General features: G+C 61.2%; 57 protein-coding genes and 1 riboswitch. Of the genes, 30 read left to right on the forward strand and 27 right to left on the reverse strand.

Annotated features, from left to right (window positions below; translation table 11 throughout):
• Positions 1-190 precede the first annotated feature (190 nt).
• Entirely contained in the window at positions 191-700 is a 510-nt protein-coding gene (locus WH87_RS01010; RefSeq protein WP_046137670.1) for an invasion associated locus B family protein, read from the forward strand.
• An 18-nt stretch (positions 701-718) separates the two neighbouring features.
• Positions 719-964 (forward strand): PilZ domain-containing protein, encoded by a 246-nt coding sequence (locus WH87_RS01015; protein ID WP_046137669.1) that lies wholly within the window; start codon positions 719-721, stop codon positions 962-964.
• Between the two features lie 179 nt (positions 965-1,143).
• Here the strand turns inward: WH87_RS01015 and WH87_RS01020 are convergent, their stop codons facing one another.
• Positions 1,144-1,404, reverse strand: coding sequence for a hypothetical protein (locus WH87_RS01020; protein ID WP_046137668.1), 261 nt, complete (start codon positions 1,402-1,404; stop codon positions 1,144-1,146).
• A 151-nt stretch (positions 1,405-1,555) separates the two neighbouring features.
• Here WH87_RS01020 and WH87_RS01025 point away from each other — a divergent pair, with 151 nt between their 5' ends.
• A complete protein-coding gene (locus WH87_RS01025) occupies positions 1,556-2,446 on the forward strand; it encodes a LysR family transcriptional regulator (protein ID WP_046137667.1) in 891 nt (296 codons plus the stop codon).
• A gap of 208 nt (positions 2,447-2,654) precedes the next feature.
• Here the strand turns inward: WH87_RS01025 and WH87_RS01030 are convergent, their stop codons facing one another.
• On the reverse strand, positions 2,655-3,545 hold the full coding sequence (locus WH87_RS01030; protein WP_046137667.1) for a LysR family transcriptional regulator: 891 nt from the start codon (positions 3,543-3,545) through the stop codon (positions 2,655-2,657).
• Positions 3,546-3,696: 151 nt separating this feature from the next.
• On the opposite strand from WH87_RS01030, the gene WH87_RS01035 reads away from it, so the two are divergent.
• The gene (locus WH87_RS01035) at positions 3,697-3,957 is read left to right on the forward strand and encodes a hypothetical protein (protein ID WP_046137668.1); all 261 of its coding nucleotides are present in this window, start codon (positions 3,697-3,699) and stop codon (positions 3,955-3,957) included.
• A gap of 179 nt (positions 3,958-4,136) precedes the next feature.
• Here the strand turns inward: WH87_RS01035 and WH87_RS01040 are convergent, their stop codons facing one another.
• Positions 4,137-4,382 carry a PilZ domain-containing protein gene (locus tag WH87_RS01040; RefSeq protein WP_046137669.1) on the reverse strand — a complete coding sequence of 82 codons (246 nt, stop codon included), beginning with the start codon at positions 4,380-4,382 and terminating at the stop codon, positions 4,137-4,139.
• An 18-nt stretch (positions 4,383-4,400) separates the two neighbouring features.
• Positions 4,401-4,910 carry an invasion associated locus B family protein gene (locus tag WH87_RS01045; RefSeq protein WP_046137670.1) on the reverse strand — a complete coding sequence of 170 codons (510 nt, stop codon included), beginning with the start codon at positions 4,908-4,910 and terminating at the stop codon, positions 4,401-4,403.
• Positions 4,911-5,239: 329 nt separating this feature from the next.
• Between WH87_RS01045 and coxB the strand changes: the two genes are divergently transcribed.
• The 15 genes from coxB to WH87_RS01120 all read left to right on the forward strand — a co-directional run bounded on the left by coxB (position 5,240) and on the right by WH87_RS01120 (position 19,975).
• Positions 5,240-6,163, forward strand: a complete 924-nt coding sequence (gene coxB / locus WH87_RS01050; protein ID WP_245622281.1) for a cytochrome c oxidase subunit II — start codon at positions 5,240-5,242, stop codon at positions 6,161-6,163.
• A gap of 21 nt (positions 6,164-6,184) precedes the next feature.
• Complete coding sequence (ctaD, locus tag WH87_RS01055) at positions 6,185-7,879, forward strand: cytochrome c oxidase subunit I (protein ID WP_046137672.1); 1,695 nt, start codon at positions 6,185-6,187, stop codon at positions 7,877-7,879.
• 69 nt (positions 7,880-7,948) lie between these two features.
• Positions 7,949-8,875: a heme o synthase gene (locus WH87_RS01060; protein ID WP_046137673.1), complete on the forward strand. Its 927-nt coding sequence runs from the start codon at positions 7,949-7,951 to the stop codon at positions 8,873-8,875.
• Positions 8,872-9,054: a hypothetical protein gene (locus tag WH87_RS01065; RefSeq protein WP_046137674.1), complete on the forward strand. Its 183-nt coding sequence runs from the start codon at positions 8,872-8,874 to the stop codon at positions 9,052-9,054. The genes WH87_RS01060 and WH87_RS01065 overlap by 4 nt, the downstream gene beginning before the upstream one ends.
• The gene (locus WH87_RS01070; protein WP_046137675.1) at positions 9,054-9,620 is read left to right on the forward strand and encodes a cytochrome c oxidase assembly protein; all 567 of its coding nucleotides are present in this window, start codon (positions 9,054-9,056) and stop codon (positions 9,618-9,620) included. Before WH87_RS01065 ends, WH87_RS01070 begins: the two co-directional genes overlap by 1 nt.
• 2 nt (positions 9,621-9,622) lie before the next feature.
• On the forward strand, positions 9,623-10,459 hold the full coding sequence (locus WH87_RS01075) for a cytochrome c oxidase subunit 3 (RefSeq protein ID WP_046137676.1): 837 nt from the start codon (positions 9,623-9,625) through the stop codon (positions 10,457-10,459).
• Positions 10,460-10,526: 67 nt separating this feature from the next.
• Positions 10,527-10,880 (forward strand): DUF983 domain-containing protein, encoded by a 354-nt coding sequence (locus WH87_RS01080; protein ID WP_245622280.1) that lies wholly within the window; start codon positions 10,527-10,529, stop codon positions 10,878-10,880.
• On the forward strand, positions 10,877-11,635 hold the full coding sequence (locus tag WH87_RS01085) for an SURF1 family protein (protein WP_052726204.1): 759 nt from the start codon (positions 10,877-10,879) through the stop codon (positions 11,633-11,635). The genes WH87_RS01080 and WH87_RS01085 overlap by 4 nt, the downstream gene beginning before the upstream one ends.
• Before the next feature lie 68 nt (positions 11,636-11,703).
• Entirely contained in the window at positions 11,704-13,098 is a 1,395-nt protein-coding gene (gene thrC, locus WH87_RS01090) for a threonine synthase (RefSeq protein ID WP_046137678.1), read from the forward strand.
• A gap of 52 nt (positions 13,099-13,150) precedes the next feature.
• Positions 13,151-14,413, forward strand: coding sequence for a M16 family metallopeptidase (locus tag WH87_RS01095; RefSeq protein WP_046137679.1), 1,263 nt, complete (start codon positions 13,151-13,153; stop codon positions 14,411-14,413).
• 12 nt (positions 14,414-14,425) lie between these two features.
• Positions 14,426-15,034: a GNAT family N-acetyltransferase gene (locus WH87_RS01100; RefSeq protein WP_046137680.1), complete on the forward strand. Its 609-nt coding sequence runs from the start codon at positions 14,426-14,428 to the stop codon at positions 15,032-15,034.
• A gap of 45 nt (positions 15,035-15,079) precedes the next feature.
• Entirely contained in the window at positions 15,080-15,748 is a 669-nt protein-coding gene (locus WH87_RS01105) for a GntR family transcriptional regulator (RefSeq protein WP_046137681.1), read from the forward strand.
• 176 nt (positions 15,749-15,924) lie between these two features.
• Complete coding sequence (locus WH87_RS01110; RefSeq protein ID WP_046137682.1) at positions 15,925-16,488, forward strand: biotin transporter BioY; 564 nt, start codon at positions 15,925-15,927, stop codon at positions 16,486-16,488.
• Complete coding sequence (locus tag WH87_RS01115; RefSeq protein WP_046137683.1) at positions 16,485-16,928, forward strand: DUF1284 domain-containing protein; 444 nt, start codon at positions 16,485-16,487, stop codon at positions 16,926-16,928. The genes WH87_RS01110 and WH87_RS01115 overlap by 4 nt, the downstream gene beginning before the upstream one ends.
• 164 nt (positions 16,929-17,092) lie before the next feature.
• Complete coding sequence (locus WH87_RS01120) at positions 17,093-19,975, forward strand: EAL domain-containing protein (protein WP_046137684.1); 2,883 nt, start codon at positions 17,093-17,095, stop codon at positions 19,973-19,975.
• A gap of 77 nt (positions 19,976-20,052) precedes the next feature.
• Here the strand turns inward: WH87_RS01120 and WH87_RS01125 are convergent, their stop codons facing one another.
• A complete protein-coding gene (locus tag WH87_RS01125) occupies positions 20,053-20,628 on the reverse strand; it encodes a YqgE/AlgH family protein (RefSeq protein WP_046137685.1) in 576 nt (191 codons plus the stop codon).
• Positions 20,629-20,757: 129 nt separating this feature from the next.
• Here WH87_RS01125 and WH87_RS18710 point away from each other — a divergent pair, with 129 nt between their 5' ends.
• The 3 genes from WH87_RS18710 to WH87_RS01140 all read left to right on the forward strand — a co-directional run bounded on the left by WH87_RS18710 (position 20,758) and on the right by WH87_RS01140 (position 22,802).
• A complete protein-coding gene (locus WH87_RS18710; protein ID WP_052726205.1) occupies positions 20,758-21,567 on the forward strand; it encodes a protein-disulfide reductase DsbD domain-containing protein in 810 nt (269 codons plus the stop codon).
• Positions 21,568-21,694: 127 nt separating this feature from the next.
• The gene (locus WH87_RS01135; RefSeq protein WP_046137686.1) at positions 21,695-22,189 is read left to right on the forward strand and encodes a peroxiredoxin; all 495 of its coding nucleotides are present in this window, start codon (positions 21,695-21,697) and stop codon (positions 22,187-22,189) included.
• Between the two features lie 22 nt (positions 22,190-22,211).
• Positions 22,212-22,802, forward strand: coding sequence for a hypothetical protein (locus WH87_RS01140; protein ID WP_046137687.1), 591 nt, complete (start codon positions 22,212-22,214; stop codon positions 22,800-22,802).
• 214 nt (positions 22,803-23,016) lie between these two features.
• Here the strand turns inward: WH87_RS01140 and gcvPB are convergent, their stop codons facing one another.
• From gcvPB to WH87_RS01200, 12 genes are all read right to left on the reverse strand, one after another.
• Positions 23,017-24,540, reverse strand: a complete 1,524-nt coding sequence (gene gcvPB / locus WH87_RS01145; RefSeq protein WP_046137688.1) for an aminomethyl-transferring glycine dehydrogenase subunit GcvPB — start codon at positions 24,538-24,540, stop codon at positions 23,017-23,019.
• Entirely contained in the window at positions 24,537-25,880 is a 1,344-nt protein-coding gene (gene gcvPA / locus WH87_RS01150) for an aminomethyl-transferring glycine dehydrogenase subunit GcvPA (RefSeq protein ID WP_046137689.1), read from the reverse strand. Before gcvPA ends, gcvPB begins: the two co-directional genes overlap by 4 nt.
• Positions 25,881-25,889: 9 nt before the next feature.
• A complete protein-coding gene (gcvH, locus tag WH87_RS01155; RefSeq protein ID WP_046137690.1) occupies positions 25,890-26,255 on the reverse strand; it encodes a glycine cleavage system protein GcvH in 366 nt (121 codons plus the stop codon).
• Between the two features lie 10 nt (positions 26,256-26,265).
• The gene (gene gcvT / locus WH87_RS01160) at positions 26,266-27,423 is read right to left on the reverse strand and encodes a glycine cleavage system aminomethyltransferase GcvT (RefSeq protein WP_046137716.1); all 1,158 of its coding nucleotides are present in this window, start codon (positions 27,421-27,423) and stop codon (positions 26,266-26,268) included.
• A gap of 159 nt (positions 27,424-27,582) precedes the next feature.
• Positions 27,583-27,671: riboswitch (glycine riboswitch) on the reverse strand.
• 165 nt (positions 27,672-27,836) lie between these two features.
• The gene (locus tag WH87_RS01165; protein WP_245622279.1) at positions 27,837-28,325 is read right to left on the reverse strand and encodes a F0F1 ATP synthase subunit B family protein; all 489 of its coding nucleotides are present in this window, start codon (positions 28,323-28,325) and stop codon (positions 27,837-27,839) included.
• Between the two features lie 5 nt (positions 28,326-28,330).
• Positions 28,331-28,972, reverse strand: a complete 642-nt coding sequence (locus WH87_RS01170; RefSeq protein WP_156167879.1) for a F0F1 ATP synthase subunit B — start codon at positions 28,970-28,972, stop codon at positions 28,331-28,333.
• Between the two features lie 100 nt (positions 28,973-29,072).
• On the reverse strand, positions 29,073-29,300 hold the full coding sequence (locus WH87_RS01175; protein ID WP_046137693.1) for a F0F1 ATP synthase subunit C: 228 nt from the start codon (positions 29,298-29,300) through the stop codon (positions 29,073-29,075).
• A 62-nt stretch (positions 29,301-29,362) separates the two neighbouring features.
• A complete protein-coding gene (locus WH87_RS01180; RefSeq protein ID WP_281175150.1) occupies positions 29,363-30,136 on the reverse strand; it encodes a F0F1 ATP synthase subunit A in 774 nt (257 codons plus the stop codon).
• 24 nt (positions 30,137-30,160) lie between these two features.
• Complete coding sequence (locus tag WH87_RS01185; RefSeq protein WP_052726206.1) at positions 30,161-30,553, reverse strand: AtpZ/AtpI family protein; 393 nt, start codon at positions 30,551-30,553, stop codon at positions 30,161-30,163.
• A 360-nt stretch (positions 30,554-30,913) separates the two neighbouring features.
• Entirely contained in the window at positions 30,914-34,369 is a 3,456-nt protein-coding gene (locus WH87_RS01190; protein WP_046137694.1) for a chromosome segregation SMC family protein, read from the reverse strand.
• 159 nt (positions 34,370-34,528) lie between these two features.
• Positions 34,529-35,281, reverse strand: a complete 753-nt coding sequence (locus WH87_RS01195; protein WP_052726207.1) for a thioredoxin domain-containing protein — start codon at positions 35,279-35,281, stop codon at positions 34,529-34,531.
• A 132-nt stretch (positions 35,282-35,413) separates the two neighbouring features.
• The gene (locus WH87_RS01200; protein WP_046137695.1) at positions 35,414-35,926 is read right to left on the reverse strand and encodes a DUF721 domain-containing protein; all 513 of its coding nucleotides are present in this window, start codon (positions 35,924-35,926) and stop codon (positions 35,414-35,416) included.
• Positions 35,927-36,044: 118 nt separating this feature from the next.
• On the opposite strand from WH87_RS01200, the gene WH87_RS01205 reads away from it, so the two are divergent.
• Entirely contained in the window at positions 36,045-37,073 is a 1,029-nt protein-coding gene (locus WH87_RS01205; RefSeq protein WP_046137720.1) for an A/G-specific adenine glycosylase, read from the forward strand.
• A 172-nt stretch (positions 37,074-37,245) separates the two neighbouring features.
• Positions 37,246-37,554, forward strand: coding sequence for a hypothetical protein (locus WH87_RS19475; RefSeq protein WP_156167876.1), 309 nt, complete (start codon positions 37,246-37,248; stop codon positions 37,552-37,554).
• Positions 37,555-37,753: 199 nt separating this feature from the next.
• Here WH87_RS19475 and WH87_RS01210 read toward each other — a convergent pair whose 3' ends face one another.
• The 5 genes from WH87_RS01210 to WH87_RS01230 all read right to left on the reverse strand — a co-directional run bounded on the left by WH87_RS01210 (position 37,754) and on the right by WH87_RS01230 (position 43,508).
• Positions 37,754-38,446, reverse strand: a complete 693-nt coding sequence (locus tag WH87_RS01210; protein WP_046137696.1) for a spermidine synthase family protein — start codon at positions 38,444-38,446, stop codon at positions 37,754-37,756.
• Between the two features lie 252 nt (positions 38,447-38,698).
• The gene (locus WH87_RS01215; protein WP_046137721.1) at positions 38,699-40,375 is read right to left on the reverse strand and encodes an RNA-directed DNA polymerase; all 1,677 of its coding nucleotides are present in this window, start codon (positions 40,373-40,375) and stop codon (positions 38,699-38,701) included.
• 833 nt (positions 40,376-41,208) lie between these two features.
• Entirely contained in the window at positions 41,209-42,342 is a 1,134-nt protein-coding gene (locus WH87_RS01220; RefSeq protein ID WP_046137698.1) for a site-specific DNA-methyltransferase, read from the reverse strand.
• 118 nt (positions 42,343-42,460) lie between these two features.
• Positions 42,461-43,111 (reverse strand): ribonuclease HII, encoded by a 651-nt coding sequence (locus tag WH87_RS01225; protein WP_052726208.1) that lies wholly within the window; start codon positions 43,109-43,111, stop codon positions 42,461-42,463.
• Between the two features lie 40 nt (positions 43,112-43,151).
• Positions 43,152-43,508: a DUF4180 domain-containing protein gene (locus WH87_RS01230; protein WP_046137699.1), complete on the reverse strand. Its 357-nt coding sequence runs from the start codon at positions 43,506-43,508 to the stop codon at positions 43,152-43,154.
• Between the two features lie 76 nt (positions 43,509-43,584).
• Here WH87_RS01230 and WH87_RS01235 point away from each other — a divergent pair, with 76 nt between their 5' ends.
• Together WH87_RS01235 and WH87_RS01240 are read left to right on the forward strand one after the other, a co-directional pair.
• The gene (locus WH87_RS01235; protein WP_156167873.1) at positions 43,585-44,190 is read left to right on the forward strand and encodes a hypothetical protein; all 606 of its coding nucleotides are present in this window, start codon (positions 43,585-43,587) and stop codon (positions 44,188-44,190) included.
• A gap of 42 nt (positions 44,191-44,232) precedes the next feature.
• Positions 44,233-44,919, forward strand: a complete 687-nt coding sequence (locus tag WH87_RS01240; RefSeq protein ID WP_046137701.1) for an HAD family hydrolase — start codon at positions 44,233-44,235, stop codon at positions 44,917-44,919.
• Here the strand turns inward: WH87_RS01240 and WH87_RS01245 are convergent.
• A complete protein-coding gene (locus tag WH87_RS01245) occupies positions 44,916-46,064 on the reverse strand; it encodes a PA0069 family radical SAM protein (protein WP_052726209.1) in 1,149 nt (382 codons plus the stop codon). The two genes, WH87_RS01240 and WH87_RS01245, sit on opposite strands and share 4 nt — an antisense overlap.
• Positions 46,065-46,488: 424 nt before the next feature.
• On the opposite strand from WH87_RS01245, the gene WH87_RS01250 reads away from it, so the two are divergent.
• The gene (locus tag WH87_RS01250) at positions 46,489-47,970 is read left to right on the forward strand and encodes an MDR family MFS transporter (RefSeq protein WP_046137702.1); all 1,482 of its coding nucleotides are present in this window, start codon (positions 46,489-46,491) and stop codon (positions 47,968-47,970) included.
• Positions 47,971-48,033: 63 nt separating this feature from the next.
• On the opposite strand, the gene moaB is transcribed toward WH87_RS01250, so the two are convergent.
• The 3 genes from moaB to WH87_RS01265 all read right to left on the reverse strand — a co-directional run bounded on the left by moaB (position 48,034) and on the right by WH87_RS01265 (position 51,017).
• Complete coding sequence (gene moaB / locus WH87_RS01255; RefSeq protein ID WP_046137703.1) at positions 48,034-48,570, reverse strand: molybdenum cofactor biosynthesis protein B; 537 nt, start codon at positions 48,568-48,570, stop codon at positions 48,034-48,036.
• Positions 48,548-49,873, reverse strand: coding sequence for an MFS transporter (locus WH87_RS01260; RefSeq protein ID WP_046137704.1), 1,326 nt, complete (start codon positions 49,871-49,873; stop codon positions 48,548-48,550). Before WH87_RS01260 ends, moaB begins: the two co-directional genes overlap by 23 nt.
• A gap of 337 nt (positions 49,874-50,210) precedes the next feature.
• Positions 50,211-51,017: a uracil-DNA glycosylase gene (locus WH87_RS01265; protein ID WP_046137724.1), complete on the reverse strand. Its 807-nt coding sequence runs from the start codon at positions 51,015-51,017 to the stop codon at positions 50,211-50,213.
• A 68-nt stretch (positions 51,018-51,085) separates the two neighbouring features.
• Here WH87_RS01265 and WH87_RS01270 point away from each other — a divergent pair, with 68 nt between their 5' ends.
• From WH87_RS01270 to WH87_RS01280, 3 genes are all read left to right on the forward strand, one after another.
• Positions 51,086-52,732: an electron transfer flavoprotein-ubiquinone oxidoreductase gene (locus WH87_RS01270; RefSeq protein ID WP_046137705.1), complete on the forward strand. Its 1,647-nt coding sequence runs from the start codon at positions 51,086-51,088 to the stop codon at positions 52,730-52,732.
• 112 nt (positions 52,733-52,844) lie between these two features.
• Positions 52,845-54,584 (forward strand): tetratricopeptide repeat protein, encoded by a 1,740-nt coding sequence (locus tag WH87_RS01275; RefSeq protein ID WP_156167870.1) that lies wholly within the window; start codon positions 52,845-52,847, stop codon positions 54,582-54,584.
• Positions 54,585-54,591: 7 nt separating this feature from the next.
• Entirely contained in the window at positions 54,592-55,467 is an 876-nt protein-coding gene (locus tag WH87_RS01280) for a 4-(cytidine 5'-diphospho)-2-C-methyl-D-erythritol kinase (protein ID WP_046137706.1), read from the forward strand.
• 111 nt (positions 55,468-55,578) lie between these two features.
• Here WH87_RS01280 and WH87_RS01285 read toward each other — a convergent pair whose 3' ends face one another.
• A complete protein-coding gene (locus tag WH87_RS01285; RefSeq protein WP_046137707.1) occupies positions 55,579-56,574 on the reverse strand; it encodes a polyprenyl synthetase family protein in 996 nt (331 codons plus the stop codon).
• Positions 56,575-56,647 lie beyond the last annotated feature (73 nt).

The raw sequence follows: 56,647 nt of genomic DNA on the forward strand, positions 1-56,647 counted from the left end.
CTATTGCGGCATTGGCGCGCGCATCTGCGTCATATTGAACCCTTTAGGCCACCTTGCCGCCTCACCCTCGCCGCAGTTTCACACCCATATTCCCAGCATTTCCGGGCTTTGGTTGACTTGGACACAAGCCTGTCGGAAACAGAGAACTGCCCACGCGGCCGCGCGATTCGTCTGGAGAAGTGATAGAGTGATGTCGATTTTCAAGCGCTACCTGACCGGTGCGAGCCTGGCTCTCGTCGCCCTCGCCTCTACCAGCCACGTCACTTTTGCCCAGGGCACAGTGCGCGCGCAGTATGGCGACTGGCAGATGAGCTGCGATACGCCTCCCGGCGCCAGCGCAGAGCAGTGCGCCATCATTCAGAATGTGATGGCTGAAGATCAGCCCAATGTGGGCCTCTCTGTCATCGTATTGCGCACGGCCGATCGCGAAGCGCGCCTGCTGCGCGTACTGGCACCCCTTGGCGTGCTGCTGCCAAACGGCCTTGGCCTCAATGTTGATGGCAAGGATATGGGCCGCGTCGCCTTCGTGCGCTGCCTGCCCAATGGCTGCGTCGCCGAAGTGGTCCTCGATGACGCACTGATCCAGACGCTGTCCGATGGCACAGACGCGGTTTTCGTCGTCTTCAAGACACCTGAAGAGGGCATCGGCATTCCCGTATCGCTCAAGGGCTTCAAGGACGGCTTCGCGCAGCTGCCCTAATCCTCAGAGGGGGGAATTATGGAAGAGGAAAAGCGCGCTGCGCCGCGTCACCGTACGCTCAAGGGCGCGCGCATTGCCTTTCACGATGGCTTTTCAACCATCGAATGCACAGTCCGCAACATGTCGGACATCGGCGCCATGCTCAAAGTGGCAAGCGTGATCGGGATTCCCGATCACTTCGATCTCGTGTTGAGTGATGGGCAGAAGTTCACCTGCACTGTCGCCCGCCGCACCGCCACCGAAGTGGGCGTGACGTTCGACTAGGCCACCGGGCCACTCCCCAGACAGAAAAAAGCCGGACAAGCACGAAGCTGTCCGGCAAGTCATCAGGAAACGGGACCAGCGGCAAAACCGGCCCGAAGATGGCACGAGCACTCAATTGGGGGGTCGTACCAACACGGTGGCAGCGGCGCCTTTGGGCGTCGGTGCAAAGACAATCGCAGTCAGCGGCGGGCGTTCCGCGCCCGGGCAGCGTTCAGGACATGCGCGCCGGCCCCACCCTTATGGGCCAGGGCAGCGGTGACGTCCGAGCGCGAAATACCCAAATCCTCAAACTGCTCGCGATCGAAGTCCAACAGGCCTTTCAGTGCCGCGCGGCGGGTACGTGCAGCTTGTGCCTTTGCGATCCAGCGCAGAATTGCGACAAAAGGATTGGCAGGCGAGGCAGCCGCGACTGTCCGCTCGCTGGGCAGCGAGAGAGCCATGATAGTCTCCAAAAATGTGGTTGTGCCGAGGGAGTCGGCGGGGTTCGGTACAAACTGACTGCACCGATAGTCCTGATTACCGCACTGGACTTCCATTCGTCTAACAAATAGATTTCATCTACTCTATCAATTTGAGTGATGGGAATGGACTATGGCCGCTCCACTTGATCTCGACCAGTTGCAAAGCTTCTGCGCTATTGCCGACTGCGGCAGCTTCACCGAAGCCGCGCGGCGTGTGAACAAGACCCAGTCCGCCGTCTCCATGCAGATCAAGCGGCTTGAAGAGCGCCTTGGTCACTCGCTACTTGCGCGCGACGGCCGCACCGTCACCCTGACCCGGCAAGGCGAGGCGCTCTATTCCCGCGCCCGCAAAATGCTGCGCACCAATGCCGAAATCCTCGACCACTTTTCCGATGGCGACCTCTCGGGCTCGATCCGCTTTGGCGTGCCGGACGATTATGCAGTTCGCCTCCTGCCCGTGATCCTGTCGAGCTTCCAGCGTACTCACCCCAAGATTGCCGTGGATGTTTCCTGCATGGCGTCCGAGCATCTGCTCGAGGGCATGCGCGCTGGGCGCTATGATCTGATCGTCTTCACGCAGGGCACCGAGCAAAACTACGGCGAGCTGTTCCGCACCGAAAAGATGTTCTGGGTGGCCAGTCATGGCGGCCGCGCACTGGCCAGCGAACCCCTCGCCATCGCTTCGGGCCCGAACTATTGCATCTGGCGCAAGGACGCGATGGAAGCCCTCGACCGCAGCGGCATGGACTATCGCATCGCCTATACATCCTCCAACGCCACCGCCATTTCCAGCGCCGTGCTGTCTGACCTGGCCATTGGCTTCCTGCCGGAAAGCGCCATGCAGCCCGGCATGCGCGTGGTCAACGAAGAGTATGGTCTGCCGCGCCTCGGCGACGCCCAGATCGCCCTCAAACGCGCCAGCCACGCCTATGGCGGCATTTACGACGCGCTAGCGAACCACATCGTCCAGTCGATGGGCAACCTGGACCATCCGCCAGTCACAGCCGAAGCGGCGGAGTAGAGGGTTCCTCCCCACTGGGTCATTCCGGCGAAGGCCGGAATCCATGTCCGCAACGCGCCCCCGCATCCACATTAATGGACAACCCACAGCATGGATCCCGGCCTAGGCCGGGATCCATGCTGTGGGTTGTCCATTAATGTGGATGCGGGGGCGCGTTGCGGACATGGATTCCGGCCTTCGCCGGAATGACCCAGTGGGGAGGAACCCTCTACTCCGCCGCTTCGGCTGTGACTGGCGGATGGTCCAGGTTGCCCATCGACTGGACGATGTGGTTCGCTAGCGCGTCGTAAATGCCGCCATAGGCGTGGCTGGCGCGTTTGAGGGCGATCTGGGCGTCGCCGAGGCGCGGCAGACCATACTCTTCGTTGACCACGCGCATGCCGGGCTGCATGGCGCTTTCCGGCAGGAAGCCAATGGCCAGGTCAGACAGCACGGCGCTGGAAATGGCGGTGGCGTTGGAGGATGTATAGGCGATGCGATAGTCCATGCCGCTGCGGTCGAGGGCTTCCATCGCGTCCTTGCGCCAGATGCAATAGTTCGGGCCCGAAGCGATGGCGAGGGGTTCGCTGGCCAGTGCGCGGCCGCCATGACTGGCCACCCAGAACATCTTTTCGGTGCGGAACAGCTCGCCGTAGTTTTGCTCGGTGCCCTGCGTGAAGACGATCAGATCATAGCGCCCAGCGCGCATGCCCTCGAGCAGATGCTCGGACGCCATGCAGGAAACATCCACGGCAATCTTGGGGTGAGTACGCTGGAAGCTCGACAGGATCACGGGCAGGAGGCGAACTGCATAATCGTCCGGCACGCCAAAGCGGATCGAGCCCGAGAGGTCGCCATCGGAAAAGTGGTCGAGGATTTCGGCATTGGTGCGCAGCATTTTGCGGGCGCGGGAATAGAGCGCCTCGCCTTGCCGGGTCAGGGTGACGGTGCGGCCGTCGCGCGCAAGTAGCGAGTGACCAAGGCGCTCTTCAAGCCGCTTGATCTGCATGGAGACGGCGGACTGGGTCTTGTTCACACGCCGCGCGGCTTCGGTGAAGCTGCCGCAGTCGGCAATAGCGCAGAAGCTTTGCAACTGGTCGAGATCAAGTGGAGCGGCCATAGTCCATTCCCATCACTCAAATTGATAGAGTAGATGAAATCTATTTGTTAGACGAATGGAAGTCCAGTGCGGTAATCAGGACTATCGGTGCAGTCAGTTTGTACCGAACCCCGCCGACTCCCTCGGCACAACCACATTTTTGGAGACTATCATGGCTCTCTCGCTGCCCAGCGAGCGGACAGTCGCGGCTGCCTCGCCTGCCAATCCTTTTGTCGCAATTCTGCGCTGGATCGCAAAGGCACAAGCTGCACGTACCCGCCGCGCGGCACTGAAAGGCCTGTTGGACTTCGATCGCGAGCAGTTTGAGGATTTGGGTATTTCGCGCTCGGACGTCACCGCTGCCCTGGCCCATAAGGGTGGGGCCGGCGCGCATGTCCTGAACGCTGCCCGGGCGCGGAACGCCCGCCGCTGACTGCGATTGTCTTTGCACCGACGCCCAAAGGCGCCGCTGCCACCGTGTTGGTACGACCCCCCAATTGAGTGCTCGTGCCATCTTCGGGCCGGTTTTGCCGCTGGTCCCGTTTCCTGATGACTTGCCGGACAGCTTCGTGCTTGTCCGGCTTTTTTCTGTCTGGGGAGTGGCCCGGTGGCCTAGTCGAACGTCACGCCCACTTCGGTGGCGGTGCGGCGGGCGACAGTGCAGGTGAACTTCTGCCCATCACTCAACACGAGATCGAAGTGATCGGGAATCCCGATCACGCTTGCCACTTTGAGCATGGCGCCGATGTCCGACATGTTGCGGACTGTGCATTCGATGGTTGAAAAGCCATCGTGAAAGGCAATGCGCGCGCCCTTGAGCGTACGGTGACGCGGCGCAGCGCGCTTTTCCTCTTCCATAATTCCCCCCTCTGAGGATTAGGGCAGCTGCGCGAAGCCGTCCTTGAAGCCCTTGAGCGATACGGGAATGCCGATGCCCTCTTCAGGTGTCTTGAAGACGACGAAAACCGCGTCTGTGCCATCGGACAGCGTCTGGATCAGTGCGTCATCGAGGACCACTTCGGCGACGCAGCCATTGGGCAGGCAGCGCACGAAGGCGACGCGGCCCATATCCTTGCCATCAACATTGAGGCCAAGGCCGTTTGGCAGCAGCACGCCAAGGGGTGCCAGTACGCGCAGCAGGCGCGCTTCGCGATCGGCCGTGCGCAATACGATGACAGAGAGGCCCACATTGGGCTGATCTTCAGCCATCACATTCTGAATGATGGCGCACTGCTCTGCGCTGGCGCCGGGAGGCGTATCGCAGCTCATCTGCCAGTCGCCATACTGCGCGCGCACTGTGCCCTGGGCAAAAGTGACGTGGCTGGTAGAGGCGAGGGCGACGAGAGCCAGGCTCGCACCGGTCAGGTAGCGCTTGAAAATCGACATCACTCTATCACTTCTCCAGACGAATCGCGCGGCCGCGTGGGCAGTTCTCTGTTTCCGACAGGCTTGTGTCCAAGTCAACCAAAGCCCGGAAATGCTGGGAATATGGGTGTGAAACTGCGGCGAGGGTGAGGCGGCAAGGTGGCCTAAAGGGTTCAATATGACGCAGATGCGCGCGCCAATGCCGCAATAGACTCGGCCAATTCAATGTGATTTAGGTCAAGCCAGAGTTTTTCGCTCCGAGGTTGAGTCGGGGCGGCGTTAGCTATGCCGCTTATTTCGCCCTCAATCCGGTGTGGATGCACCAATGGAATTCGATACGGGGGTTTGAGGTGACCGGGCAGTTCTTGAGGAAGATGGGGGCGATTTCGGCAGCCGCAATGGCGCTGGCCCCAGTTCTTGCCACGGCGCAGGAAGAGGGCGGCTACGCAGCTGGTCATCCGCTCCCTGGCCAGTTCCATCTGCAGCGTTCAGTGACGCCTATTATGGATTCGATCACGGCGTTCCACGACGGGATTTTGATGTGGAGCATTTCGCTCATCGTCATCCTGGTTCTGGCGCTGCTGATCTGGGTTGTTATTCGTTATAATGCCAAGGCCAATCCGGTGCCGGCAGGTTTCACCCACAATACGCTGGTTGAAATCGTCTGGACCGTGTTGCCAATCATCGCGCTGATCGTGATCTCGGTGCCGTCTTTCGGCGTGCTGAGCGATCAGCTGACGACGCCAGATGGCGAGCGCAAATATCTTGGCGCCAACATCTTCTCGTTCGGTGAGATCGAGGTGCCTGCGCCCGAGTTGACCATCAAGGCAACCGGTCAGCAGTGGTACTGGGACTATGAATACGTCGATGACGATCTGGCTTTCACGCAGCTGATGCTGAATGAAACCGATCGCAATGCGACCAAGCCTGGCCAGCCGCGCCTGCTTGCAGTGGACAATGAGCTGGTTGTTCCAGTCGACACCACTGTTCGCGTTCAGGTCACTGCCGATCCAATGGGTGTGATCCACGCCTTTGCAGTGCCGTCCTTCGGCATCAAGATCGACGCCGTGCCCGGCCGTCTCAATGAGACCTGGTTCAATGCGCGCGAAACCGGCGTTTATTACGGTCAGTGCTCTGAGCTTTGCGGCAAGGACCATGCCTTCATGCCCATCGCCGTGCGCGTGGTCACCAAGGCTGAATATGCAGCGTTCATCGCGGCGTTCAAGGCGGGCGACTATGACGCTGCCAACGCCACGCTGGTTGCGATTAAGTAAGACGGGTCAGGGGACATAATAATGGCAAACACCGCTCACCTCGAGGCCCACGCTACTGGCCACGATGCTGCCCATGATGATCACACGCCGAAGGGTTGGCGTCGTTGGGTCTATTCGACCAACCACAAAGACATCGGCATCATGTACCTGATCTTCGCGATCGTCGCGGGGATCGTCGGTGGCCTTCTCTCCGGCGTTATGCGCATGGAGCTGCAGGAGCCCGGCATTCAGATTTTCCACGGCCTTGCAGCCATGGTCTATGGTGTGGATGGCGACGCAGCCCTCGACGCCGGCAAGCACATGTACAACGTGTTCACCACGGCGCACGCGCTGATCATGGTGTTCTTCGTGGTCATGCCAGCCACCATGGGTGGTTTTGCAAACTACTTCGCGCCCCTGATGATCGGTGCGCCCGATACCGCGTTCCCGCGTATCAACAACATCGCCTTCTGGCTGCTCCCTCCAGCATTCATCCTGCTGCTGATGAGCCTGTTCTTTGAAGGTACCGGCCCTGGCGCGCTCGGCTTCGGCGGCGGCTGGACGATCTACCCACCACTGTCCACCTCCGGCCACCCTGGCCCGGCAATGGACTTCGCGATCCTGTCCCTGCACGTTGCCGGTATCAGCTCGATCCTTGGTGCGATCAACCTGATCACCACCATCTTCAACATGCGCGCTCCGGGCATGACGCTGCACAAGATGCCGCTGTTCGCCTGGTCGGTTCTGGTGACTGCATTCCTGCTGCTGCTGGCTCTGCCAGTGCTGGCTGGTGCCATCACCATGCTGCTGACGGACCGTAACTTCGGTACTGCCTTCTTCAAGCCTGCCGAAGGTGGCGACCCGATCCTGTTCCAGCACCTGTTCTGGTTCTTCGGTCACCCCGAAGTGTACATCATGATCCTGCCGGGCTTCGGCATCATCAGCCACATCGTGTCGACCTTCAGCCGCAAGCCAATTTTTGGCTACATGGCAATGGCTTACGCCATGGTCGCCATCGGCTTCGTCGGGTTCGTCGTGTGGGCTCACCACATGTACACCACCGGCCTCAGCCTCGACGTGCAGCGTTACTTCGTGGCCGCCACGATGGTTATCGCGGTGCCGACCGGCGTGAAGATCTTCTCGTGGATCGCCACCATGTGGGGCGGCTCCATCACCTTCCGCACGCCAATGCTGTGGGCAATCGGCTTCATCTTCCTGTTCACCGTTGGTGGTGTGACCGGTGTGGTGCTCGCCAATGCTGGTGCCGACCGTGCCCTGCACGACACCTACTACGTGGTTGCTCACTTCCACTACGTGCTGTCGCTGGGTGCCGTGTTCTCGATCTTCGCTGGCTGGTACTACTGGTACCCCAAGATGTTCGGTTACATGTACTCGGAGTTCCTGGGTAAGCTGCACTTCTGGGTCATGTTCGTTGGCGTGAACCTGATTTTCTTCCCGCAGCACTTCCTCGGCCTTGCCGGTATGCCGCGCCGCTACATCGATTACCCAGATGCGTTTACCCTGTTCAACCGCATCTCCTCCTACGGCTACTACATCACCTTCTTCGCGATGCTGATCTTCTTCTACGCGACGTGGGAAGCCAGCCGTAAGAAGCGTCCAGCGGGCGACAGCCCATGGGGCGAGGGTGCAACGACACTGGAATGGACCCTGTCCAGCCCACCACCGTTCCACCAGTTCTCGACCCTGCCACGTATCGAGTCGACAAACGCGCACTAAGCGCAACGTATAGATCGGGCCGCGCTCGCGCGGCCCGCTTCCCTAACTGAGGCAAAGCCAGTGGCTTTTATGGATGACACCAGGAACACACCCGGATTGACCGGCGAGGCACGCGTCGAGGACTACCTCGCGCTGCTCAAGCCGAGCGTCATGCAGCTGGTCGTGTTCACCGCCATTGTTGGCCTGGTGGCAGCACCAGGTGGCATCAACCCATTCATCGGCATCATCGCCATCGTCTGCATCGCTATCGGGGCAGGGGCCTCTGGCGCGCTGAACATGTGGTACGACGCCGATATCGACGCCATCATGAGCCGGACCGTCAACCGTCCAATCCCGGCCGGTCGCATCACCAAGGGTGAAGCGCTGGTCTTCGGTCTCGTGCTATCGGTCTTCTCGGTGGCGCTGCTAGGGCTTGCGACCAATTGGGTCGCGGCAGGCCTGCTCGCCTTCACCATCTTCTTTTATGCCGTCATCTATACGATGTGGCTCAAGCGCGCGACGCCGCAGAACATCGTCATCGGTGGTGCTGCTGGTGCCTTCCCGCCGATCGTCGGCTGGGCTGCGGTCACCGGTACCATCTCGATGGAAGCCGTCGTGCTGTTCCTGATCACGTTCCTCTGGACCCCGCCACACTTCTGGGCGCTCGCCCTCTACAAGCAGAGCGACTATGGCGCAGCCGGCATTCCCATGATGCCAAACGTCGTGGGCAACCAGTCCACCAAGGTTCAGATCTTCGCTTATACGGTGCTGCTGGCGGCCTCCGCCATGCTGCCGACCTGGCTCGGATATTCGGGCATGGTGTACACGGTCGTCGCTGTCATTACCGGCGCGTCGTTCCTGTTCCTGTCCTGGCGATTGCTGCAGGCCCGTGAAGACGTGGCCATGCGCAAAGCGGCGCGGGTGGTGTTCAATTACTCGCTGAGCTACCTGTTCATCGTGTACTTCGCCTTCCTCACCGACAATCTTCTGACACGGTATGGGAGCTTCTTCGGATGAGCGCACCAGACGAAATTCACAGCGTAGCCATCGAGACACCAGAGATAGCCGCCGCGCGCTCGCGCGTGCGTCGCCGCCGCTCGATTGCTCTGGCCATCGCCCTCGCGCTGTTTGCGATCACCTTCTATACGCTGACCATCGTCAAGATGGGCCCTGCTCTGTTTGATCGGGCACTCTGATGGCTGATCTGACGAACCAGCGTATCGACCCAGCAATGGCGCGCCGTAACAAGCGCGTGGCTGTGATCGGTCTGTCCATTGCCATCGGCATGGTCGGCTTGGCCTATGCCTCTGTGCCGCTCTACAACATCTTCTGCCAGGTGACTGGCTTTGGTGGTACGCCCGGCAAGGCAACGGACAATCCAAAGGGCATTATCGACCGCATCATGACGGTGCGCTTTGACTCCAACGTGGCCAACGATCTGTCCTGGTCGGTCAAGGCTGCGCCATCCATCACCGACAACATCGGTGCCGTGGATACGGTCAATTACATTGCCACCAATCTTTCCGATAAGCCGCTGACCGGCATGGCCACGTTCAACGTGTCGCCCGAACGCGCAGGCGTCTATTTCAACAAGATCGAATGCTTCTGCTTTACCGAGCAGACGCTGCAGCCCGGTGAAACCGTGGAAATGCCGATCGTGTTTTTCGTCGATCCTGAGCTCAACGATAATCCTGAGCTCAATACCATCAAAGAGATCACACTCTCTTATACCTTCTACGCTTCAGAGAACGGGGGAAGCTGACGATGTCGGCAATTACCAAGAACCACGACTACCACATGGTCGAACCGAGCCCGTGGCCGTTTGTCATGTCGGCCGCCGTCTTCGTCTTTGCCCTGGGCATCATCTTCTGGATGCACCAGTGGACACCGTTCGTCTTCTTCATCGGCCTGGTTGGCGTGCTCTACACCATGTACGCATGGTGGAGCGACGTGATCAAAGAAGCCAATAATGGCGTTGATCACACCCCGGTCGTGCAGATGCACCACCGCTACGGCATGATGCTGTTCATCGCTTCTGAAGTGATGGTGTTCTTCGGCTTCTTCTGGGCCTATTTCGACGGCTTCTTCCGCTTCGACGACATTGAGCAGTATGCTCGTGTTGCGGCCACTGGCGGTCATTGGCCGCCAACCGGCATCGAGCTGTTTGACCCGTTCCACCTGCCGCTGTTCAACACGCTGCTGCTGCTGACCTCGGGCACCACGGTGACCTGGGCGCACCACGCGCTGCTGGAGAATGACCGCGAAGGCCTCAAGTGGGGTCTGATCCTCACCGTTGCTCTCGGCGCTGTCTTCACCGTCGTTCAGGGCATTGAGTACTCGGAAGCCGGCTTCTCGTTCGCTGGCGACATGTATGGCGCGACCTTCTTCATGGCGACGGGCCTGCATGGTCTGCACGTTCTGATCGGCACCATCTTCCTGGCCGTCTGCCTGCTGCGCGCTTACCGTGGTGACTTCACCCCAGAACGCCACCTCGGCTTCGAATTTGCGGCCTGGTACTGGCACTTTGTGGACGTGGTCTGGCTGTTCCTGTTTGCCTCCATCTATGTGTGGGGCAGCTGGGGCGTGGCGTTGAGCCACTAACGGTCCCGCCCGACGTCTTTTACGGGGCGCAGCTGCTGGCTGCGCCCCGATTTGTTTGGAGAGCCTTGTGGCACAACCTTCCCCCCTGACCACTGGTCTGCTCTGCCGCTGTCCGCGCTGCGGAGAGGGCAAGCTGTTCTCCAGCTATCTCAAGGTCGCCCCGTCCTGTTCGGTCTGCGGGATCGATCTCAAATTTGCCGATAGCGGCGACGGTCCTGCGATCTTCGTGATTTTTCTAGTCGCGCCTATCGTCATCACCCTCGCGCTGATCGTCGGGGCAATGTTCAATCCGCCGCCGCTGGTTCATCTGGCGCTGTGGATCCCCACCACCATCATTCTGTCGCTGGCGCTGCTGCCCCCGTTCAAGGGCGTGCTGGTGGCCCAGCAATATCGTCACGATGCTCACGAGGGACACCAATGAGCGAGAAACGCCTCAGCACAGTCATGACCGGCACGTTCGTCGTGCTGATGCTGATACTGGCCGTGGTCTGCGCCTGGCTCGGTACCTGGCAGCTTGAACGCCTCCACGAAAAGGAGGCGTTGATCGCCGCCGTCGACTCGCGCCTGACGGCTGCGCCGATCCCCGTGCCGGAAGCCGCCACCTGGTCTACGCTCGATACTGAAGCCCTGAACTTCCAGCCGGTCTCGCTGACTGGCGCTTTCCGCTACAATCAGACGCTGACCGTGTTCACCAGCCTTGCCAACAGCAAGGGCAAGGCATCTGGGCCGGGTTATTGGGTGATGACCCCGTTTGTGCTGGCCGATGGCGGCACGGTCTTCGTTAATCGCGGTTTTATTCCGCAACAGGTTCAGGAAGCCGCCGTCACCGATGGTGAGGGCGCGGAAAACCAGGTGACCATCACCGGCTTGTTGCGTCCCGGTGAACATGCTGGCTTCATGACGCCCGCGCCCAATACGTCGGACCGCATCGAGTGGGTGCGGGACCCCCAGCGCATGGCGGCGATGGCCGATCCAGCGCTGGCGCCGATTGCGCCCTTCTATGTGGATCTGCCTGCCGGCGCTCCCGGCGAGCTGCCACAGGGTGGCGAGACCGTGGTTGAGTTTCCCAATAACCATCTGGGCTACGCCTACACCTGGTTCGGCTTTGCCATCGTGGCTGTCGTCATGCTGGGCTTCTGGATTTGGCGGCAGCGGCAGGGCGCAAAGGCGGGCTAACCATCAAACTTGCGGTTCATCGCCCGTTTCTCTAGGTTGCAACAATTCTAAAAGGGCTTTCTCCCCGAATGCAGTTTGTCTCAACGCGCGGCCAGGCGCCCGTGCTCGGCTTCTCCGACGCAGTCCTGGCGGGCCTCGCCTCCGATGGCGGGCTTTATGTCCCACAGAGCTGGCCTCAGGTTTCTCCTGCTCAAATTGCCGCTTTTGCTGGCAAATCCTATGCAGACGTCGCGTACGATATTATCGGTCGTTTCGTCGGCGATGAGATCGCACCCGACAAACTGCGTGCCATCATTGATGGGGCCTATGCCTCGTTCCGCCACCCGGCCGTTGCGCCACTGGTCGAGATCGAATCCAATCACTTCGTGCTTGAGCTGTTCCATGGGCCAACCTTGGCGTTCAAGGACGTGGCCATGCAGTTCCTCAGCCGGGTCATGGATCACATCCTGACCGAGCGGGGCCTTAAGGCAACGATCGTTGGCGCCACTTCGGGCGACACCGGTTCGGCAGCCATCGAGGCCTTCCGGGGCCGCGACACCACCGACATCTTCATTCTCCATCCGCGCGGCCGCACCTCCCCGGTGCAGCGCCTGCAGATGACGACTGTGCTCGACGCCAATGTGCACAACATTGCCATCGAGGGCACGTTTGACGACTGCCAGAACATCGTCAAGGCGATGTTCAACAACCACAATTTCCGCGATCGCGTGCGCCTCAGTGGCGTCAATTCGATCAATTGGGGCCGCATCGTCGCGCAGATTGTCTATTATTTCACGGCGGCTGTGTCGCTGGGTGCGCCGCATCGCAAGGTGAGCTTCACCGTGCCGACCGGCAATTTCGGCGATATTTTTGCCGGTTATTGCGCCAAGGCCATGGGCCTGCCCATTGAGCGCCTGATCATCGCGACCAACGCCAATGACATTCTGCGTCGCGCGATGGACACCGGCCGCTACGATATGGACGGCGTTGCGCCCACCATCAGCCCATCGATGGACATCCAGATCTCGTCCAACTTCGAGCGCCTGCTGTTTGAAGGTGCGGGCCGCGATGCGGGCGCCGTCGTGCGCATGATGGATGGCCTCAAGCAGTCGGGTGGTTTCGCGCTGCCAGAGAGCGCATTGGCCGCCATCCGTCGCGACTTTGCCGCTGGCACCACCGGCGAGGCTGAGACCAAGGCGGCTATTGCCGCAACGCTCGCCCAGTCGGGATATCTCCTCGATCCGCACACCGCCGTCGCCGTGCATGTGGCGCAGGCGCAGCCGCGCTCGGCTGTGCCGATGATTACCCTGTCGACGGCGCATCCGGCCAAGTTCCCGGCTGCCGTCAAGGATGCTTCCGGCATCGAGCCACCCCTGCCGGCGTGGCTGGCCGATCTCTATTCGCGGGAGGAGCGCCTCAGCGTGCTTGCCAACGAGCAGAGCGCGGTTGAAGAATTCATCTCGGCGCGGACACGCGCTGCCTGACGTGTTGAGGGAGCGGCGGTCCCCCAACCGCCGGGCCTGAGGAGGACCTTGCGTGAGCGTAGAATCGACGACACTCGACAACGGCATGGTGGTTCTCACCGACGACATGCCGCATCTGGAAAGTGCTTCGCTGGGCGTCTGGGTCAAGGCCGGGGCGCGCAGCGAACGCAAGGCCGAGCACGGCATTTCCCATCTGCTCGAGCACATGGCGTTCAAGGGCACCGAGGGGCGTTCGGCCCTGCAGATCGCCGAAGCCATCGAAAATGTGGGTGGCGATCTCAACGCTGCGACGTCGATCGAGCATACCGGCTATTTCGCCCGCGTGCTCAAAGAGGATGTGGTGCTGGCCGCTGACATTCTCTCCGATATCCTGCAGAATTCGCGCTTTGAGGAAGAAGAGCTCAGCCGCGAAAAGCAGGTCATCGTGCAGGAAATTGGCGCGGCGCGCGATAATCCGGACGATCACGTGTTCGACCTGTTTCAGGCCGCAGCCTTTCCCACCCAACCCATCGGCCGCACGATTTTGGGCACAGTGGATTCGGTGCGCGAATTCAGCTCCGACACCATCCGCAAATATATGAACCGCAACTATGTGGGCGACCACATGGTGATGGCGGCTGCGGGCAATGTGGACCATGAGGGGCTCGTCGAAGTTGCGCGCCAGCGCTTTGCCGACCTCAAGCCCAATGGCGCGCCAGCGCCGCAGCGAGCTGAATATCAAGGCGGCGAAGAGCGCCTCGTGTCCGACCACGAGCAGGCTCACATCGTCATCGGCTTTGAAGGCCGCGCCTATAATGCTGACGGCTTCTATGCCGCGCAGGTGCTGGCCTCGATCCTTGGCGGCGGCATGAGCTCGCGCCTGTTTCAGGAAGTGCGCGAAAAGCGTGGTCTCTGTTACTCGGTCTATTCGTTCCACTGGGCGTTTGCCGATAGCGGCGTGTTTGGTGTTGCCGCGGCAACGGGGGAAGACGAGGTCGCCGACCTTGTGCCGGTCGTGCTCGACGAGCTCAAGCGCGCCACGGAATCGATCACCGAGGAAGAGGTGATCCGCGTCCGTAACCAGATCCGCGCGGGCCTGCTGATGTCTCTGGAAAGCCCATCGGCGCGTGCCGGGCAGCTGGCGCGCCAGCAGATCCTGTGGGGTCGCCCGATCCCGATGCAGGAAACAGTGGATCGCATCAACGCCATCACCGCCCAGCGCGTGCAAGACGTGGCCGAGCAGATTTTCACCATGGGTGCACCCACGTTGGCCGGTATCGGCCCGATCGCTGGTCTGCCCGACCTTGGCGCCATTGGCGACCATCTCAAACGCTGAGGCCAGACGCGCATGCTGTGGCCATGGTCATCGCCGGCGTCGTTGATCTCCCTGCGGGGACATCGCCTGCTTCTGCGCCTGCCGCAGATGGGCGATTACGACGCCTGGTATGCCCTGCGCCGTGGCAGCCGCGACTTCCTGCGCCCGTTTGAGCCGCGCTGGACCGAGGCCGACTTGGCCCGGCAGGTGTTTATCAATCGCGTGAAACGCGCCCGCCAGGAAGTCGAAGAGGGGACCGATTATTCCTTCTTCATTTTCAGCGGCGAGGGACGCGCCGAAGATATTGTCGGCGGCATAACCCTATCCAATGTGCGCCGACGCGCCGCCCAGTTCGTCAACCTCGGCTATTGGATGGGCCAGCAATATGCCGGGCAGGGGATCATGAGCGAGGCCGTTTCGGTCTGCCTGCCCTTTGTGTTCGACACGCTCGACCTGCACCGTATCCATGCCGCGTTTTTGCCGGGCAACGTGCCGTCGCGACGGGTTCTCGAAAAGAACGGCTTTGTCGAAGAAGGCTTTGCCGAGAAGTACCTGCAGATCAACGGGCGCTGGGAAGACCATGTGCTGTTTGGCATGACGCGCGAGCGCTACGAATTGCACCGCGCAGCCAATCGACGCTGACGCTTTCGCCTCGACAGGCGCAGCGACGCAAATTATCTATAAAACATGACCCAGACCAAAGACGACACCATTGCCGTGCGGATCAGCAAGGTGCTGGCCGATCGCATCATTGCCGGCGAGATCGAGCCGGGCAGCCGTCTGCGGCAGGATCACATTGCCAGTGAGTTCGGGGCTAGCCATGTGCCGGTGCGCGAGGCGTTCCGCCGGCTGGAAGCGCAGGGTCTGGCGATCAGCGAACCACGGCGCGGGGTACGTGTCGCCGCGTTCGATCTGGCCGAAGTGCGCGAAGTCGCTGAAATGCGGGCCTCGCTTGAAGTGCTGGCATTGCGCCATGCCGCACCGCACCTGACCAAGGCGATTCTGGATCTGGCCGAAGACGCCACGCGGGCTGGGGATAAGTCGCGCGATGTGCATTCATGGGAGGAGGCGAACCGCACGTTCCACCGCACCATTCTGGCTCCTTGCGCCATGCCGCGTCTGCTTGCCACGATTGATGATTTGCATGCGGCCAGTGCCCGGTTTTTGTTTGCCGCGTGGCGCACCGAGTGGGAAACCCGCACCGATATGGATCATCTGGCCATTCTGGCAGCGCTGCGGCAGGGCAATGTCGACGCTGCACTGACGACCTTGGGACGGCATGTGCAATGGATCGGCCAGAAGCCCGTCCGCACCGCCGCTGGCACCACCCGCGAGGCCTTCGCCATCGTCGGGTAATGGCGTCAGGCCCCCGCTTTTTAGCTCCAACTATCATCTGTGCATCCGTTCAACGGACGGACGTGGCCGGTCTATGCGCGCTTGGATGCCGCGCGGGCATTGCTCCGGGCGCAGATTTTCGGTTTAATAGATGAGTCGACAGAATTATCTATAATTTATCGAAACGAGAAATCTTCATGACGACGACACTGACTTCCACCCGATCCTTCAGCCCGCTGCGCCTTGAGACTCGGCCTTTGGCCTGGCAGGCTGCCGCTGTCGTGCTGGGCACCGTGCTGCTGGCACTCTCATCTTACATCGAGGTGCCGATGGTGCCGGTGCCCATGACCATGCAGACATTGGCTGTGACGCTGGTTGGCGCGCTCTATGGCTGGCGCCTGGGCGCTGTCACCGTTGCTGCCTGGTTGGTTGAGGGCGCATTTGGTCTGCCGGTGCTCGCAGGCGGGGCAGGCGGCCTTGCCCACTTTGCCGGGCCAACGGTCGGCTATCTCTTTGCCTTCCCACTGGCTGCGGCCCTCGTCGGCTTTCTGGCCGAGCGTGGCTGGAACGGTCATCGCGTCGTGCTGGCCTTTGCTGCGATGCTGCTGGGCAATGTGGTTTGCCTCGCTGTCGGCGGCGCGTGGCTTGGTGTTAATTTTGGCGCTGAAGTGGCAATCGCTTCGGGGGTTGCGCCATTCGTCGTTGGTGCCGTGCTGAAATCGGTGCTGGGCGCGGCGGCTCTCAAGGCTCTCGCCCGTTGACCGTCAACCTGCGCGCCCACCATCTGCTCTGCATGCTGACCTATGTCGGCAAGGGCTACACGCCTGCCTTTACCGTCAACTACGACGCGATTGTGCAGCGACTCAATGGTGGCGAGGACATTCAGATTGTGGATGGCCCCGACGATATCTGCGCGCCCCTGCTCGGCGAGCCCGATCCCCATTGCTGGCGCGATAGCGTCATTGAGCGGGATCGCCAGGCTGCCAAAGCCCTCACAAATCTGCTGGCGCGGTCTATCCGCGCTGGCACCCGTTTTCGTCTTGGAGAGGCCGAACTTGCCATGATGCGCCGCGCCTTTGCGGGGCGAGATATCCGGCAGGCGTGCGAGGGGTGCGAGTGGAGCGGGCTTTGCACAGCAATTGCTGGTGCCGATTATCCGGACGTCCGGCTTGATATTGCTGGGGCGCAGCAGGCCCTCTGACCCCCTGTTGCCTATTGGCAACAGCCCCCAGTGCTTGTCGCACAGGCCAATCCCCGCTACCAAAGGTGCTTCTCGACACGCGGATGCCGTTCGGCAACGGGGTGATTTTTGTCCCCGCGCGTTGCCGCCACAATGAAGCCTAGCGCAGGATATACTCACCCCTGATGCGTCACCTCAAAGCACTCGCGATGTGGCTTGCGTTCGCGCTTGCGATGATCGTGCCCGCCACCGCGTTCGAAGTCATTTCCGTCCCGCAGGACGTTAACGCGGTCAATCTGTCCGACGTGATCGAGATCGTTCCCGGCTCCGATGGCAAGGTTCAGCTGTCGACCGCCCCGGGCGAGGACGGCATTATCCGCCGCATCGAAGTGCTAGCGAGCGAGCGTGGCACCAATCCAGATTTCGCACTGTTTGCGCTGCGCAACGAAAGCGATCAGCAGATCGAGCGCCTGCTCGTCGCGCCGTTCTATCGTCTGCCCGGCTCCGGGCTGATCCAGCCTGATCTGGGCGACGAGCGCGTTAAGGCGCTGACCCCAAGCGCCGGCATTCGTCCGGTGAAGCTGGTGGACAGCGAGGCCGACGTCTTCGAGGTGACCCTCGATCCCGGCGCGACCGTGACCTTCGTGGCCGAGCTCCAATCCAACAAATTGCCCGAGCTTTATCTCTGGCAGCCCAATGCCTATCGTGATTACGTCAACTCGTTCACGTTGTTCCGCGGCGTGGTGCTGGGCGTGGCCTCGCTGGCGGCTGTGTTCCTGACCATTATGTTTGTGGTCAAGGGGCGTGGCGTATTCCCGGCGACGGCAGCTTTTGCCTGGGCCGTGCTGGTGTATCTGCTGATCGATTTTGGCGTTTTGGGCCGCTTGCTGGGCCTACCAGCGGGAGGGGTGCAACCGCTGAGAGCTGCCTCCGAGGCGGGCATAGCGACGACATTAGCCGGGTTCTTATTTATCTATCTGAACCTGCATCGATGGCATCTGCGGTTTGTGCATCTGGCGCTTGGTCTGGCGACCCTGTTCCTCGCGCTGTTTGCCTTCGCGTTTTTCCAGCCTGAAATTGCGGCGACGATCTCACGTCTCGTGCTGGCGATGCTGGGTATTTCGGGCTTCTTCCTGATCCTGCTGCTCGCGCTGCGTGGCTATGACCGCGCCGTGCTGCTGGTGCCGACCTGGATCATCATCATCGCCTGGCTGTTCTATTGCTGGCTGGTGATTTCGGGTCAGGTGTCCAACGACGTGGCACAGCCCGCTGTGGGCGGTGGCCTTGTTCTCGTGGTCATGCTGCTCGGCTTTACCGCAGTACAACACGCCTTCTCCGAGGGGCAGGTTTCCATCGGCACACTGAGCGAAGTCGAGCGCCGCGCTCTGGCACTCACTGGCTCGGGCGACTTCGTCTTTGACTGGAATATCGAGCGCGATCGCGTGTCGGTCAGCGATGAGCTGGCGACGCGGCTCGGCGAAAAGCGCGGGGCGCTCAAGGGCGCCATCAAGCGCTGGCTTGACCGGGTGCATCCCGATGATCGTGACCGTTTCCGCACGGCGTTCGATACACTGGTGGAGCTGCGCCGTGGCAAGGTGTCGTCCGACATGCGCATTGCCAGCCATGATGGCAGCTATCGTAGCTTCCGCATGCGGGTGAAGCCCGTATTGGGCGGCGACGGGCAGGTGAACCGTATCGTCGGCACCCTGCAGGACGTGACCGATGATCGTGCAGCGCGCGAACGCCTGTTGCACGACGCCGTGCATGACAGCCTGACCGGCCTTCCCAACCGCATGCTGTTCCTGGATCGGTTGGAACGCGCTCTGGTGCGGGCAAGGACGCCCGGCGGCACTAAGCCTGCCGTGTTCCTGATCGATATCGACCGGTTCATGGAGCTCGAAGAACGCATTGGTCACTCGGCGGCCGATTCTGTGCTGCTGGCAATTTCCCGCCGCATCTCCCGCATCATGCGTCCGCTCGACACCGTTGCGCGCGTCACGGGCGACCAGTTTGCTGTGATCCTGGCCTCCGAGCAGGCGGCGGGCAAGATTGCCGAAACTGCCGAGCAGATCCGCAAGGCGCTGAAGGCTCCGTTCAATTTTGGTGATCGCGACCTGACGCTGTCGGCGTCCATTGGTGTCACCATCTACGACAGCAATCCGGCAACGGCGGCGGACGTGCTGCGCGATGCCGAACTGGCGATGTATTACGCCAAGCGGCTTGGCGGCGACCGTATTGAGGCCTATCGCGCCTCTGCCCGTTCGATCTCGGCCTATAATCGCGCCAGCGAGGAAGACCTGGAACGCGGCATGAAGCAGGGCGAGCTGCATGTGCAGTTCCAGCCGGTCATGGATATTCAGACTGGCCAGATCGCTGGTGCTGAAGCCCTGATGCGCTGGAACCACCCAACGCGTGGTGCGGTCAATCCCGATGAGTTCGTGCCGCTGGCCGAACGCTCTGGGCAGATCGAAAAGCTCGGCCGCCTGGCATTCGAACAGTCCGCGGCACAGGCCAAGGAATGGATGTCTTCCATGGGTGGATTGCCCGAGGACTTCTTCATTTCGGTCAATCTGTCGCCCACCCAACTGGCGACCGAAACGCTGCTCAACGACATGCGCAACCTTGTCAGTCAGGACAAGAACCTGGCGCGTCACCTCAAGCTCGAGATTACCGAGAGCCAAGTGATGACCAATCCAGAGCACTCCGCCTATATGCTGCAGGCGCTGCGCAATCTGGGGCTGGGTCTGGCGCTGGACGATTTCGGCACCGGGCACTCATCGCTGAGCTATCTGCACCGCTTCCCCTTCGACACCATCAAGATCCCCGCGCCATTCGTGAAGATCAGCGACGCGAACGGCATTTCTCATACGCAGGGGCCGATCATCCGGGCGGTCGTGGCCTTGGCCACCGATCTCGATCTGATGCTGATTGCAGAAGGGGTGGAGACGCTGGATGAGATTGAGCGCCTGCGCCAACTCAACTGCCGCTATGCCCAGGGCTTCGCCTTTGGCGCAGCGATGAGCGGGCCTGAGTTCGGCAAGAAGCTGAGCGCACAGTTGGCGCGGTAGGCTGGCGGAGGATCAGAGTACCCCCTCCTGGCCTCCCCCTGATAGGGGGAGGGATTTGCCCTGTGGGTTTGCCTTGGTCAGGCGTGCCCGGCATCCGGGCTCAGCGTCGCCCGCGTAATGTGCAGGCTGGCCAGTGCGGCGTCGTAGCGCTCTTCCACTGGCGTATCGAACAACAGCTCACGGGAGAACGGCACGGTGAGCCAGCCATTGTCGCTGATCTCGCCTTCCAGTTGCCCCGGGGCCCAGCCACAGCACCCCAGCGCGAAAAATGTAGACTTGGGTGCGGGGCCGAAGGCGATGGCCTTGAGCACGTCGAGTGTGGCGGTCAGGCTGATGCCTTCGGCGACCGGATAGGTGTTGCCGCTGTGATAGTCCGCGGAATGCAGCACGAAGCCACGCCCTTTTTCCACCGGGCCACCGCGCATCACCACGCGATCGCGGATCGCCTCGGGCAGGCGGATGACCGCGTCCGGATCGCCCAGGTCGATCTCGTCGAGCACATCGGCGAAGCGCAGGTCGGTCAGTTCCTGATTGATGACAAGGCCCATCGCCCCCTCGCTGCCATGGCCAACGAGCAGGATGACGCTTTCTGCAAAGCGTTCATCGGCCATGTCGGGCATGGCCACTAGGAATTGTCCTTCAAGCGAGTTCATGGTGTGATTGTAGGGACGCGCGTCTCCTGTGCCAAGTTAACTTGGTCGAATGGCTGTCCTGCAGCCATCACGAAGGCCTGATGGCGTGTCAGCTATTTCTTCATCCCATCCTGCGCTAATGCCTCAATCATGCGTCTGTCGATCCTAGCCATCTCCACCCTGAGCCTTGTTGTGCCCGCTTTTGCGGGCGAAACGCCATGGCAGGAAGTGGCTCCGGGCGTGAACCTGCGACTGGTGAGCACTGGCCAGATCAATGCCGATGGCACCGCGCTGATCGGGCTTGAACTCGATATGCCGGAAAACACCAAGACCTATTGGCGTGTGCCCGGCGACACCGGCCTGCCCACCGAGCTTGATTTCGCTGGGTCGACTGGCGTGCTGGATCACGAAATTCTCTGGCCCTATCCGACCCGATACGAGGCCGATGGCTATCTGGACTACGTCTATCTCGGCCCGACCATGCTCCCGATCGAGCTGAAGCTCGCGGCGGGGGCGAATAATATTGAGGTTTCGGCCGTGCTGGGCGTCTGTTCGGACATCTGTGTGCCGGCGCAAGCCCATTTCAGTCTGCCCGTCGACGGCGATGAAGCGGACATGCCAAATGGGCTGCGCATCAAGCAGGCGGCGGCCGAGGTGCCGATCGAGTGGGATGGCAAGAGCCAGCCTTTCGACACGATCGAGTACCGCGCAGATGACGACATGCTGGCGGTGCACATTGCCGATCCGGATGTGGACCCGGCCTCGCTGATTGCCGCGACGGACACCGGCGAGCCGCTATTCGGTGCGCCGCAAAAAAGCCCGGAACCAAACCTAGTCCTGATCCCGATCCTGGGTAAAAGCCGCGATCACGGCTTGGAAACCCGCAGCGTTCAGATCACATTCATGACCAGCATGGGACCATACGAAGTCTCGCGGTCCATCACGGTGCCGAAGAGCTAGCAGCGCGTGTAAACGGGGAAGGTCGGTCGCAGACCTTGAATGCGGGGGCAAAGCCGCATATCCCGAATGCACGATTTCTTGGGGAAGTGGCCGCCGCCCGGCAGCCAGAGGCATGGGACTATCACGCATGATCGAAAACGGATCCGCAATTCCATCCGTGGGGATCAAACTGGTCACTGCCGACGGCGTGAGCGATGCCACCAGTGACGCGGTGTTGGGCGCGGGGACCGTGGTCCTTTTCACCGTTCCAGGCGCCTTCACCCCCACCTGCCATGTCAATCATCTGCCCGGCTATGTGGCCAATGCCGAAAAGCTTCATGCTGCCGGTGTGGACCGCATCGTCTGTGCGTCGGTCAACGACGTGCATGTGATGAAGGCCTGGGCTGAAGCCTCGGGCGCATTGGGCAAGGTCGATTTTATTGCCGACGGCAATGGCGATCTGGCCGAAGCCCTTGGAATTGCCAAAGATTTCTCCGGAGCAGGCATGGGCAAGCGCTTTGCGCGGTCCGCCCTGCTGATCCGTGATGGCATCGCTCAGGCGGTGTTCGTCGAAGATGCGCCGGGCGTCAATGCCAGCGGCGCACCCGCCATTCTGATGGCGCTTGAAGCCGCAAATGCCTAAAGTCAGCGTCAGGAGACCCTATATGACCCAGTCCACTTCTCTGGTCCTGCGCTTGTCCGCTCTGTGCGGTGTTGCGGCGCTGCTTGCTGGTTGCTCGATGGGCGGCATGTTTGGCGGCGGCAATTCTGCGGCGCAGACCCAGTCGCTGCAGAACGCGACGGCCAGTCCAGCGGCTGTGGCCCAGGCTCAGTCGAGCGCGCTGCCCGCAATCGCCACCCAGTGCCCGCCGATCAAGGTGCGCGCCGGTACCGAGGCGATGTTCTATTACGGCAATGGCCAGACTGGGAACGCCAAGGCGCTGCAATACCAGGGCGTGATCGACGAAACTTCGCGCAACTGCGTGGTCTCGAACGGCCTCATCACCGTGAATATGGGCGTGGTCGGCCGCGTGCTGCTTGGTCCCGCTGGTAGCCAGTCGACCGTCAACGCGCCGATCCGCTTCGCTGTCGAGCGCGATGGTCAGGCTGTGTTCTCGGAGAAATACACCATCCCCGTCGCCATCACCCCACCGGCCCAGTCGGCTGAGTTCGTCAAGGTGATCGACAATGTCGCGATCCCCTATCTGGGCGGCGAGACCATCACCATCTGGGTCGGTTTCGATACCAAGGGCTAAGCTCTGGTGCAGTTTGAATAGCAAAAGGCCCGCGGATCGCTCCGCGGGCCTTTTTGTCCTTGGGGGACGTTGGGGAGTTTTCTGGGGCATCGGAGTACCCCCTCCTAGCCTCCCCCTGATAGGGGGAGGGACTGATCGAGTTTGGCGCGGCATTGTGCTTAAGCACCGGCCGCATTCCTCCCCCTTTTCAGGGGGAGGTTAGGTGGGGGTACTCTTAAGTCCGTTCCCACTTCAAAATCGGCGAGCGAGCTGCGCGGGTCTCATCCAGACGACGGCGCGGTGCTTTGAGCGGGGCTGAGGTGAAGCGTTCCTTGTTGCCCGCCTTGGCGTCGGCGGCCAGCTCCTCCATCACGTCGCAGAACCGATCCAGCGTTTGCTTGCTTTCGCTTTCGGTGGGCTCGATCAGCATGGCGCCGTGAACGACCAGCGGGAAATACATGGTCATGGGGTGGAAACCCTCGTCGATCAGCGCCTTGGCGAAATCGAGTGTGGTGACGCCGGTGCCGGCCAGGAACGTATCGTCGAACAGCGCCTCATGCATGGTCGGGTAGTCGCCGAACGGCACCGAGAAGGCGTGGGCGAGGCGCGCCTTGATGTAGTTGGCGTTGAGCACGGCGTCCTGCGCCGCCTGTGCGAGGCCGTCGCCGCCATGGCTGAGCATATAGGTCAATGCCCGCACATACATGCCCATCTGGCCCTGGAAGGCCGTAATGCGGCCCAGAGCGCTATCCTTGGCGTGTTCCACCAGCTCAAGCCCACCGGCACCCTTGCGCACGAAGGGCACGGGCGCGAATGGCGCCAGAGCCTCGGACAGCACAACGGGGCCAGCACCGGGACCGCCGCCGCCATGCGGCGTCGAGAAGGTCTTGTGCAGGTTGATATGCATGGCGTCGATGCCGAGGTCACCCGGACGGACAACACCCATGATCGCGTTGAAATTGGCGCCGTCGCAGTAGAAGAACGCCCCGGCCTGATGCACGGCTTCGGCAATCTCGATGACTTGTGGCTCAAACAGGCCGCAGGTGTTGGGATTGGTCAGCATGATCGCCGCAACGTCTGTAGACAGCGCATCCTTGACCGCCTGCACGTCGACCGTGCCATCGGCGCGGGCCGGGATTGGCTTGACCGAATAGCCGAGGAACGCGGCGGTGGCTGGATTGGTGCCGTGGGCGCTTTCGGGAACCAGCACGATGGTGCGGTGGCTCTGGCCAGCGGCGTCCTGGGCTGCCTTGATCGCCATCATGCCGAGCAGCTCACCATGTGCGCCCGCCTTGGGCGTCAGGGCGACGGCAGCGGTATTGGTGAGGGTCATCAGCCAATGGCTGAGCTCGTTCATCAGCGTCAAAGCGCCCTGAACCGTCGAAACAGGCTGCAGCGGATGGATGTCCGAAAAGCCGGACAGGCGGGCCATCTTTTCGTTGAGGCGCGGATTGTGCTTCATCGTGCACGAGCCGAGTGGGTACATGCCGCTGTCGATCGAGTGGTTGAGGCGGCTGAGGCGCACATAGTGGCGCATCGCCTCGGGCTCGGTGAGCCCAGCCAGATCAAGCTTGGACTTACGCTCGAAGCCGCCGAGGCGGTCATTGCTGATGGTCACGTCAGGCAGATCGACGCCAGAATGCTCGGTGTCGCCGATTTCAAACAGCAGCGGCTCATTGGGGAGCAGCGCTGAGCCGGAGGTGGAGGCAAAGCCGGACGTGCCGACGCCGGTGGGGCGGCCCTGATTGTTCATGCTCATGCCAGTTCCTCCGCAAGAGCGACGCAGAGTTCGCTGATGTCGCTATCGGTGGTGAGTTCGGTTGCCGCCAGGACGAGGAGGTTGGCGACATCCGGATTGGTCGGCTCAAGGCGGCTGACGGGAACACCAGCCAGAATGCCGCGCTCGGCAAGACGCTCAATCAGCTGCGCAGCTGGCTGGGCAGTGCGGATGGTGAGCTCGTTAAAGAACGACTTGTTGAGCACCTCAACGCCCGGCACACCGGCCAACGCGTCGGCCAGCTTGCAGGCCTGCGCGTGGTTGAGGCGTGCAAGGCGGGTGAAACCGGCCTCCCCAAGCAGCGCCATGTGAATGGAGAAGGCGAGGGCACAGAGGCCCGAATTGGTGCAGATGTTCGACGTCGCCTTTTCGCGGCGGATGTGCTGCTCGCGGGTGGAGAGCGTCAGCACGAAGCCGCGCTGGCCATCGGCATCGACGGTTTCGCCACACAGGCGCCCGGGCATCTGGCGGATGAATTCCTTGCGGGTCGCCATCAGGCCGAGATAGGGGCCGCCAAAGTTCAGGGCGTTGCCGATCGACTGGCCTTCAGCCACGACGATATCCGCGCCGAGCGCGCCGGGGGCTTCGAGCACGCCGAGCGATACCACCTCGGTGATCACCACGATCAGCAGCGCGCCCTTGGCGTGAGCGGCGTCGGCGGCGGTCTTGACGTTGCGCAGGTGGCCGTAAAAGTCCGGGGTCTGCACCACGATGGCGGCGGTGTTCTCGTCGATATGGTCGAGAATATCGCCCTGACCTTCGGGGGAGGCCGACAGGATTTCGAGGTCGGCGTCGTCCTTGAGATAGGCGCGGACCACGTCGCGATAATGCGGGTGCAGGCCTCCCGAGAGAACGATCTTGTTGCGACGGGTCAGGCGGCGCGCCATCAGCACGGCCTCGGCAGTGCCGGTGGAGCCGTCATAGAGGCTGGCATTGGCCACGTCCATGCCGGTGAGCTTGGCGACCTGGGTCTGGAACTCGAACAGCATCTGCAGGGTGCCCTGCGAGATTTCGGGCTGATAGGGCGTGTAAGCGGTGAGCCATTCCGAGCGCTGGATCAGATGATCCACTGTCGCCGGAACATGGTGGCGATAGGCGCCAGCACCGACGAAGAACGGGCCGTCTGCGCCCGCGCGGTTCTTGGCGGCCAGCGCCCGCATATGGGCTTCGACCAGAAATTCGGGGCTATGGGCGGGCAGGCCGAGATCGAAGCTTTTCAGTGCCGATTTGGGCACGGCGCTGAACAGGGCATCGATATTGGCCGCGCCAATGACGCCAAGCATTTCGGCGCGTTCGGCATCGGAATGGGGAAGGTAGCGCATGAAGCTCTCTTACTTGGTCAGGTCGGCATAGCCGGCGTCATCGAGCAGGCCATCGAGTTCGCCCGCATCGGCGATGGCGATCTTGTAGATCCAGCCGCCAGCGGTCGGGTCCTGATTGACCAAGCCCGGTTCGCCCGAGAGCGCTTCGTTGATTTCGGTGACGGTGCCCGAAACGGGGGCGTAGATCTCGGAGGCGGCCTTGACCGATTCAACGACGGCGGCCTCGTCGCCCTTCTTGAGCACTTTGCCGACGCTGGGCAGCTCGACGAAGACGATGTCGCCAAGCGCTTCCTGCGCATAATTGGTGATGCCGACAACGCCAGTGGCGCCCTCGACGCGAATGTATTCGTGGTCAGGCGTGAATTTGGTGGTCATGACAGATCCCTCAACTGGACTTGCGGAAATAACGATGGGGCACGAAGGGTGTTGCCACCACTTCGGCCGATTGGGCACGGCCACGGACGCTGACAGCCAGCTTGGTTCCAATGGCGGTATGGGTCGGCGGCACAAAGCCGAGGGCGATAGCTTTGCCCAGCGACGGGGCAAAGCCACCGCTGGTGACAACGCCGATGACGGCGCCAGCCTCATCCAGGATTTCGGCGCCTTCGCGGGCGGGGGCACCTTCAACGATCAGGCCGACGCGCTTGCGGGCAGGGCCGTTCTCGCGCTCCGCCAGAATGCGGGACGCACCGGGAAAGTCAGCGGCCTCGCGGCGGCGCTTGGAGACGGCAAAGCCGAGATCGGCCTCAATGGGGGAGGTGGTCTCGTTGAGGTCGTGGCCATAAAGCGGCAGACCCGCCTCAAGGCGGAGACTGTCGCGGGCGCCAAGGCCAACGGGTTTGACGCGCGGATCGGAGAGCAGTGCTGCCCACAGCGTGGGTGCAGTGGCCGCAGAGGAGAGGATTTCAAAGCCATCTTCGCCGGTATAGCCAGCGCGGGCGATGGTTAGCGTTTCGCCTGACCACTCGAAGGTGCCAAATTGCATGAAGCCGAGCTCAACGACGCCCGGGATCATGGCGCTCAGCACGCCAACGGCCTCGGGTCCTTGCAGGGCGAGAAGTGCACCATCATCGGCCCGGGTCAGCTTGGCCTTGTCGCCAGCGGCAGCGGCGATCCGAGCGAAGTCGCCCTCCTTGGTCCCGGCGTTGACCACGATGTAGAGCGTGCCCGGCGTCGTGGTACGCGCGACCATCAGATCGTCGATGACGCCACCGGTCTCGTTGAGCAGCAGGGTGTAGCGGATCTGGCCGGGCTTGAGGGCAGCAATGTCGCCGGAGATCAGCGGCTCGATTATGGCGGCAATGGCAGCATGATCGGCTTCGGCGTCGCCGCTTGGCTGGGTGAGCGCCAAAAAGCTCGGCCCCATATGGCTCACGTCGAACAGGCCAGCCTGTTCGCGGGTCCATTTGTGCTCCGTCATGATGCCGGAGGGGTATTGCACGGGCAGGTTATAGCCCCCGAACGGCACCATGCGGCCGCCAGCGGCAACGTGCTGATCGAACAGGGGCGTGATCTTGAGGTCTTCGGCTGAGGTCTGGGCCATCAACACATCCCGGAAATTGAACAAGGCGACACGACTACACTCGCCTTGCGGCGAATTCCGTGCCCCCTCTGTCCTCATCACCTGAGAGATTTCCCGGCTGAGCGCCGGTTGCTCCTTCGGTGGGACCTGGCGCTGTGCCGGTCCGCTTTCCAGAGTTGTATCGGTACTGCGGTCCTTTTGCCTGAGAGTTTCCGGGGCGGTTGCTCCTTCGGCGCTGGAGAAAATCCAATCTCTCCCGCAGTGAGGGCACCATGGTGGAGAATCCAAGGGGCGTCAATCGGGGGGAGGGCGGTTTTGCAACGCCGGTCGTGACCCTCGGGTCAAGCCCGAGGCCACGAGTGGTGAGCGAGGTGATGCCAAACGAAAAAGGCGGACCTTGCGGCCCGCCTTCAAATTTCAAATCCATCCGAACCTTAGTTCAGGCGGCTTCCGACATCGGCGATGGCCTTGTCGACGACCTGAGCACCCTTGCGGTTCATTTCGTCGGTGAGCACAGCGCGGGCGGCTTCGATCGCGACATCCGCGGAGCGGGCACGCACTTCAGCAACGGCCTGAGCTTCTGCCTGGGCGATCTTGTCTTCCACAGCCTTGGTACGACGCGTGACCATTTCCGAAAGGGCGGTCTGTGCGTCGGCAGTCAGGCGCTCGGCCTCCTGCTTGGCAGCGGCGATGATCTCTTCGGCTTCGCCTTCAGCGGCAATGCGTTTCTGCTCATATTCCACGAGCAGGGCAGCGGCTTCCTCGCGCAGCTTCTGGGCTGCTTCGAGTTCGTCAGCGATCTGCTGGATGCGCTTGTCGAGCATCTTGCCGATAACGCGTGGCACGCCAAAATAGACCATAAGGCCAAGGAACAGGACCAGACCGACGGCGGCCCAAAAACTGTTATCCATCCACTCTGCCATCGTCGTTACTCCTTGCTGGCCTTGGCGACGGCAGCGCGAACGCTGTCAGCCGAGACGTCGCCGACCAGCTGGGTCACGACAGTCTGTGCAGTTTCTGCAGCAATCTCATCGACATGCGACATGGCAGCAGCCTTGGTCGCCGCAATGCGGGCCTCAGCGGACGTCACCTTGGATGCGAGATCGGCTTCGACGGCCTTACGCTTGGTCGCGAGCTCGGTCTTGATCGCATCGCCAGTCTCTGCAGCAATGCCCTGGGCCTTGGCCTTGGCAGCAGCGAGAGCGGCTTCGTAAGCAGCGATAGCCGCGTCGGTCTTCTGCCGGCTGGCATCGGCCGCAGCGATATCGGCATCTATACGTGCCTTACGCTCTTCCAGAATGGAGCCAACCCGAGGAAGGGCCAGCTTGCTCATCAGGAGATAGAGCGCAGCAAAACTGATCGCCAGCCAGAGCAGCTGGGATGGGAAAGTTGCCGGATCGAAGGGAGGGAACACATCGGAGTGCCCACCATCATGCGCTTCGGTGGTGGCATGGGTATCAGCGGTCGGATCGGCGTGGGTCGCGTCAACTGCACCAGTGGTGCCGTCAACGGTCACATGCTCTTCGGCCGGGGTTACCGCCTCTTGGGCGTAGGCTTGCGTTACCATCAGGTGAGGTCCCGTTAAATCCGGTCAGTCCGGCAGAAGGCCGGATAATAGTGCGCAGCCGGGAAGAAGCCCCGGCTGCGAAAGCAGGCAGATCGTGCCGATATTAGGCGACGAACAGCAGGATCAGGGCAACCAGGAACGAGAAGATGCCCAGAGCTTCGGTCATAGCCATACCGAAAATCAGGTTACCGGTCTGGCTTGGAGCAGCCGATGGGTTGCGCAGAGCACCCGACAGGAAGTTCGAGAAGATGTTCGACACGCCGAGCGCAGCGCCGGCCATACCGAGAGTTGCAATACCAGCGCCGATAAACTTTGCGGCTTCAGCTTCCATTTTTGTAGTCCTTTCAAGGGTCGTAGTTTGCCGGCGGGGCCCGCCGTTGAGGGACTCAACGCTCAGTGTGAAGGGTGAACCGCGTCGTTGAGATACATCGAAGTCAGCACTGCAAACACATAAGCTTGAACTGCTGCGACGAGGAATTCGAGTGCCGTAATCGCTACCGTCATGATGAGCGGGAGAATGGCGCCAAGCCATCCGAGCCAGCCCAGTGCACCAAGGCTCACCACAAAGCCGGCGAAGACCTTCAGCGTGATGTGACCAGCAAGGATGTTACCGAACAGACGAACCGACAGGCTGACAGGGCGCGAAAGGAACGAAATGATTTCGATCGGCACCACGATTGGCAGCACATAGCCGGGAACGCCAGCAGGCACGAAGAGCTTGAGGAACTTTGGACCGTGGCGGAAGAAGCCATAGCCAATCACAACAGTCATCACGAGAACCGCGAGAGCCACGGTGACGATGATATGGCTGGTGACCGTAAAGAAGTAAGGGACGAGGCCAAACAGGTTGGCGAACAGCACGAAAGTGAAGAGCGAGAACACGAAGGGGAAGAACTTCATGCCCTCTTTGCCGGCTGAACTGCGCAGCATGTTGGCTACGAATTCATACAGCAGCTCACCCGAGAGCTGGAGGCGCGATGGCACCAGCGAGCGCTTGGACGAAGCCAGCAGCACGAAGGTGGTGATCGCAGCAACCGTCAGCACCATAAAGAGCGACGAGTTGGTAAAGGAGAAATTCAGGCCGCTTCCGGCCGTACCGTCACCACCGAGGTGGATCGGAATCATGTCCTCGATGACAAACTGGTGGATTGGGTCAGTACCGGCCAAAACAGAGCCCCTTGCGCGTCGTCATCACTGTTCGTTCCGCTTGTCGTCTTCCGCGTCATGCCGTGGTGGCATAGGCGGGGGAGGCGATGCGGCGTTCATTTCTGCCACCGATCTGGTGACATTTAGTATTCCTGCGGCGAAGCCCAACATGAACATGATGAGCAAGCCCCACGGGCTCGTATTGAGACCCAGATCGATCAGGTAGCCAAGAATGCCACCAATCACAATCGCCGCGACGAACTCGGTGCCGATGCGCATGCCGCGCGCCAGACTGGTTCGATCGTCAGGGCCGTTTCCCGAAGCTCTATTGGCTTCGATGATGCGACCCCTCTGGGCTGAAGCAATACGCGATGCGAGATCGCGCGTCACCTCACCTGAGCTCGGGCCTTCGCCTTTGGTATCTTGCGGTTTAGACATCCGCTCGCTCCCCTCGGCTGGCCCCTATCCCGGATGGTTCCGTGGCGCCCTTTTTAGTCGCGCGCAACATAGTGGTGGGGTCTTGGAGTGTCAAGATTCGCCTCAGCTAGGTAAATTATTGAAAGAATTGGGGTTTTTGGCGCAGTAGGGGGGTGCGGCATGCTGTCCACACCCAATCGTGGCAGAGTCAGGGCAGTGGCGCGAGGATTCTCTGTGTCCTGAGGCGTTCCGGGCCATTGCCGCTGCAATGGCTTAGGCATGGCCCTTTGCGCTCCCGGAATGGATCAGAGCGGTGAATTTGGGTCCGAAAAAGCTGTGTATTACGACGCAGCAGAACCAACCTAAGACCAATATCGTCCCTTAGACGGCTTCGCGGAAGCTTTCGGCGGTCGTCAGGTCGACCGAAACCAGCTGGCTGACACCGCGCTCGGCCATGGTGACGCCGAACAGGCGATCCACCCGGCTCATGGTGATCGGGTTGTGAGTGATGACCATGAAGCGCGTATTGGTGCGCTGGCGCATGGATTCGAGCAGGTTGCAGAAGCGCTCCACATTGGCGTCGTCGAGCGGGGCGTCCACTTCGTCGAGCACGCAGATCGGTGCCGGATTGGTGAGGAACACCGCAAAGATCAGCGACATGGCTGTCAGGGCCTGCTCGCCACCCGAGAGCAGCGTCATGGTCTGAGGCTTTTTGCCGGGTGGGCGCGCGATGATTTCTAGGCCGGCTTCCAGCGGATCGTCGCTCTCGACAAAGGTCAGCTCAGCCGTGCCGCCGCCAAAGAGGGTGGTGAACAGCTCCTGGAAGTGGGCGTTGACCTTGACGAAGGCCTCGTTGAGGCGGGCGCGGCCTTCGCGGTTAAGCGACTGAATGCCGGTGCGCAGCTTGGCAATGGCCTCGATCAGGTCGTCCCTGTCCTTGACCATGGTGTCGAGCTTTTCCTGAACCTCGATAGATTCCTTTTCCGCCGACAGGTTCACCCCGCCCAGTCGCTCGCGCTCGGCTTTGAGCCTGTCCAGCCGCTGCTCGGTCGCCGCTTCATTGGGCAACGCCTCCTCTGGGCGAATGCCCGAGGCCTCGAGTGTCTTGGACGCGGGGATGTCGAGGCTTTCTTCGATCTGGCGTTCAATCTGCTGGCGCTGGGCAATGAAGCCCTTGAGGCGCTCGTCGATGCGGGTCAACTCAATGCGGGCATTGGCGAGCAGGTCGGTTGCTGATTTCAGCGCCTTGTCAGCTTCGCGATAGCCGGTCTGGGCAAGGTTGAGTGCGTCGCCCGCGGCCTTGTGTTCGATGCTGGCAGTTTCGATCTGGTCTTCGAGCTGCGCACGACGATCGGCGAAACCATCGGGGGATTGATTGACAGCTGCGAGTTGTGCCGCGACTTCTGCCGTACGCTGATCGAGCGTTGCCAATTGGGCCAGCGCGCCTTCACGGCGACGCTGCCAGCTGGTGCTGTCGCGTTCAAGTTGGGCAATGCGGCTCTCGCGCATACGCGCCGAGGTTTCAAAGCTGCCCAGTTTCAGCCGCGACTGGTCGGCGCGCTCGCGGGCGGCGTCGAGGGAGATCTGCCGGGTCTCGGCAATATCTGCGGCGTCGTTCTCGTCACCTGCCTCATAAAGGGACTGCTCGGCCTCCTCGCGGATGGCCTCGGCCTCGGCAAGGCTGGTGGCCAGACGCGTGCGGGCTTCTTCGAGCGCCGACTGACGGGTGACAAGATCGCCAATGGCGCGCTGCGCCTTGTCGACTTCGCCCTGTGCCGCGCCGATGGCATGTTGGGCCGCGCGCCAGGCTTCACGCTGTTGGCGCTCCTGTTGGCGGGTGGCCTCCAGCGCTGCGGTCAGGGCATCGACATCGCGCTTGAACGCGTTGCGTTCGCCCTTGGAGCGGGCAATGTCTTCATCGAGTTCGGCCAGGCGGTTGCGCTGGGCAAGGCGCTGGGCCGCAGCGCTTGGCGCGTCGGCGGCGGCGATAAAGCCATCCCAGCGCCACAACGCGCCTTCCATGGTGACAAGGCGCTGACCGGGCTTGAGCGCATGCATCAGCGCCGGGCCATCAGCTTCGGAGATCAGGCCGATCTGATCGAGGCGGCGCTTAAGCAGAGCGCTGCCGGTCACATAGCGCGACAGCGGTTCGGCGGCCTGGGGCAGGGCGGGATCATCGGTATGGTCGACCGGCACTGACCAGTGCATCGGCGCGCCGGCGTCCGAGCTGGCGTCGAGGTCATCTCCCAAAGCCGCGCCGAGCGCGGTTTCATAGCCCGGGGCGACCTTGAGTTCATCGACAATGGCTGGCCAGAGGCTGGCGCCGACATTGAGCATTTTCCCCAAAGTGGCCGCTTCCGCCTCAAGGCGGTTGAGGGCGGCTTCGATCTCGGCGAGACGTGGCCGCGTTTCGTCCAGTTTGATCTGCGCCTCTGCAGTCGCCTCTTCGGCGAGCACGGCAGAGTATTCGGCCTCGGCCGTTGCGGCCTGTGCGGCCTCGAGGGCCGCGCGCTTCAGGCTCAGCGTTTCGTCGGCATCCAGGCTGGCATTGACGGTTCGGGCCTCGGCCTCGACATCGGCGATCTCGGTCGTAAGGCGGGCAATGCGCTGGGCGGCTTCCTGGGCGCTGCGCTGCGCCTGGCTGCGACGGGCGCGCATTTGCGAGAGCGCATCGGCTGCGGCGCGCGCTTCGGCCTCCGCGCTAACCACGGCGGCACGCGCGCTTTCGGCCCCCTGCCGGGCGCGGTCGAAATCGGCTTGGGCGGCTTCGCCCTCGGCTGCGAGGATTTCGAGTTCCTCGGCATAGGTCGCGAGCGTGACTTCGCTTTCTGCGCTCAATTCGCGTTCGCGCTCGCCGTCGGCGGCAAGCTGGCGAATGCGGTCCTCAAGTTCGATGCGGCGCTGGCCCATACGGCGCGATTCTTCGGCCAACTGCTCGGCCAGGATGGTGTAGCGCTGCAGCACCGCGCCGGTGACGGCCTCGCGTTCGCGCAGCGGTTGCAGCGATGCGTCGGCGGCTTCGAGTTTCTTCTGTGCCGCCAGTTCGAGGTGGGTAGCGTCGGCCAGATCGCGGATCAGGATAGCCTGCTGCGCCTCGGTTTCCTTTTCGGCGAAGCGGGCGGCGACCCAGCGGATATGATAAAGCGTCGCCTCTGTACGACGGATGTCGCCCGATAACCCACGATAGCGCGTCGCAAGGCGCGCCTGCCGCTTGAGGGTTTCAAGCTGGGTGTCGACCTGCGCGATGATGTCATCGACGCGCTCAAGGTTGGCTTCGGCGGCGCGTAGGCGCAGCTCAGCCTCGTGGCGGCGAGAATGCAGCCCGGAAATGCCGGCTGCCTCTTCGAGCAGGGCGCGGCGGGCGGTCGGCTTGGCAGCAATCAACTCGCCAATCTGGCCCTGGCGCACCATGGCGGGCGAATGGGCACCCGTCGAGGCATCGGCAAACAGCAACTGCACATCGCGGGCGCGCACTTCCTTACCATTGACGCGATAGACCGAGCCATTCTCGCGCTCGATGCGACGCGTGACTTCCAGCACATCAGCATTGTTGAGCGCAGCAGGGGCAGTGCGGTCGGAGTTGTCGAGAACGAGCGTAACTTCGGCAGAGTTGCGGCCTGGGCGATTGCCCGAGCCCGAAAAGATCACGTCATCCATGCCCGAAGCGCGCATGGCCTTGTAGGAGCTTTCGCCCATGACCCAGCGCATGGCTTCCACGAGATTGGATTTGCCACAGCCATTTGGCCCGACAATTCCGGTCAGGCCCGGCTCCATGACAAGGGTCATCTCATCGCAGAACGATTTGAAGCCGTGCAATTTGAGGCGGGAGAATTTCATCGGTCGACGCTGCCAACCGGTGGGAAGACTGGATGCAACGCAATCACGGAAGAGCGACGCTTCATGCGTGCCAGATTTGAGCGGCGGGCAGGCGTACCTGCCCAGCCAGAAAGGGGATAACCCTCTCCCGATGGGGGAGAGGGCACCAATTTTTCAGTGTCAGTTGACAGGCGTTGCGCCCTGATCGGCTGGTGCAGCGTCAGCGGCTGGCTCGGCTGGTGCTGCCGCAGCGGGGGCTGCGCCGGTATCGGTGGCAACGAAATCGGCAGGAATAAGCGGATCGATTTCAGCGCCGAGCTGCTCGAGGGTCTTGTCGCCGCTGAGTGTCTTTCCGTTGACATAGAATGTCGGGGTACCTGAGAGGCCGAAATCATTGAGCGCCTGCTCGCGCACAGCTTCCATCCCGGTGAACAGCGCCTGATTCGTCAATGCGGCGTCGAAAGTTTCCTGGGTAAAGCCGAGCTGCTTGGCGATTTCGAGGATCGCATCGCGCGGTGCTGCCGAGGCAGCCCAGGTTTCCTGGGTCTTGAAGAACGTGGTCAGCACGTTGTGATAATTGGTCGGGCCAGCAGCTTCGGCCAGCATGAACACAGCGGCGTCGAGCACGTTGCGCACGAATGGGCGCGTGATGAACTTGACCTTGCCGGTGTTGACATAGGCTTCAACAAAGCTTGGGGCCACATTGACCGCAAATGCCGCGCAGTGCGGGCAGGTTGGGGAAGCATATTCGATAACGGTGACAGGAGCGCTATCGCTGCCCTGGACGTGATCAACATAGTCACCAGCAGGCGCCATCAGCTTGGCGACATCAACCACGTCGCCTTCTGCGGCGCTGGCAGTGGCGACCCCGCAAAGGCTCAGAGCCGAGGCGGCAGCGGCCAGAATAAGGGTGTCACGGCGGGTAAAGTTCACTTCTAACGCTCCTGTTTTGGTGTGCGGACACTACACGGGGCAATTGTGTGGGCAAGTGGGCACATTCATCAACCTAAGGTGAACGGTCCGGTTGCATTGCGTTGACAGTGAGGCACGATGACGTTGAGGGGCTTATTTCCCCTTCTCTGTCGATCTGTTGGACAGCGCATGGCCAAGCAGGCGAAGCGCCTCCCTCAGATCTTCATTCTCGATATCGGCCACAAGGGCCCCGACCTTTGCAACGGTGCTCGGGCTCGGTTGGTTAGTGTTTTGCTGCCGACCCGCTGAACCAGGCGTGAATGGCTCTGCCGACAAACGGACACTATCCACCAGCACGAAGCCGAAATAGCGGTTCACCGCAGCAGCGATCTTGCCGCCCTCATGGGATATTGCCAGCGCGTGACCCGGAATGCAGCGCAACAGCAATGTGGCGCCCTCGGCGCTGCGTTCGCCGCGCGGCCAGGTCAGCTTGTCGGGAATGGCGACAGTGTCATAGGGCTTGGGTGCCATCACGCTCCAATGGGCAATCAGGTCCCGGCTGGCAAAGCCGCGCTTTTTCAACACCGGATCGAGCGCGCCACTGAGCGCATCAGCGACGCTGAGCGAGCGATTGCGGCGTTTCGGTTCGGGCAGGTCTTTGGCCATAGCAAGCAAGTAGCCCCAGCATGCCTATCCCACAAGAGGGGAGCGTGATCGTGGCCCTTGTGGGAAGGGCAGCGGTGATTGTATCCGAGGGACTATGTATCTCGCCAATCCCGCCCCCATCGACGCGACTGCCGTATTGGCCTGGTATGATCGGCATGCGCGCGATCTGCCGTGGCGGGTTTCCCCTGCGGATCGCGCAGCCGGCGTGCGGCCCGATCCCTATCGGGTCTGGCTCAGCGAAGTGATGCTGCAGCAGACGACGGTTGCGGCCGTCAAAAAGTTCTTCCTGCGCTTCACCAGCTTGTGGCCGACCGTGTTCGACCTGGCCGCCGCGCCACTCGATAGCGTGCTCAAGGAATGGGCTGGGCTCGGCTACTACGCCCGCGCGCGCAACCTCCATGCCTGCGCCGAGGCGGTGGTGCGCGACCATGGTGGCGTTTTTCCGCAGACGTCGGCGGGCCTGCAAACCCTGCCGGGCGTCGGCGCCTATACCAGTGCTGCCATTGCCGCGATCTGTTTTGACGAAAAAATTGCCGTGCTCGATGGCAATCTCGACCGGGTCTTGGCGCGCTATTATGCGCTGCCGGTTCCCGTGCGAGAGGCAAAGGACGAGCTGCGCGCTGCCTTGCAGGCCTCGGTGCCCCAACGTGCCGGCGATTTTGCGCAGGCCATGATGGATCTCGGTGCCACGATTTGCGCGCCGCGCACCGCTCTCTGCATGCTGTGCCCCATCCAGCGCGGTTGCATCGCCACCGAGGCAGGCGATCCGACAGTGTATCCGATCAAGCCAACCAAGGCCGAGCGCCCCGTGCGCAAGGGCCACGCCTATGTAATGCTCGACGCGTCTGGCGACGTCTATCTGCAGTCGCGCCCCGACAAAGGCCTGCTCGCCAAAATGACCGAAGTGCCGGGGTCCGACTGGGCGGCCGATCTCCCTGATGCAAACTATCCGGCCCAAGGCGACTGGCGCCATCGCGGGCAAGTGGTCCACATCTTCACCCATTTCCGACTGGAACTGGAAATCTGGTCGGCAACCGTCCCCGCCGAAACCCTCGACGGTGGCTGGTGGACCGAACCAGCAGCCCTGAAATCCGAAGCCCTGCCAACACTGTTCCGCAAGGTGCTGGCAACGGCGGGGTTGGAATAGAAGGGCTGCCATGACCGAGTTTTCGTCCTACATTTCTTCCTAACGCAGGACCGAAGATCGAGGCGAGCAATTGTCGACACCACGGAATGAGCGCTTTTCTCGGATATGGCTCGCGGCCAACACGGGAAATGCTCCCAAAGTGCGCCGTCGATCCGGGAACAGGCCACACCAATTGTTGCTGGATCTCAGTCACACCAAACCCGAAAGGGCTGTGGAGCTGGTTCTGGTGATTGCTGAACGAACGGATGACCAGAGCGCGCTCAGCTACTTGGGGGGCGGGCCTTTGGTCAATGTTCTGTGGAGCGATGCGGCGTCTATAGCGCTAAAACAGATACATGCTGCGCCCAAGACCTTTGGTAAAACCTCGGTCGTGCGAGAGGCTCTGTCCTACGCGCATACACCTGAGATTGATCGAGGGCTTCGCGCAGCGCTCGATCCTTCGGATCGACCGGTATTTGGACACAAACAAAAAGGCCGCTGAGCGCTTCCTCCGTTTCATTGTCGACGAAGTTATCCAGCATCATAGAGCTGCCGCAGGCGCGGCAATCTGAACAGTATAGAAGGGGGTGGGAAGCCGACGGTCAGTTTTTGGACGGCTGCTCTGGGAAACTATCATTCGCTGGGCGAACAAGCTTCGATGGCAACCGTCCCCACTTATGTCGTTTTATTCCCTCTCCGGATTACAGCGGCCTGACACTTGTCCCACTGGGCCTCACGGCAATCCAAATGGTGTGACGGTCGCCCTTGCCGTTGCTGCGGGCGCGAACGGTCACTTCCTCGATCGCCATTCCGGTTTGCCTCAAGCGCTTGGTAAATCTGGCATCGGAGTAAGAGGACCAAACGGCCAGGTGGCCGCCCGTCGTCAGTGCCGACCTGGCGGCAGCAAGGCCAGCGGCATTGTACAGCCGGTCATTGGCGGGACGAAACAGTCCGTCGGGACTATTGTCTACATCAAGCAGGATAGCATCGAATAGCTTGCCGCCGCCGATGGCGGTAGCGACGTCACCCTGGTGAATGCGAACACGAGGATCGTCGAGGCTGGTGCCATGCAAAACGGCAAGCGGACCACGCGCCCAGGCGACCACCTCGGGAACCAACTCGGCCACCACGATTTCGCTGTCGGCGGCAAAGCACTGAAGGGCAGCACGCAAGGTAAACCCCATGCCAAGGCCGCCGATTAGAATTCGGGCTTTTGGGCGAGCGCCTACCCGGGAGGCCGACAGCGCGGCCAATTGCTCTTCTGAATGGTTCTGCCGGTTGTTCATCAGGGTGACAACGCCGGACATAATGGAGAATTCGCTGCCGCGTTGCATCAGTGTCATGACGCCACCACCCGGCATGGTGGTTTCACCGAGTTTTACCCATGGTAGCATCAATATCTCCAGTCTGGTCCAGCGAATCGCCACTGCTGCACCGCGCTATGCTCTAGCGTAGGTCATAGGACACTCCCCACAAACGTCGGCTTTTGGCTCCGGCTGTTGCTGAGTTCAACGGCCGGAATGGGGTCGACTGCCGACCGGCAACATCGGGGTGGTTTGCTGCCTGACGGCTTCTGGCCGGCGAAGCTGTGGTAGCGGCCGTTTAGGTAGCCGCCGCACTTCGACGGCAACGCACCTCACTTCCGACTAATAGCCCCCGTAATCGTCGCCGGGGAGTTCCCATTCGTCGGGAAAATCCTGGGCGTCTATTTCTTCCATTTTCCAGCTCCGAAGCGCTGCCATGTGGCGCACGAAGGCATCCGATGGCTTCTTAGGCTTGCTGCGTCGAACATTCTTGAGACGCCGCTCCTTATCGTAAAACGACACGTTCCGCCGTCGGAGTTCGGCAAAATAGAGGTGGTTTTGAACGAAGCCAGCAGTGGGAGGCGTCAACCAGCCTTTCAGGTCCGCTTCGTAGGCTACGAGCCACAGATTGGACTCAAGCCCTTTTGTCGTCATCGCTTGGGTCCACAGCGACACATCAATCGCCCCGTCAATGAGGCCCATCTGGCGCAGGTCGAGCAAGACCAAAGCGCAAGCCGAGCTCTCCAATTTCGTCACTGGCTGCACCCAATCCGCTGGAAGGGTGATCCTCAGCATCTTAGCTAGGAACAAGGCCCACGAGATTTCGTAGTGAGCGGCCGATGGCCCACACTTCGCGATGGTATCTTTAATGAATTTTGCAATCCGGTCCTTTTTAACCGGAAAGCCCTTTGCATTGTATAGTGCCAAAAGGTGCACCACCATCGGTACGGTGGTCGCGTTCGCCCGAGCCGCTTTCAATAAGTAAGTCTCGAACTGAGGCCAGTTCACCCTTAGAATATCGACGCTTCGGAGAAGGTTGACGGCGAAGCGAAGGACATTCGACCGTTTATATTCGGCGGCGAAGTGGAAAGCTTGAGCGAAATAGTGGTCGATGGTCTTGGATTGCTCGGAAAACTCAGAGGAAATGGGGCTCTGGCGTAGTGCGGTCGGCCAAACAGCCTGTATCTCGGTGGCCGAGTTCACTACCTTTGTCTTCTCAGGATGTATCTCCAACTCGTAATCACGGGCAGCCGCTGCGAGCACGGCTATCGCCTCTTCGGCCTGCCCAGCATTGTCGAAGCCGATGTACCAATCGTCCACGTTCCGAACGATACTTTCGGCCGCTAAGTTCAACTCCGCTTGCACTCTGGCATCAATGGACACTGCTACAATTTCCGCGATTATGCGGGATGTGTCGGGCCCGACGGGAATGCCGATAGTCTGGTTGTCCTGCCCCTTGCGAACAGCCTTATCCAAACGAGCTCCCAGTGAGGGGTCATAAACAGCGGCGTTGTTCAAGTTAGTCTTGGCCCATGCCTTGGTATGCAATCCCCACGGAATGGCATGAGTATAGAGTGTGCCGTAAAATCGAGAAATATCCGCGACGAGCGCATGATTGTGGATCGCCGAGATTTCAGAGTGCCTCAAGGAGACAAGTCGGAAGTCTGGCGTCGAGACGGCCCTATCTCGGTCGAATTTAATCTCAACCTCTTCGACGCCAAAAGTACACGAAGTAAGGTGCTTATGAATTTGTTGCCAATCATCGGCAATGAGCTTCGCCACATGGTACTGCGCGATCGGATTGACGATCGCTAATTCCCGTCGCCAATCAGTTACCTTTGGGATGCTAAATCGCTCCGGATTTGTCCTCGGATACTGCGGATAATTTGGGAGTGCTGCCCATGCATCACCAATGGCACGGCGGTACTTTGCGAAATCTGCAGTCGTGAATGCCGGCGGCAACTCTTCTGGGAAGTACCCGGCCGCCAATAGCGCTTTCAGTCTTTCGCTTTTGGACATTACTTCCCCCATCAGCTTGGTCCGAAGGAAGGAATTACATAGCGGGGATTTGCTATCAACGACTTATCGTAATGACGTTATGGCGGGTCGCAGGCGATGTGTGCCAATCGCCGCATGGGAATCCGCTGATAGGAGTGAACTGCGAGAGGCCGCGTTCGTCGATGTGAATCCAAACCCGGACAGTCTCGCTCCGGCCCAGCTTAAGCCGGTGCTGAATGAACGGCAGGTTTCGGGTGCTCCGCATCTTATCGTCAAGGACTGACTTGGGGTCGAAAACAGACAGCCTGTAGGTCATTCATTCACCGCGCCGAGGTGCCCTCCCACCGGCTCTCACCCTCGGGTCGGCTTGAGGGTGACCAATGCGGTTCGGACAGCTCGGCTCCCCAGAATTCAAAATAGTTATCCCCGGCCGCAAGACCTTGCCCATACTTGCGCTCATCCCCGCCAATCACGCGGTGCTGACGAGGCATTGGGCGGGGGGACTGGAAGCTGGGGTCGCCCGGCACCGGCGTGGATGCTGACCACCGGCCCGCCGGGGCGTCTGCAGCAGGGCCAATCGACTGGTCTCGACTGCAAGCCGCTTCGGAACCCCACAGGGGAAGCCGCTCGATGCGTGCGCTGGAAAAGCCAGATCGTGTGAAGCGGCTTTTGCCTCTTCAATAAACCAATCTGGGGGCGTCAAGCCCTCGGGGGCGAAAGCCGCTTCACACCGTGTCACCGCAAGCCATCTGGCCGGGCGGCGCTTTTGCACGTCCGTGCCCCCAAAACAAAAAGGCCGCCGGGGATGAACCGGCGGCCAGTTAAAGAGCCTGAGACATGATTGGAGGTCAGGATCAGGCAGAAAGCAAATCAAGTTTTTGGCGGATACCCGCCCGTAAATCATCAATTGGGGCCACTTTGCCCGCTTGCTCGTGGTGCCAGAAAGTCCACCCGTTGCATGACTCGAACCCCTGAACCAGTGCGCCGACCTTGTGGATCGAACCCTGGTGGTTGCCCGAGACGAGTGAGCCGTCTGCACGAACCATGGCGAAGTAACGTTTCGTTAAGTCGAAGAGTTGCGCGCCTGGTTCAATTAATCCTTGCTCGATCAGCGAACCGAACGGAATGCGGGTTTCCTGACGTTTCGGCTTGACCGACTGCAACGCCTCGAACACGCCGGGGCGGATCGTGGCGATGCGCTGACGGGCAGCGTCGATATAGCTCTGCTCGCGCTCGATGCCGATAAAGTGGCGGCCCAGCTTGCGCGCGACGGCGCCCGTGGTCCCTGTGCCAAAGAATGGGTCCAGCACGATATCGCCGGGCTTGGTCGTGGCGTTCAGAATGCGGAACAGCAGGGCTTCCGGTTTCTGGGTCGGGTGGACCTTGCCATCGTCCTCATCCTTGAGCCGCTCGGCGCCGGTGCAGATGGGGAACAGCCAATCGCTGCGCATCTGCGTGTCGTCATTGGCCAGCTTCATGGCTTCATAGTTGAAGGTGACGCGGCTTTTCTGGCTCTTTGCAGCCCAGATCAGCGTTTCATGCGCATTGGTGAACCGCGTGCCGCGGAAGTTCGGCATCGGGTTGGCCTTGCGCCAGATCACGTCGTTGAGCATCCAGAAATCGAGATCCTGGAGCGCCGTGCCGACGCGGAAAATATTGTGATAGCTGCCAATGACCCACAGTGCGCCATCGGGCTTGAGCAGGCGGCGAGCCGCCTTCAGCCAGGCACGGGTGAACTGGTCATAGTGGGCAAAGCTGTCGAACTTGTCCCAATCGTCATCCACCGCATCCACCTTGGATTGATCGGGGCGGGTGAGGCCCTGGTCAAGCTGCAGGTTATAGGGTGGGTCAGCAAAAATGAGATCAACCGAGCCGGCCGGCAAGGAATTCATGTGGTCGATGCAATCGCCCACAAGAATGGTATCGATCGGGAGACGCTGTGCCTCCTCCGCAGCGGCTACAGGAGCCGTACGCGCGGTACGCAACATACACTTAACCCTAACGCATTACTAACCAGCCCGTTATAGCGCGTCAGAGTTAATGGAGCGTTCGCAAGGGGTTAGCGGGAGGTTAAGAGCTGTCTCAACTTGGCCCCGGCCAACGAGATTACCCGACGACCGTCAACCGGACCCGCGCGGCGGCAACCGGGGCGAAGGCCTCGCGGTGGTGGCGGCAAGGGCCGTGCTCGGTCAGCGCCCGCAAATGCTGGGGCGTGCCATAGCCCTTGTGCCCGGCAAAGCCGAAATGCGGTGCGTCACAATCCATAATGGCACACATGCGGTCACGGGTGACCTTGGCGACAATGGACGCCGCCGCAATCGACACGCTCCGCCCGTCGCCACCGATCAGCGCGAGGCCCTCGCAGGGCAGGCCCATTGGCACGTCACGGCCATCAACCAAGACGCGATCGGGCAGCAGCGACAGGCCGCGCACCGCCTGGGTCATTGCCCATAGGGTGGCGCCACGAATGTTATGGCTGAGAATGATCGAGGGTGGGGCGACGACGACCGACACGCTGGCGCAAGCGACGATCTGCTCGAACAGCGCTTCGCGCTGATCTTCGTTGAGCTTTTTGGAGTCGTTGAGCCCTTGGGGGATGTGCGCTGGGTTCAGCACGACCGCCGAAACCACTACGGGGCCTGCCAGCGGACCGCGACCAGCCTCGTCCACACCTGCAACAAGGCGGGCCCCCCGTGCCTGCAATGCAAGCTCGTGGCTATAATCGGGAGCTGTCTGAACGGTCGAATCGAATAACATCGCGCCAGCATCCGCCTCGGCGCCGTCAAGTCAACGCGCGTTAGAGGCGATCCAGCATGGTTTGCCGGTCTGGCACGAAAAGGTGATGGCCACGTCGGTTGGTCTCATACACAAAGTCATGCAGCGACTTGCTCGCGGTGACTTCGGCTGAGATGTCGCCCACGATCACCAACCGGCAGTCGTAGTTCTGCAATTTTTGGAAGAAGCCTCCCGCCAGCCCGCTGCGCAGCTCGAAGAACTGTGGATCAAGCCGATCAACAGGAATGACCACCACACTTGCATCGACAGCGAAGGCCTCGCTCAGCACATCTGACGCGTCGCGTTCGGTCCCGAGGCGCGGCCCTTGGCTGTCGAACTCGATCAGCGTGAGGCCATTGTACTGCGTCGTCTTCACCATAAGCTCCAGTTCTGCGCGCTGCCCTGCAATCTTCGCATTGCCTTGCTATATTATGGCAATGAGGGGGGCATTAGTCGTGAGTTATGCGTCGATGATCAATGCCAGTTTGCGGGCTTTCGCTTTGTTGCTGGTCTCAATTGCCCCGGTTGCGGCGGCGCCGTTTCATCATCCCTTGGGAGAGTGGCGTGAGTATAACCGCGATTGGCTGGCAGTATGCCCCGACGTGATAGACGAAGACGCGACACATTTTTACGGGTTCTCCTGCTTTGCGAGTACGGGAGGGGCCCAGCTCAACGCCACCAGACTACCGGCCTATAAGCTGACCGTTTTGCACAATCGCCTGTCGGGTGATCTCGATATTGCGGTGACGGTAGCCGCCGACGGGGTGACGACAGATACCAGTCGACCGCTGGTGTTGGCGTTTGGCGGTGAAGCGCCAACCTTGCTGGATTTTACCAGCGATCTCGAAACCCGCTACGACACTGCCAACCAGTTTTTCGTTGTGGACGAGGCCAAGCGCATGGCGTTGCTCGACAAAATGGTGGAGCGGAACGCGCTTGTCATGACTGTGCCACTAACGGGTGGCACGGCAAGCATGGTCGAAGTGCTCCTTTCGCTGCGGGGACTGGCCGCGTCCCTCGATTTTATGGCCACCTATGCCCGCAAGGTCGCGCAATACTGATAGGTGTGGCCGCACTCTCTTTCTTTCTGTTCGGATACGACGATGATTCCCACGCCTGGCGCCGCACTGCTGTTTGATATCGATGGCACGCTGGCCGATACCGATCCGATCCACCTCGAAGCATTTAACCGCACGTTCGAGCCCTACGGGTTTCACTTCGACAAGGCGCGCTTTGCCATTGAACTGCAGGGCATGGCCAACGAGGCGATTGCTCGTAAGTTCGTGCCACATCTGTCGCCGGACGAGCAGATGGCCGTGATGCTGGAGAAGGAGGCGATCTTTCGCGACCTCGCTGCCACCGAGATCCATGCCGTGCCGGGTCTGTTCGATCTGATGGATATGGCTGATGCGGCTGGATTGCCCATGGCGGCCGTGACCAATGCGCCACGCCTCAATGCCGATTTGATTCTCAATGGCCTGGGGATCGCGCATCGGTTCAAAGCACTGGTGATTGGCGAGGAATTGGCGCACGGCAAGCCGCACCCACTGCCTTACCTTGAAGGTCTCCGCCAGCTCGGCGCCAATCCTGCGTTCACCGTTGCCTTCGAAGACTCTCGCACCGGCATCACGTCAGCCACTGGGGCAGGGTTGCAGACTGTGGGCATCCGCACGAGCCTTGCCCATGATGAGATGATCGCCGCCGGAGCCTCGATCACGGCATCACGCTATGACGATCCGGTCCTGCTCGAATTCATCGCGGCCCGTACAGGCGCGCTTGTCGCGAGCTAGAACAGGCTCATCTGGCGGTCTTCCAACTTCGGCGCGACAAACAGATCGTTGCGCAGAGGCGGGAGCTTGGCATCCAGACCATAGCGCTCGCGCCCCTTGTCAAAGCGCTGGCGCAACAGCGTGGCATATGGACCCTCGCCAGTGAAACGCGTGCCAAAGCGTGGGTCATTGTCGCGACCGCCTCGCGTATCGCGGACCAGCGACAGCACATGACGCACGCGGTCTGGGAAATGGCGCAGCAGCCATTCACGGAAAACGTCGCGCACTTCGCCGGGCAGCCGCAGCAATATCATCGAGGCGCTGCGTGCGCCCTGGGCCGCAGCGGCATCCAGAATACGCTCCAGCTCCATATCGTTGATCGCCGGGATCATCGGCGAGGCGAACACCGCAACGGGCACACCTGCCTCGCTCAACGCCCGGATCGCCTCGAGGCGACGGGCGGGCGAGGAGGCGCGGGGCTCCATCTTGCGGCTCAGCTTGTGGTCCATCGAGGTCATCGAGATGGCGACCTTGACCAGCCCCAGCGTAGCAAGCTCGGTCAGCAGATCTAGATCGCGCAGGATCAGGGCTGATTTGGTGGTGATCATCACCGGATGCTTGGTTTCCAGCATCACCTCAAGAATGCCACGCGTCAGCTTATGCTTGCGCTCGGCAGGCTGGTAGGGATCGGTATTGGTGCCCATGGCGATGGGCTTGGGCTTGTAATTGCGCGCGCCAAATTCGGCTCGCAGCGCCTCGACGGCATTGGCCTTCACATAAATATCGCGCTCAAACTCGATTCCGGCCGAGTGGCCCAGGAAGGCGTGGGTGGGCCGCGCGAAGCAATAGGAGCACCCGTGCTCGCAGCCACGATAGGCGTTGATCGAGCGCTCAAAGCCAATGTCGGGGCTGTCATTGGTGGTGATGATGGTTTTGGCGCGCTCGGTGTGCTCGACGGTTTCGAACAGGCCGAGCGGTTCGACATTGTCCCAGCCGTCATCGAAGCTCTCGCGGGTCTGCCTTTCAAAGCGGCCGCTATTGTTGGACTGAGCGCCACGGCCACGAATGCGGTCTGGGTTCAGCAGTTCGCGACGTGCCAGATCGGCATCGCGGCTGCGACTGAGCTGTTCCAATGCTTCGAAAGATGGAGCCTGATAGAGGGCCATGGGCTGTCTCCTGCCGGACGCGCAACAGTCGAATCGTGACTGAGGAACGTGTCCCAGGATGTAACAGCTCCATGAGAACAAAACAAGAACTGTAACTTTGTGGCCTTTCTGATATGGGATACCACCTTCGGATAAGGAAGGGCGGAATCACGCATTTTGCAGGGCAGGGCTGCAAATGAACGACTGGACGGCTTAAAATGAGACGGCTAAACCATCGTTCCTTGGCGATGGTGGGCGTAACAGTCCCGTCGTCCAGCACAGATATTGAATGTTGATCTTTACTGGCTGCCGCCTTTCGTAAAGCCACAACTTAACTATCAGATCACTGACAGAGCCTGTCGCAGATTAAATTGAAGATGGCGTCGAACTACGACGACGCCATTCGTCGCCGTGCCGACAGCGCAAATGAATCCGGGGAATGACTATGAGTACCGACGCAACAACTTTTGACGCCGCGACGGCGAGTGAGCCGAGTAGCGCAGACAATGCGGCCCGCAGCAAGCTGGTTATCGCCCTGCTGCTGGTGTCGACCTTTGTCGTCTTTTTGAACGAGACGATCATGAGCGTGGCCATCCCCCACCTCATGCACGATCTTGGTGTAGCGGCGAGCGCCGCTCAGTGGCTGACGACGGCATTCCTTTTGACCATGGCCATCGTCATTCCGGTGACCGGCTTTCTGTTGCAGCGCATGAATACCCGCCCGATCTTCGTGCTGGCCATGTCCACCTTCACTATCGGAACCCTGATCTGCGCCGTCTCACCAGGTCTTGAGCTGCTCATCACCGGTCGTGTGGTGCAGGCTATCGGCACGGCGATTATGATGCCGCTGCTGATGACCACGCTGATGACGTTGGTGCCGCCCGAAAGCCGCGGCAAGACCATGGGCAACGTGTCCATCGTCATGTCAGTGGCGCCGGCAATCGGCCCAACGGTTGGTGGCTTCATTCTCGCTCATTTCGAATGGCGCTGGATGTTCATCCTTGTCCTGCCAATCGCCATCGGCGCGCTGATCCTGGGCTTCAAGAAGATCCAGAACGTATCGACCCCGCGCTATGCACCGCTCGACGTACTCTCGGTGATCCTGTCGGCATTTGCCTTCGGCGGTCTGGTCTATGGCTTGTCGAGCCTTGGCGAAGGGGCACATGAAGGCGCAATGTTCCCGATCTGGCTGCCACTGGTCATCGGTGTCGTCGCCATGGCGGCGTTCGTCTGGCGTCAGCTGGCCCTGCAGAGCGACAATCGCGCTCTGCTTGACCTGCGTACCTTCCAGTCGCGCAACTACAGCGTGTCGGTCATCACCATGGCGATCGCCATGATGGCGCTTTTCGGCACGGTCATCTTGCTGCCGATCTACACCCAGAACGTGCTTGGCCTCGACACGCTGCAGACCGGTCTGCTGATGCTTCCCGGTGGCCTGATCATGGGCGTGCTTGGTCCGGTTGTTGGTCGTCTCTACGACAAGGTTGGTCCGACCGTTCTGCTGGTTCCCGGCACTGTGGTAGTTTCGGCCGTGATGTGGGCGCTGACCCTTGTGGATCAGAACACGTCTGTGTGGGCAGTCCTGGCTGGCCACATGGCCATCAGTATTGGCCTCGCGTTCACCTTCACCCCGCTTTTCACTGCTTCGCTGAGCTCGGTACGCAAGGATCTCTATTCGCACGCCAGTGCCATTCTGGGCTCGATTCAGCAGGTTGCCGGTGCAGCCGGTGTGGCTCTGTTCGTCGCATTGATGACCATTCAGACGACGAGCCTTGTGACCTCCGGTACCGATCAGGTGACCGCGCTGGCAGGTGGCATCCGTCTCGCCTTCCTCGTTGGAGCCGTGATCTCGCTGTTCGCCGTGCTGGCCGCCTTCATGGTGCGCAAGCCTGACAACGATGATTCCGAGCCGCATTACGGCCACTAAAACTGCAAACGGCGCCCATTGGGCGCCGTTTGTTTTTGGTACAGTCAGATTGGATGGACGTGCTCAGCGCTCATCGAGACGCGGCATCAGCTCGACGAAATTGCAGGGCTTGTGGCGGTAGTCGAGCTGGTGGGTCAGAATTCCTTCCCACGCGTCCCGACATGCGCCGCGCGAGCCGGGCAGGCAGAAGACGAATGTCGTGCCGATCAGGCCGCCTGTCGCGCGCGACTGGATCGAACTGGTGCCCACGGTGGTCGCCGAGTACTGGTGGAACAGCACCGAGAACCCATCCATCCGCTTGTCGAACAAGGGCTCCACGGCCTCTGGCGTGACGTCGCGGCCCGAAAAGCCCGTGCCGCCCGTGGTGAGGATCACGTCGACCCTCGGGTCGGCGACAAAGCCCTGCACCGCATGGCGGATCAACTGGATATCGTCGCGGATGACGACGCGCTCGGCACAGCTGTGGCCATCTGCCTCCAGCAGCGATTTGAGCAGTGCGCCGCCGGTGTCGGTTTCCAGCGTGCGCGTGTCAGAGACGGCAATGACGGCGATGGACAGGCGCTTAAACGCGCGGTCCTCAAATCTTTCCGTCTTGAACATTGCCGGTCTCTCCATTGCTCGACGCCAATTCCTCGGGCACCGGCTCTTCATCCACCGGCATTTCGTACTCTTCACTATCAGTCCGTGGGTCGAGCACAATAGTTTCCGGGGTCACCTGCTTGTCATTGCCCATTGGCTGGAATGGCGCACGGTCGGCCGCATCAACGCTCTTGCGCACGCGCATCCGCAGATAGGCGGCGATGGCGAGAAGGGCATGGAACAGGGCGGTGATGACAAACAGGCCCACCGGCGACCACGCGCCCATGATCATCGAGGCGATGGCAGGGCCAATGGCCAGGCCAATGCCCAGGATAAGCAGCATACCGCCAGCAATCTTGGCGAAATCTCCATCCTTGGCGAAGTCGTTGGCATGGGCGACGGCCACCGCATAGATCGGGTTGGCGGCAAAGCCGTAGGCGGCAAAGAGGACATACATCACCCAGCCCGCCTCCGGATTGATCAGGAGGATCAGCAGACCGACGAGCGATGCGAAGCCTGAAAGGCCAATCAGAACGAGGCGGCGGTCGATGCGATCGGACAGGCGGCCAAAGGGGATTTGCGCCACCGCGCCAAGAATAGCGGCAACGGCGAAGAGCAGGGCGATGCCGCTGGCATCGAGCCCACGCTCATAGCCGTATACCGGCGCCAGCGTACCAAAGGCGCCGTTGGCCATGCCCACCGAAAAGGCGGCAATCGCCGCGACGGGCGAGGTGCGATAGAGCAGGCCCACGTCGATCTTGGCCGAGGCCAGCGGGCGGGGCTGGGGGCTCGAGGTCAGGGCAGTGGGCAGCACGGCGCAGATAAAGCTAATGGCACCAAGGACGAACGGCACATAACCCGCAGTGCCGGTGATCGACATGGCGATCTGGCCTAGGGTCGAAGCGGCCATGTTGATGGTCACATAGACCGAAAAGATCGTGCCGCGGCTTTTGTTCTCCGCAACTTCATTGAGCCAGCTCTCGACGATCATCGCGGCGCCGGCAAAGCAGAAGCCGGACAGCGCACGCAGCAGTATCCAGCTGATATCGTTGATCAAAAGCAGGTTGAGCAGGATGGTGATCGTGCCAATCGCCGCCATAACCGAAAACGCGCGGATATGGCCAACCTTGCGCACCACCAGCGGTACGGTGATCGAACCAGCAACGAAGCCGACTGACCAGCCGGTACCAATCAGGCCCAGCGAAAGTAGCGAAAAGCCTTCCTCCGCGCCACGAACCGACAGCAAGAGACCCTGCAGGCCACCACCGAACATAAGGAGAGCGGAGCCCAGAAACAGGGCATAGATCTTGATAACGGAGGCCATGACGCTTTCGGCTGCTTTGGTTTTGAAAAACGTTGCAAATCACGTGAAGGTGACAATAACGCGGCGACCTTGACAACCCATGACAGACAACACGGTTGCCTGTTTTTTCATCATGGCGGTGAGGAGGGGAATGAGGACGACGCTAATCTTGTCGTTTGCGCCTAGTTCGCCCTCGCGCAGTCGCTTCCCTCGGACTTGATCCGAGGGTCTCTTGCCATGCGTGCCGTGCTGCGAGTGGCCCGCGGATCAAGTCCGAGGGCAGCGACGGTGATTTGGGGTGGACCTTGCATCAGCTCGGTGTCATTCCCGCGAAGGCGGGGTCGACGTTGGCCGGGCCCTAACCCAGACCCAGCTCTTCGAGCTTCATCTTCAAACTCAGCAAATCCATCCAGGCCTGCTGCTTGGCGGGTGGATTGCGCAGCAGGTAGGCGGGATGCAGCGTCGGGAGCGCCTCTACTGAGTACTTGCCAATTGTCACGGTCTGCCATTTGCCGCGCATCTTGATGATACCATTGGTGGTATCGAATACGGTCTGCATGGCGGGGCCACCCAGCGTCAGGACGATCTTGGGCGCAACCAGTTCAACCTGGCGGTGGAGGAAGGGCAGGCAGAGGGCCAGTTCTTCTGGCGAGGGCGTGCGATTGCCTGGGGGACGCCATGGCACGGTGTTGGCGATATAGACCTTGGTACGATCCAACCCAATCGCCGCGAGCATGCGATCGAGCAATTCACCTGATTTTCCGACAAACGGTTTGCCCTGACGATCCTCTTCAGCGCCAGGGGCTTCGCCGATCAGCATGATGTCTGCCTCAGGATTGCCATCGGCGAACACCAGCTGGGTCGCGCGCAGCTTGAGGCCGCAGCCGTTGTAGGCAGCCAGAGTTGCCTGTAGCTCGTCCAGCGTCTGGGCGGATGCAGCAAGGTTTCTGGCCTCGGTGGGATCGCCGCCAATGGGCAAGACGTCGGCGGTTCGTTCTGGTGGCCGCTCGGTTTGCGGCATGGCAATCGGCGCGGTGCGCACGGGGGCGCGCTGCGCGAACCGGTCTATCGGTTCCTCGCCAACAGCGATGTCGACCCCGGCCGCTCGATACCATTCGAGCACCGAGACCATTTCGTCGCGATTTAGCGGTCGATCTTCAGACATGTTCTCTGTTATGTCACAGCGCGTTTGGCGCGGCCACCCGCGCATCTGCACGTTCAAGGGCATCCTATATGGCAGAGGCCGGTAACCGCGAAAGCCTTTCGACCGATATCGTCATTGTTGGCGCCGGTCCGTCTGGGCTTGCCGCTGCAATTCGCCTCAAGCAGCGCCATCCCGAGCTGTCGGTGACAGTGGTGGAAAAAGCCGCAGAAGTCGGCGGGCATATTCTGTCGGGCGCGGTGATGGACCCTATTGGGCTCGATGCGCTGATCCCGGACTGGCGCCTCAAGGGTGCGCCGGTTGGCCCGGACGTCACGACCGACACCTATCATTTCCTCACGGCGCAGCACGACTTCGCCTTTCCACACGCGCTGATTCCGCCGCAGATGAAAACGCCCAACGGCGTCATCGTCAGCCTCGGGAACCTGGTGCGCTGGCTCGGCGAGCAGGCGGCTGAGCTGGGCGTTGATATTTTTCCGATGACAGCTGCTGTCGATGTACTCGGCTCAGACAAGGGCCCAGTGCGCGGCATCATTACCGGCGACCTCGGTCGTGATCACGCGGGTAATCCAAAGCCCGGCTTTGCCGAAGGCATTGCGCTGGAAGCCAAATATACGCTGATCGCCGAAGGCGCGCGGGGCTCGCTGGCCAAAAAGGTCATCGCCAACCATCGCCTGGAGCGCGAGCCGCAGAAATATGGCCTGGGCATCAAGGAAGTCTGGGAAATCCCGGCTGATCGGCACCAGCCCGGCAAGGTCGACCACTACCTCGGCTTCCCGCTCGATAATGGCACCGCTGGCGGTGGTTTTGTTTACCACGCCGAGGATCGCAAGCTCTATGTTGGGCTCGTGACCTATCTCGATTACAAAGATCCGACGCTTTCGCCATTCGACGAATTCCAGCGCTTCAAAACGCATAAGGCCGTTGCGCCACTGCTTGAAGGCGCCACGCGCATCAGCTACGGCGCGCGCACGGTGACGGCCGGTGGCTGGCAATCGATTCCCACGCTGGCGTTTGCTGGCGGTGGTTTGATCGGCTGCGCAGCAGGCTTCATGAATGCCCCACGGCTGAAGGCGATCCACAATGCCATCCTTTCCGGTATTGGCGCAGCTGATGCCGTTGCCGATGCCATCGCGAAGGGCCGTCAGCACGATATCATCAAAGACCTCGGCCACCGCGTGTTGGCCACTGGCATTGGTCGGGAACTGCAGGGCGTCAGCAACGTCAAGCCACTGTGGTCGCGACTGGGCACTGTGGTGGGTGCAATGGCGGGCGGTGCGGACCTTTGGTGGCGGGCGATTTTCAAGACGTCGCTGCTCGGTCCGCTGCACCACAAGCATCAGGACTATGTCGGCCTGCGCCACAAGGGGCAGCGGCCAGCGCGCAGCTATGCCAAGCCTGACGGTAAGTTGACCTTTGATCGGACCTCGTCGGTCTATCTCGCCAATCTGGCGCATGATGAAGACCAGCCGGTTCATCTCAAACTGGCTGATCCCGCTGTGCCCGTGCGCGATAACCTGCCGCTTTATGGTGAGCCCGCGCCGCTCTATTGCCCGGCTGGTGTTTATGAAGTGGCCGAAGAGGGCGGGGCGCCTGGATTCCGCATTCACGCGGCCAATTGCGTGCACTGCAAGACCTGCGACATTAAGGACCCGGCCCAGAACATCACATGGGTTCCGCCCGAGGGTGGTAGCGGCCCGAATTACAGCGGGATGTAACCAATTATGCGCATGATCACGCTATCGTGGCGCGACCTTGCGGCGCAGTCCCAAAACGGACAATCTTCGCCCTCAGAACGGGCCCGGTAGGGCCAAGGGAGTTATCAGCCTCGTGACATTGTTTCTGAACCGCTTCGCGCGTCCGGCCCTGGTGGCTCTCCTGTTGTCGACGACCGCCGCGAACGCCGCACAAACGGCCCAGTCGGCGGACTCGCCGCGCCAAATGCAAAACGGTCTCGACATGCTGTCGCTGGCCCGCATCAGCGTCACGGGTGCCTATATGGCTGGCCAGCAGGCGCTGCAGGATCTGCGCACCGAGGAAGCTGCGCGCTACTTCAATCGCGCTGCACAGGGCGATTGGAGCAATCCCATCATGGTCGAGCGCGCGTTCATCGCGTTTGCCGCCGATGGGCAGATCGGTCAGGCTGCGGCCACGGCCAAGCATTTGCTCGATATCGACCCACAGAATCAGCTGGCCGAACTCGTCGTTGCGACTGAGGCGCTGAAAGAGCGCCGCTATGGCGCAGCCGACAAACTGCTCGGCACCATCGGACAGGACAGCTTTACTGGGATCACCGCCAGTATTCTGCGGGCCTGGGCACTGGTTGGCGCAAACCGCAAGCCCGAAGCAGATGCGCTGCTCGACAAGCTCGGCAATACCGGCCTCGAAGATTTCCTCGTTTTCCATCGTGCGCTGATGGCCGAGACCGCTGGTGACACGCAGCTGGCGATCCGTCTTGCCCGTCAGGCGTTTGAAGCCGAGCCCTATGTGGCGCGGATCGTTGAGGTCTATGCGCGCATCCTTGCCAATGCCGGCCGGTTTGAAGACGCCAAGGCGGTTATCGCAGAGTTCGAGGCGCAGGGGCTGACCCATCCGGTTGTCACTATCGTCAAACACCAGATCGAAGCTGGTCAGCGCCCCGGCATCTTCGCCGCCAATGTACAGATCGGCGCGGCCGAAATGTTCCACGGCATCGGTGTTGCGCTGTCGCGCGATGGCAGCCTGGATCTTGCCTTGGTGTTCCTACGCATGGGGCTCTATCTCGACCCCAATGCCGATGTGATTGCGCTGGCCATTGGTCAGTTGCTCGACAATTCCAACCAGCACACCGCCGCAAACTCGATTTACGAGGCCATTCCGGCGACCTCGGCGATGAAGCCGACTGCTGTTGTGCGTGTGGCGCAGAACCTCGACGCTACCGGTGATCGGAAAGAAGCGCTCCGTCGCTTGAACAACATCGTCGCCGCCCAGCCCGAGGATCTTGATGCGGTTTCCGTGTTGGGTGACCTGCTGCGCTACGATGAGCAATATACCAAGGCCGCCGAAGCCTACACCAAGGCGTTGGAACTGACGGGAGGTACCAACCCGGCCGATTGGCGTTTCTACTATGTGCGTGGCATTGCCTATGAGCGCGCCAAGGAATGGCCGAAGGCCGAGGCGGACTTCCAGGAAGCGCTCAAGCTCAACCCAGACCAGCCACAGGTGCTGAATTATCTCGGCTATAGCTGGATCGATCAGGACATGAACCTGCAGCCTGCGCTCGAAATGATCGAAAAGGCCGTCGCCGCACAGCCGCAGGATGGCTACATCGTTGATTCGCTCGGCTGGGCTTTCTACAAGCTGGGTCGCATCGATGAAGCGGTCAAAACCCTTGAGCGTGCTGTGTTGCTGCGCCCCAACGATGCCGAGATCAACGACCATTTGGGCGATGCTTATTGGAAGGCCGGGCGCAAGCTCGAAGCCAGGTTCCAGTGGAATGTCGCATCGTCGGTCGATCAGGAAGGCAACGTCAAGGAGCGGGTCGCGTCCAAGCTGGTCGACGGACTGACCGACCAGAACGCCACCGAATAGGTTCGGCATGCCCGAACCGATCGTTCAGGTCGCTCCGGCCAAGATCAATCTCGCGCTGCACGTCACCCGTCGGCGCGAGGATGGCTACCACGACCTCGAAAGCCTCGTGGTGTTCGCGGACGTGGCGGACGAGCTTTCGGCCATTCCAGCGAACACCGATACGCTCGCCATCACTGGGCCGTTTTCCGGTGGGCTGAGTAATGGCGATACGAACCTCGTGGCCCGTGCAGTCGCCGCGTTTCGCGCGCGCTGGCCGGATGCTATCGAGAGCGGGCTGGCGCTGCGCCTGCAAAAGAACCTTCCGGTTGCGGCCGGCATTGGCGGTGGTTCTGCTGATGCGGCCGCTGCCTTGCGCCTGTTGGCCGGGATGGCGCCTTATCCCATTCCGTTTGCCAATCTGTCTGACCTTGCAGCAAAGCTCGGCGCGGATGTGCCCGCTTGCCTCGTCTCGGCGCCGCTGATCGCCAAGGGTGTCGGCGAAAAGCTCGAGCCGCTACCGGACTTCCCAGCGTGCCATATCGTGCTGGTCAATCCGATGGTGCCGCTGGCGACAGTCGATGTGTTCCGCCGCCTGCGGGCGCATGACAATTATCCGCTCCCCGAATTGCCGACGCCGCTGACACGCCCGGCGCAGTTGGGCATCTGGCTGGCCGAGACGCGGAATGATCTGGAACCTCCAGCAGTGAAGCTGGTGCCGGTTATTGGCGATATCATCGAGCAATTGGGGCAGACGCAGGGATGTATCCTCGCCCGCATGTCTGGTTCAGGCGCCACTGTGTTTGGGCTGTTCGGGTCGAGCGGGCAGGCCCATCAGGCCGCGCAGGTCATGCGGGCAGCAAATCCTGACCATTGGGTCGCGGCAGCGCCGCTGGTATTGCCCTGAAAACTAACTAGTCCGCCGACAGACGCTTCCCGCGGACTTGATCCGCAGGTCTTGGTTCACATGTGCTGTGCTGAAAGTGGCCCGCGGATCACGTCCGCGGGAAGCGATGGGTCAATAAGCCCGCAATACGCTGAATTCGACGACGTCGTTCAGCAACGTCCGCATTTCGGAGGGTGGCAGGACTTCAAGTGCCTGCTGGGCCGAGCGGGCGTGGGCGTGAGCCTGCTCCATCGTGCGGGTCAGGGTCTTGTGTGCCTCAAGGATCGCGACGACTTCGGCAACCTGCGCGTCGGTGGCGTCCATCTTGCCAAGAGCGGCGGCAATGGTCGCGCGCTCGGCTTCACTGCCTTCCGACAGTGCCAGAATGATCGGCAGGGTCATCTTGCCCTCGCGCAGATCGTCGCCGGTGTTCTTGCCAAGGGTGCCGGCCTGCCCGCCATAATCGAGCACGTCGTCGACCAACTGGAACGCATTACCTAGCTCAAGGCCATAACGCGCCAGAGCCTGGCGCCCGGCTTCGTCTGCGCCGCCGGACATGGCGCCCACTTCGCACGCCGCCTGGAACAGCACGGCGGTCTTAGCGCGAATGACTTCAGCATAGTCGGCGGGAGTCGTCGTCAGATCGCCCGTCTTGGACAGCTGGAACACTTCACCTTCTGCCATGACAGCCGAGGCGGCGGACAGTACGCCGAGCGATGCAATGTCGCCGGTTTCCACCATCATCATGAAGGCTTGGCCGAGCAGGAAATCGCCAACTAGGATCGATGCCTTGTTGCCCCAGACCATGCGCGCTGCTGGCTTGCCGCGACGCATGTCGCTCTCGTCCACCACATCATCGTGCAACAGGGTGGCATTGTGCATGAATTCGACGGCGGCGGCGAAATTGATGGCGGTGCCGGTACCTTTGGCGAACAGCATGGCTGCGGCCACGGTCAACATCGGGCGCAAACGCTTGCCGCCGCTCTCGATCAGATAGCGAGCCAGCTCGGGCACCATGTCGACGTGGGAATGGGCGCGCGAAAGAATCAGCGCGTTGACCTTGGCCATTTCAGCTTCGGTCGCAGTCAGGAGCCGCTCGATTGGGCTGGCAACCGGCGCCTCTTTCATTTGCGTCAGAATTGACACGCTATTTAGTCCTCATCTACCCGCGAGCGGCAAAACTGGTTGAGCCTGTCGCGCC

It is taken from the genome of Devosia epidermidihirudinis, from assembly GCF_000971295.1.
Lineage (GTDB): Bacteria > Pseudomonadota > Alphaproteobacteria > Rhizobiales > Devosiaceae > Devosia > Devosia epidermidihirudinis.

Coding starts and splice junctions, on each gene's coding strand:
- WH87_RS01010 (WP_046137670.1), top strand. CDS start 191: ATGTCGATTTTCAAGCGCTACCTGACCGGTGCGAGCCTGGCTCTCGTC.
- WH87_RS01015 (WP_046137669.1), top strand. CDS start 719: ATGGAAGAGGAAAAGCGCGCTGCGCCGCGTCACCGTACGCTCAAGGGC.
- WH87_RS01020 (WP_046137668.1), bottom strand. CDS start 1,404: ATGGCTCTCTCGCTGCCCAGCGAGCGGACAGTCGCGGCTGCCTCGCCT.
- WH87_RS01025 (WP_046137667.1), top strand. CDS start 1,556: ATGGCCGCTCCACTTGATCTCGACCAGTTGCAAAGCTTCTGCGCTATT.
- WH87_RS01030 (WP_046137667.1), bottom strand. CDS start 3,545: ATGGCCGCTCCACTTGATCTCGACCAGTTGCAAAGCTTCTGCGCTATT.
- WH87_RS01035 (WP_046137668.1), top strand. CDS start 3,697: ATGGCTCTCTCGCTGCCCAGCGAGCGGACAGTCGCGGCTGCCTCGCCT.
- WH87_RS01040 (WP_046137669.1), bottom strand. CDS start 4,382: ATGGAAGAGGAAAAGCGCGCTGCGCCGCGTCACCGTACGCTCAAGGGC.
- WH87_RS01045 (WP_046137670.1), bottom strand. CDS start 4,910: ATGTCGATTTTCAAGCGCTACCTGACCGGTGCGAGCCTGGCTCTCGTC.
- ctaD (WP_046137672.1), top strand. CDS start 6,185: ATGGCAAACACCGCTCACCTCGAGGCCCACGCTACTGGCCACGATGCT.
- WH87_RS01060 (WP_046137673.1), top strand. CDS start 7,949: ATGGATGACACCAGGAACACACCCGGATTGACCGGCGAGGCACGCGTC.
- WH87_RS01065 (WP_046137674.1), top strand. CDS start 8,872: ATGAGCGCACCAGACGAAATTCACAGCGTAGCCATCGAGACACCAGAG.
- WH87_RS01070 (WP_046137675.1), top strand. CDS start 9,054: ATGGCTGATCTGACGAACCAGCGTATCGACCCAGCAATGGCGCGCCGT.
- WH87_RS01075 (WP_046137676.1), top strand. CDS start 9,623: ATGTCGGCAATTACCAAGAACCACGACTACCACATGGTCGAACCGAGC.
- WH87_RS01085 (WP_052726204.1), top strand. CDS start 10,877: ATGAGCGAGAAACGCCTCAGCACAGTCATGACCGGCACGTTCGTCGTG.
- thrC (WP_046137678.1), top strand. CDS start 11,704: ATGCAGTTTGTCTCAACGCGCGGCCAGGCGCCCGTGCTCGGCTTCTCC.
- WH87_RS01100 (WP_046137680.1), top strand. CDS start 14,426: ATGCTGTGGCCATGGTCATCGCCGGCGTCGTTGATCTCCCTGCGGGGA.
- WH87_RS01105 (WP_046137681.1), top strand. CDS start 15,080: ATGACCCAGACCAAAGACGACACCATTGCCGTGCGGATCAGCAAGGTG.
- WH87_RS01110 (WP_046137682.1), top strand. CDS start 15,925: ATGACGACGACACTGACTTCCACCCGATCCTTCAGCCCGCTGCGCCTT.
- WH87_RS01120 (WP_046137684.1), top strand. CDS start 17,093: ATGCGTCACCTCAAAGCACTCGCGATGTGGCTTGCGTTCGCGCTTGCG.
- WH87_RS01125 (WP_046137685.1), bottom strand. CDS start 20,628: ATGAACTCGCTTGAAGGACAATTCCTAGTGGCCATGCCCGACATGGCC.
- WH87_RS18710 (WP_052726205.1), top strand. CDS start 20,758: ATGCGTCTGTCGATCCTAGCCATCTCCACCCTGAGCCTTGTTGTGCCC.
- WH87_RS01135 (WP_046137686.1), top strand. CDS start 21,695: ATGATCGAAAACGGATCCGCAATTCCATCCGTGGGGATCAAACTGGTC.
- WH87_RS01140 (WP_046137687.1), top strand. CDS start 22,212: ATGACCCAGTCCACTTCTCTGGTCCTGCGCTTGTCCGCTCTGTGCGGT.
- gcvPB (WP_046137688.1), bottom strand. CDS start 24,540: ATGAGCATGAACAATCAGGGCCGCCCCACCGGCGTCGGCACGTCCGGC.
- gcvPA (WP_046137689.1), bottom strand. CDS start 25,880: ATGCGCTACCTTCCCCATTCCGATGCCGAACGCGCCGAAATGCTTGGC.
- gcvH (WP_046137690.1), bottom strand. CDS start 26,255: ATGACCACCAAATTCACGCCTGACCACGAATACATTCGCGTCGAGGGC.
- gcvT (WP_046137716.1), bottom strand. CDS start 27,423: ATGGCCCAGACCTCAGCCGAAGACCTCAAGATCACGCCCCTGTTCGAT.
- WH87_RS01165 (WP_245622279.1), bottom strand. CDS start 28,325: ATGGCAGAGTGGATGGATAACAGTTTTTGGGCCGCCGTCGGTCTGGTC.
- WH87_RS01175 (WP_046137693.1), bottom strand. CDS start 29,300: ATGGAAGCTGAAGCCGCAAAGTTTATCGGCGCTGGTATTGCAACTCTC.
- WH87_RS01185 (WP_052726206.1), bottom strand. CDS start 30,553: ATGTCTAAACCGCAAGATACCAAAGGCGAAGGCCCGAGCTCAGGTGAG.
- WH87_RS01190 (WP_046137694.1), bottom strand. CDS start 34,369: ATGAAATTCTCCCGCCTCAAATTGCACGGCTTCAAATCGTTCTGCGAT.
- WH87_RS01200 (WP_046137695.1), bottom strand. CDS start 35,926: ATGGCCAAAGACCTGCCCGAACCGAAACGCCGCAATCGCTCGCTCAGC.
- WH87_RS01210 (WP_046137696.1), bottom strand. CDS start 38,446: ATGCTACCATGGGTAAAACTCGGTGAAACCACCATGCCGGGTGGTGGC.
- WH87_RS01215 (WP_046137721.1), bottom strand. CDS start 40,375: ATGTCCAAAAGCGAAAGACTGAAAGCGCTATTGGCGGCCGGGTACTTC.
- WH87_RS01220 (WP_046137698.1), bottom strand. CDS start 42,342: ATGTTGCGTACCGCGCGTACGGCTCCTGTAGCCGCTGCGGAGGAGGCA.
- WH87_RS01225 (WP_052726208.1), bottom strand. CDS start 43,111: ATGTTATTCGATTCGACCGTTCAGACAGCTCCCGATTATAGCCACGAG.
- WH87_RS01230 (WP_046137699.1), bottom strand. CDS start 43,508: ATGGTGAAGACGACGCAGTACAATGGCCTCACGCTGATCGAGTTCGAC.
- WH87_RS01240 (WP_046137701.1), top strand. CDS start 44,233: ATGATTCCCACGCCTGGCGCCGCACTGCTGTTTGATATCGATGGCACG.
- WH87_RS01245 (WP_052726209.1), bottom strand. CDS start 46,064: ATGGCCCTCTATCAGGCTCCATCTTTCGAAGCATTGGAACAGCTCAGT.
- WH87_RS01250 (WP_046137702.1), top strand. CDS start 46,489: ATGAGTACCGACGCAACAACTTTTGACGCCGCGACGGCGAGTGAGCCG.
- moaB (WP_046137703.1), bottom strand. CDS start 48,570: ATGTTCAAGACGGAAAGATTTGAGGACCGCGCGTTTAAGCGCCTGTCC.
- WH87_RS01260 (WP_046137704.1), bottom strand. CDS start 49,873: ATGGCCTCCGTTATCAAGATCTATGCCCTGTTTCTGGGCTCCGCTCTC.
- WH87_RS01265 (WP_046137724.1), bottom strand. CDS start 51,017: ATGTCTGAAGATCGACCGCTAAATCGCGACGAAATGGTCTCGGTGCTC.
- WH87_RS01270 (WP_046137705.1), top strand. CDS start 51,086: ATGGCAGAGGCCGGTAACCGCGAAAGCCTTTCGACCGATATCGTCATT.
- WH87_RS01280 (WP_046137706.1), top strand. CDS start 54,592: ATGCCCGAACCGATCGTTCAGGTCGCTCCGGCCAAGATCAATCTCGCG.
- WH87_RS01285 (WP_046137707.1), bottom strand. CDS start 56,574: ATGAAAGAGGCGCCGGTTGCCAGCCCAATCGAGCGGCTCCTGACTGCG.